The organism is Amycolatopsis thermalba (genome assembly GCF_003385215.1).
Lineage (GTDB): Bacteria > Actinomycetota > Actinomycetes > Mycobacteriales > Pseudonocardiaceae > Amycolatopsis_E > Amycolatopsis_E thermalba.
The window spans coordinates 1-41,141 of record NZ_PQHW01000061.1; the positions used below are offsets into that span (position 1 = coordinate 1).

Genomic DNA, 41,141 nt, shown 5'->3' on the forward strand with positions numbered 1-41,141 from the left:
CTTCCGCCGCTGCACCCAGTTCCGCAACGTCTGTGCCTCATCAACGGACAAGGCCAACTCAGGCAGCTTCGGATTCGGCATGCCGCACCCTACAGCTGAACTCGAATTAACGACTCAGGACACTAGCCCTGCGACCACATCCCGATCTTCTCCAGGTGCGCGATGAGCCGGGCGCCGCTGTCCAGGACGTGCTTGCGGGTCTCGGCCATCGCGGCTTCGACGTCGCCCCGGTGCAGCGCCCGCAGGAGCTTCTTGTGCGAGCGGACGGCTCCGAAGCGCCACTCGGCATCCGTGGAGTAGAAGTGCTGCGGCAGGTACACCGAGACGTTGCGCAGCAGCCAGGACAGCTTGCGCGACTGGGCGACGAGGTTGATCGCGCGGTGGAACTCGTACTCCAGCCGCTCCAGCTCGGCGGCGTCGGCGGCCTCGGCGGCGCGGAGGAGGTCGTCGTTGATCGCCGTGAACCGCTGCACGTCCTCGGCCGTGAGCCGGAGCGTGGCGCGGCCGACCAGCGTGCACGCGAGATCGGACTGGACCGCGAACATGTCCTCGACGTCCTGTCGCGACAGTGGCTGCACGACGTACCCGCGGCGCGGTTCGAGCTCGACCATGTCCTCCCCGCGCAGCGCGGCCAGCGCCTCGCGCACCGGGGTCACGCTCACCCCGAGGTCCGCCGCGATCTGGTCCAGCCGCAGGAACTCCCCCGCGCGGACCTCACCCGACATGATCATGTTGCGCAGGTGCGCGGCCACCTCGTCGGCCAGCTGGGGCCGGCGGGTGAGACCGGATCGCGGCATCGTGCCCTCCTTCTGTCAGATATAGGATATTGGATAACGAGGAGGCTGGCGATGACCGGATACTGGCTGCGCCGGATCGAGCGGTGCGACCCCGAGCGGGACCACCAGGAGATCTACCGCATCTCCATCGGCTTCGAGTTCCCGTGGGACTACCAGCGGGCCCTGGAGTTCGCGCTGTTCCGCACGTACTGCGTCCCGAGCATCTCACACCTGCTCGCGGCGACGGGCGAGTTCGAGAAACGGCCGCAGAAGCGCTATGACGACACGGCCGTGCTGATGGCGGAGCTGGCGGAGCACGGGTACGACTCGCCGCGCGGGCGGGAGGCGCTGAGCACGGTCAACCGGATGCACGGCCGGTACCGCATCAGCAACGACGACATGCTGTACGTGCTGTCGACGTTCGTCTACGACCCGATCGACTGGATCGACTCGTTCGGCTGGCGGCCGCTGCACGAGAACGAGCGCCAGGCGGCGTACTTCTACTTCCGGGAGGTCGGCAGGCGCATGGGGATCAAGGACATCCCCGGCGACTTCGACGCGTTCCGCAAGTTCAAGGACGCCTACGAGGAGGCGAACTTCGTATATTCGCCGGACAATCACCGGATCGGGCGGTACACGCTGGACCTGTTCTGCGCGTGGTTTCCGAAGCCCCTGCGCCCGGCGGTGGCGATGGGCGCCAAGAGCCTGCTCGACGACCGGATGCTCGCGGCGTTCGGGTTCCGCCCGAGCCCGGCGTGGGTGGGCCGCGCGGCGCGGGCGGGACTGCGCGCGCGGGCCGCGGTGGGGCCGCTGCTGCCGCCGCGCCGGAAGTCGAAGCTGCTGAACTCGAAGGTCCGCAGCTACCCCGGCTACCCGAAGGGGTACTCACCGTCGGACCTCGGAGCACCCGAACCACCGGCGGACATCGACCCAGCCCTGCTGCGGCGCCGTGCGCGCTGAGATCCGGTAACCGCGCGCAGGCGGCCTGGCCGGTCACATGTGACCTGTATGCCGGAAGCGGCTCGCGGGAATGAGAGCCGCTTCCGGCATATATCAGGTACGAGTGGGCAGGCGTCCTCGACCTCGGGACGAGGCCGGGCAGTTCCGGGAGGCGCTTCCCGGATTCCTGAGTGACTCAACTCCACCAGCGGCCCTGCGAAACCAGCGGCCACCCCACCGCATCCTCGGCCACCGCGCTCAGTCCCGGTACAGCGCCTCGATCTCGTGGGCGAACCGGTCGTGCAGTACGCGGCGCTTCAGCTTCAGCGTGGGCGTCAGCTCGCCCGACTCCGGGGACCACGCCTCGGGCAGGATGGAGTGCTTCTTGATCTGCTCGGCGCGCGCCAGTTGGCCGTTCACCGCCGCGACGAGCTTCGACATCTCCTCTCGCACCGCCGGGTGGCCGGCCAGGTAGGCGAGGCTCCCGCTGATCCCGCGCGCCTTCGCCCAGGCCGGGGCCGCCTCCTCGTCCAGGGCGATCAGCGCCGTCAGGTACGGCCGCCCCTCCCCGACCGCGACCGCGTGCCCCACCAGCGGGTGCGCCTTCAGCAGCCCCTCGATCTTGGTCGGCGCCACGTTCTTGCCGCTGGAGGTGATGATCAGCTCCTTCTTGCGGTCGGTGATCGTCAGGTAGCCGTCCTCGTCGAGGTTGCCGATGTCCCCCGTCGCGAGCCAGCCGTCCGCGTCGGTCACCTTCTCGACCGTGCCGTCGGCCCGCAGGTACCCGGAGAACACGATCGGGCCGCGCACGAAGATCTCGCCGTCCCCGGCGATCCGCAGCTCGACCCCGGGCAGCGGCCGCCCGACCGTCCCCGGCTTCGCCGCGCCCGGGATGTTCGCCGTGGCACATCCGGTGGTCTCGCTCATCCCCCACACCTCGTGCACGTCGATCCCCGCGCTCGCCAGGAACTCCCGCACCGGCGCGGGCAGCGGCGCCGAACCGCTGCCCGGCCACTGCAGCCCGTCGAGACCGAGCTGCGTCAGGATCGCGCCGCGCTGGTCCTCCGGCGTCGCCGCGAAAGCCGCCTGCAGCGCGGCCGCCAGCTTCTCCCACACCCGCGGCACTCCGAAGAACGACGGCGGCCGCACCCGGGCGAGCGTGGTCACCGCCTGCGCCGGCTCCGGGCAGATGTGCACGTGCGACGCCTTGTACAGCGCGCGATAGATCGCCAGTTCCCGCTCGGCGATGTGCGCGAGCGGCAGGTAGGCGATCGTCGGCGCGTGGTCGGCCATCGGCACCAGCCGGTCCAGCGCGACGGCCTCATATATGACGTTGTAGTGCGTCAGGACGACGCCCTTCGGATCGCCGGTGGTGCCCGAGGTGTACATCATGCCGACCGGCTCGTGCGGCTCGATCGCGTCGGTGAACCCCTCGAAGGCGGCCGGGTCCGCCCGGTGCGCCGCCGTGCCGCGCCGCAGCACGTCCGCCCAGTGCACGAACCGGCTGTCCCCAGGCAGCTCGACGTCCTCCAGCACCACGACGTGCCGCAGCGCCGGTAGATCACCGAGGACGGGGCGCCACCGGTCCAGCTCGGCGGCACCCTCCAGGACGACGACCGTCGCGGCGGAATGCCGTGCCACATATCTGATCTGCTCGGTGCTCAACGTGTGGTAGGCGGTGCACGGCAGCGCTCGCAGGTGGGCGGCGGCGAGGTCGGTGACCCAGTGCTCGGGGCGGCTGGACATCATGATCAGCAGGCGCTCGCCCGGCGCGAGACCCAGCCGCGCCAGGCCGTGCGCGAACCCGGCAACCTGGTTCCGCAGGTTCGACCAGGTGACGGTGTCCTCGCCGGTGGTCAGCGCGGGCTCGCCGGCGAACCGTTCGGCATTCCGCCGCAGCAGCCCGGGGACGGTCAGCTTGGCGGCCTCCGCCGCACACTCCTGCGCAAGGTCCATGCTCGCTCCTCGTTGATCCGCATAACCGGCGTTACGTATCATGCGTTACGTAACAGTGGTTATGGAAGAGGGTGCGGGACGATGGCACGGCGAATTCGCGATCCGCAGTCGCGCGACCAGCTGGTCGACGCGGCGTGGCGGCTGGTCGCCGCCCACGGCCCCAACGACACCACCCTGCGCGCGGTGGCCGCCGAAGCCGGCGTGACGACGGGCTCGGTGACGCACTACTTCGCCGACAAGGCCGAGCTGATGGACGCGGTGCTGCGGCACAACGCGGCGGTCGCCTCGGCGCGGGTGCTCGCCGCGATCGGCTCCAAGCGCGGGCTGGCCGCCGCCGAGGCCGCGACGCTCGCGCTGCTGCCGCTGGACGAGGTCCGGTTCCGCTGCTGGCAGATCTGGCTCGCGTTCTGGTCGCACGATCCCGGGCAGGTGCGGGAAGGCGGGTTCGGCGAGGGCTACCGCGACTGGGCCGAACGGGTGGAAGCGCACCTGGCCGAGGCCGTCGAGGACGGGGAGTTACCGCGCGGACTGGATCTGCGGTACGAGGTGCACGTGCTGGGGACGCTCGTCGCCGGGACCGGGCTGCTGGCGGGGTCCGATGAAATTGGGCGGGCTCGGTTGCGGAAGCGCGCGAAGCGGGTTTTTGGGGAGCATTTCGCGGGGTTGGCTGCTCGGGTTGGAGTGGACGTGTAGGCGCTACGCGGGTGTTTGCGCTGCGCGCGGCTGGAAGCGCCGGCTTCGCTTCGCTACGCCCCGATTGGGTGCCCTCCCGAACCCGATCTCTCAGTGTTCGGTTGCCGAGAAGCGGCGTCAAGGCTGGAAAGAGTACCTTGACCCCGCTGCTCGGCAACCGATGTGGGCTGGGGACCGGGTGCGGGAGGCGGAGTGGTTCGGGGGGTTGTTGCTTTGCGTTGCCGGGTGGCGGTTTGCCGGTGCGGCGGGCGGCTTGACGAGGTGCGGCGTTGTGTTGCCGGGCGGTGATTTGCCGGTGCGGCGGGCAGCTCGGCGAGGCGCGGCGTTGTGTTGCCGGGCAATGATCGCCAGCCAGCGATTCCCCACACGGCCTGGCCGGGCTCGCGGCATCGCAGGCACCGGGACTGTGGCGGAGTGGTGCGGCCGCACCCCATGTGGCCGCACCACCCCGGGCTATTCGGTGGCGGCTTCGAAGAACCAGGCGACCGTCAGCGCGCCGGGATCCGTCACGCCGCGCGCGTGTTCCCCGACGTAGCTGGCCCGGCCGCGCTTCGCCAGCAGTTGCTCCGTCGAGCGGGCTCCCGCGTCCGCCGCGGCGGCCGCTTCCTTCAGCGCGGTTTCCACGTCGGCGTTGCGCTCCGCCGCCGCCGCCAGCGCCTGCGCCGCCGGCACCATCGCGTCCACCATCGTCTTGTGGCCCACCTCGGCTCCGCCCAGGCGGCGCACCGTCGCCTCCGCCTCGCCGGCCGCGGCCGCCAGGCTCCGCGGCGTCACCTCGTCGCCCAGGCCCTTGGCGAACTCCCGGAACCACATGCCGAACAACGGACCGCTGGTGCCACCGGTGTTGAGGAACGCGTCCGACACCGCGGTGAACACCGCACCGGGCGTTCGCGGGTCGTCGGCGGCCAGGTTCGCCCGCACCTTCCCCAGGGCCGACCGGAGGTTGGTGCCGTAGTCGCCGTCACCGGCGCGGCGGTCCAGCTCCGTCAGCTCGGCGCCGCGCTCGTCGATGACGGCGGCGAACCGCTCGATCCACGCACGAGTGTCCACAATGGTCTCCTTCACCAGGTCAGGGCCGCGGTGCGGACGGGCGCGTCCCACAGGGCCAGCAGTTCGTCGTCGGCGCGCAGCAGCGTGATCGAGCAGCCCCGCATGTCCAGCGCGGTCACGTACGACCCGACCAGCGCACGGCCGATCCGCACACCCAAGCCGTCCAGGAACCGGCCCAGCTCGCGGTGCACCACCGACAACTCCAGACCGTGCGTCGCGCCCAGGCCGTTGACGATCGCGATCACCTCGTCACCCCGGTCCAGGCCCAGCGCGGCCACCAGCGGCTTGGTCAGATCGGCCACCAGTTCCCGCACCGGCGCGTACGGGCGCCGCCCCACCCCGTGCTCGCCGTGGATGCCGACCCCGAACTCGATCTCGCCGTCCGGCAGGTCGAACGACGGCCGGTCCTGACCCGGCTGCGTGCACGCCGCCAGCGCCAGCGCCATCGTGCGCGCCGACGACACGATCCGCTCCCCCAGCGCGGCCAGCTCGTCCAGCGACGCGCCGTTCTCCGCCGCCGCGCCGCAGATCTTCTCCACCGCCACGACCGCCGCCGTGCCGCGACGGCCGGGCGCGCCGTCCTCCTGGCCGTCGGTGGCGAGGTCGTCGTCGACGAGGACGGTCCGCGTCTCGATGCCGTCGTCGGCGGCCAGCTCGGCGGCGATGCGGAAGTTCAGCACGTCACCGGTGTAGTTCTTGACGACCAGCAGCACCCCGCGGCCCCGGTCCGCGGCGGCGATGGCCGCGCGGATCTGGAACGCCGTCGGGCTGGCGAACACCGCGCCCGGCACGGCGGCGTCCAGCATGCCGGCGCCGACGAAACCGGTGTGCAGCGGCTCGTGCCCGGAGCCGCCGCCGGAGACCAGCGCGACCTTGTCCGCCTGCCGCGCGCGGACCACGTACGCCGGGTCCTCGTGGTAGCGGACCAGGTCCGGATGCGCCCGCTGGAGCCCCTCCAGCGCCTCCCGCACGAAATCGTCCGGATCGTTCACGAGCTGGCGAACCGCCATGCCACCCCTCCGTCATCGTCGACCATCATTCGACATTGTCGAATCGCGTACGAAGATAGAACGGCGGGCGGCTGTTGTAAAGTGCTGGCGGGCAGGAGGGTGCACCGATGATCCAGTCCGTCGACCGGGCGGTCCGCGTGCTCGCCGTGCTGCAGGCGGAACGGCGGCTGAGCCTGTCCGAGATCGCGGCCCGGCTGGGGCTGGCGCCGTCCACGGTGCACGGCATCATCAAAACGTTGCAGGCCCACGGCCTGGTGCTGCAGGACCGCGGCTCGGCCCGCTACCGGCTCGGGCCCGCCGTGCTCAAGCTGGGCAACGTCTACCTGGACACCCTCGAACTGCGGTCCCGCTCGCTGACCTGGGCGGCCGAGCTGGCGCGCACGACCGGGTTCGCGGTGCGGACCGGGGTGCTGCTGCCGGGCGAGGTGATGATCGTGCACCACGAGCCGCGCCCGGACGGCTCCCGCCAGATGCCGGAGGTCGGGATCGTCATCCCGGCGCACGCGAGCGCGCTCGGCAAGGCGATGCTGGCCTGGTCCCCGGACCTCGCGCCGGAACCGCTGCGCAGCATGACCCGGGACACCGTCACCGACCCGGCGGAGCTGGCCGCGCACCTGGCCCAGGTGCGCGGCGAGGCGCTGGCGACCGAGGTGGAGGAGGCGGTGATCGGCGAATGCTGCGTGGCCGCGCCGATCTTCGACGCCGCCCACGACATCGCCGGGGCGATCGGCGTGGTGGTGCCGATGACCGACTGGCCGGCCGGCCCCGCGGTGCCGAGCGCGGTGCGGGAGGCGGCGCGGGCGATCTCCCGCGAGCTGGGCGCGCCGTCCTGGCCGCCGGCGCAGGCATGATCACGCGCCGGCCGGGTACCCGGCCGGCATGACGACCTCACCGTTCGAACCCGACCCGTACCTGGGCGAAGAGCGCATCGCCGCCGCGGACCCCGGTCCCGGAGCGCCGGAACCGGCACCGGGCTTCGGCCCCCGAGGCGGCAACGCGGAGGACGAGCACCGCGGCGAAACGGCGGACCAGGAGCGCGAAGACTCCTGATCCGCCGCCCCGGAGCATCAGTACGGGCAGGTCGACCGGTACTCCTCGATCGCCAGCCCGCTCGGGTTCGGGCAGAGGAACTGGCCGTAGCGGGTGTCGTTGTCGATGAACCGCTTGAACCACGAGATCATGTACTTGGCCATCGTGGTGTTGGACGTGTTCGGGAAGAAGTGCGACGCGTTGTTCAGCTCCATGTACGCCTTGTCCAGGCTGCTGGGCAGCGACGTGTAGAACGGCTCGGAGTGCGAGGAGACCGGCGCGACCGAGTCCGACTCGCCGCCGATGATGAACGTCGGCACCTGCACGCTGGAGAAGTTCTTCCGCAGGTTCCACGGCGCGAGCGGCACGGCCGCCTGCAGCGCGGGCCGTTCGTCGGCCGCCTCCAGGGTGCCGCCACCGCCCATCGAGTGCCCGGCGACGCCGAGGCGGCTGCTGTCGATGCGGCCGCGCACCGAGCTGCGCTGCGTCAGGTAGTCCAGCGCCGCGAGCAGCTGGTCACCCCGGCTGGACGGCTGGTCGTAGCGGGTGATCGTGTCGATGGTGAACACGACGAACCCCTGCGAGGCCAGGCGCGGCCCGATCCAGGCGATGCTGGACTGGTCGGCGGTGTAGCCGGGCGAGATCGCGACCGCGCCGAAGGTGCCCTGGCTGGTGTCGGCCGGGTAGTAGATGGTGCCGCCGCCGAAGCCAGTGACGGCCAGCGACGAGACCGTGGTCTGGGAGACGGCGAACGGGCCGCGGCTGGCCTCGATGCTCGACTCGGTCGGGTCGGGGCCGCGCTCGTACGGGTTGTCGGCGGCCTGGGCGGTGGCCGTCGCGGCGGCGGTGCCCGCGACCAGGGCCAGCGCCGTGACCAGCCGGGAGAGGTGTCTTGGTGAACGTCGCACTGTTCGAACTCCCTTTCCGTGAGAGGGGAACCAGGCGAGCGTGGCAAAAGCCCGCAACCACGCGCATCGGTGAAATCGCCAGTCACCGGTAGCGGGCGGCCAGCTCGACGCGGGACCGGATGCCCAGCCGCGCGAAGATGTTGCGCAGGTGGTGGTCGACCGTGCGGTGGCTGATGACCAGCTGGGCCGCGATCTCCCGGTTCGTCGCGCCCTCGGCGACCAGCCGCGCGATCTGCATCTGCTGCGGCGTCAGCCCGCCCGGCTTGGCGCACCCGGGCACCGACTCCCCCGCCGCCCGCAGCTCGGCCGTGGTGCGCTCGGCCCAGCGCGGCGCGTCGTAGCGCTGGAAGATCTTCAGCGCGTCCCGCAGCAGCTCGCGCGCGGCGCGGGCCTTGCGGTTGCGGCGCAGCCGGTGCGCGTAGAACAGCTCGGTCTTGGCCAGCTCCAGCGCGGTCTGGCTGGCGCGGTGCAGCTCGATCGCGGTCTCGAAGTGCTCGTCGGCGTCCGGCTCGCCGAGCAGCGCGCGGCAGCGGTGCGACAGCGCCATCCGCACGTCGCAGCCGGTGCTGCGGGCCCAGTCCTCGTACGGGGCCAGGGCCTTGGCGGCCTTGACGTGCTGCCCGCAGCGTGCCGCGGCCTCGACGAAGTTCGGGGTCGCCATCGCCCGGATGCCCGGGTGCACCCGGCCGGTGCCGGCCGCCATCAGCCGGAACCGGTCCAGCGCGTCCTCCGGCCGGTCCTCGGCGAGGTCGACACACGCCGACGCCCACGTGCTCAGCGCGCCGGGCCGGCCGAGGCCGCGGGTGGCGACCTCGTGCGCGGCCGCGTCCAGCCTGGCCTGCGCGGTGTCCCGGTCGCCGCGCAGGGACGCCTCCAGGGCGAGGATCGTCAGGTGGTCGACCGCCGAGTTCGGCTGGCCGATGGTGCGGGCCATGCGCAGCCCCTCCAGCGCGCTGGACAGCGCCGCCGAGTGCCGGTCGAGCAGCAGCTCGGACACCGCCACGTACACCAGGGCCCACGGGACGACGGCCGTCGTGCCGCGGCTGCCGGCCGCGGTCACCGCGCCGACGGCCAGTTCGTGGGCGCGGGCGGCGTCGCCGAGCGTGTAGGCGGCCTGGCTCGCCCAGATCTTCGCCACCGGCTCGTCGAGCACCCCGCCGAGCCCGACGACCCGGCGCAGGGGCGCGGCCGCGCGGTCGTGCCGCCCGCGGAAGGCGTCGCTCATGCCGGCGAAGTGGTCCAGGATCAGCCGGGTGCGCGGGGAGTCGTCGGGGCGGCGCAGCTGCTGAGCCCGGTCGGCGATCGCGTAGTACCGCACGTAATCCCCCGCCACGCAGCTCGCCTCGCCGGCGAGCATCAGCGCGGTGAGCGCGTGGTCGCGCTGGGACCCGGCGAGCTGGTTCGCCGCGACGAGCAGCGTCTGGCTGGCGACCGCCGGCATACCCTCGCGCATTTCCAGGCTGCCCTGCAGCAGGTCGGCGACGCCGCGCAGGGACGTGTCCCGCGCCAGCGGGCGGGCCTGCCGCAGCAGCGCCCGCGCCCGCCGGGGCCGCCCGGCCAGCCAGAACTCCGACGCCGACTCCAGCAGCTCACCGGCCAGCTTCGGATCCGCGCTCCCGGCGAGCGCGGCCCGGTGCCAGGTGCAGCGCAGCCGGTGCCGCCGCGGGTCCAGGACGGACAGCAGCAGGGTGTGCGTGGCGCGCCGGTCGGCCAGCGGCGCCTCCTCGCGGACCAGCGCCTGCAGCAGCGGGCTGGTGGCGAGGACGTGGTCGCCGTCCAGCCGCACGAACCCGGCTTCGCGGGCCTCCTCCAGCGCGCGCAGGTCCACTCCGGACCGTTCGGTGGCGCGCACCAGGGTGTCCACTTCGAGCCAGTCGTCGAGCGCGGCCATCAGGGCGATCTCCCGCGCGCCGGGGCCGAGCGCGGCGAGCCGGTCCCGCACCGCGCGGCGCAGTCGGCTCTGCGGCGGGATCCGCGGCGCGGCGGCCAGCTCGGTGAGGGCGAGCGGGTTGCCGGAGGCCAGGTCGAGCAGGTCGGGGGCGGGTTCGGCGACGCCGTGGTCGGCGAGCACCTGGGCGCCGGCCTCCGCACCCAGCGGTTCGAGCCACAGCCCGGGCAGCCCGTCGAGCGGCGACCCGGCCGCGAACAGCACGAGCACCCCGCTGCCGGACAGCCGCCGGGCCGCGAACGCCAGCGCGTCGCGCGATCCGGCGTCGAGCAGGTCGGCGTCGTCGACCAGGCACAACAGCGGCGCCGCGGCGGCCAGTGCCGCGTGGACGGCGCAGCCGAGCGCGAGCGGGTCCGCGGGGAGATCGGCCGGTTCCGGCAGCAGCTGGAGCAGGCCGCTGTGGCGGAGGTGCCGTTCGGCGGCCACGCCCCGGGCCGAGCGGATGGTGAACCTGTCGGCTTCGGCCCGCGCCGCCGCGAGCAGCGCGGTCCGGCCCGACCCCGGCTCACCGAGCACGACGAGACCGCCGCCGCGGCCGTCCCGGGCGTCGGCGAGCGCGCGGCGCAGGACGGTCAGCTCACGATCGCGACCACGCAGGACCACCTGGTCATCGGAGCCCATGCGGTCATCGTGCCCAGCCGCCCCGGGCGCCGGGAAGAGACGATGGTGGGAAACTCACCGGGCCGCCGGTTCTTGCGCCGGTGACACGCACGCGCGTGACAAATTCCTCCGGCTTGCGACCCACCGGGGCGAAGCGCAACAGCCGCGGGCGGCAACACCCGGGTGCGCCCGGCTCATCGATCTTCCTCGGCAGGCCACGGTTGCGAGAGCTGCACGCGACCGCGGCAGGGTCCACTACGGCCCGCGGTGCACCGACCGGTCCCAGTCGACAGCGCCGGCCCGGGCCACATCCCGGCACGTCCGCGCCCCGCTCGCGCGCCTTCCGCACCGCGCGGACCGCTGGACGGGCACGCGGAAGACTCCGCGTCCCCTACGGCTTGCGACCCACCGCGCCGGCGATGCACCGCGCGGCCAGGCTCAACGGCGCCAGCCGCGGGCCGTCCGGCCACCACTCGTCGCAGACGGACAGGCCCGGCTCGGACAGCGCGTTCGGCTTGATCAGTTCCAGGCCGTCCAGCATCGCGAGGATCTCCGCGCGCGTGCGGAACCGGCCGGCGCCCATCGGGCCGTTGACGAGGATGTTCTCGATCCGCTTCGCCACCTCGGTCAGCTCCGGCACCTCGGGGTCGAAGAAGTGCGAGAACACGACGTAGGAGCCCGAGGGCAGCGCGTCGATGTAGGCGCGCATGATGCCGGCCGCGCCGTCGCCCTCGTAGTGGTGCATCGTGCCGACGTGCAGCAGCACGAGCGGCTCGCTGAAGTCGAGGTGCCGCCGGACCACCTCGTCGCCGAGGACCTCGGACGGCTGGAAGATGTCCGCCTCCGTCATGTGCACGAAGTCGTTCTCCACGAGCAGCGCGCGGCCGTGCGCGAGGACCACCGGGTCGTTGTCGACGTAGACGACCGTCGTCTCCGGGTTGGCGCGCTGCACGATCTGGTGCGTGTTCTCCGCCGTCGGCAGACCGGAACCGCAGTCGAGGTACTGGGTCAGCTCGGTCTGGCCGGCCAGGAAACGGCAGGCGCGGTTGAGGAAGCCGCGGTTGCCGCGGGCGATGTCGACCGCCTCGGGGACCGCCTCGTTGATCTTGCGCATCACCGCGCGGTCGACCTCGTAGTGGTCCTTGCCGCCGAGGAAACCGTCGTAGACGCGGGCGATGCTGGGCCGGGTCGGGTCGACGCCAACGGGCACCTGGCTGGGCGAAGAAGCCATCACAACACCTTCTCGCGAGCGGGTGGGTGAGCACACAGTAGTGGTCCGCGTCCGCTGCGTGGAAGCGCCCTCACGCCGGCGACGTGGACGGGGCCAGCGCCTCGGACACGCTCGCGTACACCGGCAGCACCCGGTCCAGACCGGCGAGCTTCAGCGGCTGCAGCACGGTCCCGCTCGCCGAGGCCGCCCGCAGCGGCGTGTGGTTGCGGGTGCAGCGGTCGTCGGAGTTGACCAGCAGCGTCAGCCCGCACCAGCCGAAGAACCCGACCTCCTGCAGGTCGAGCACGACGGGCGCGGGCGGGGACGCGACGGTCACCGCGGTGTTGAGCTCGTCCTGGAGGTGCGCCAGCGAGCTGAAGTCCACCTCACCGGCGACGTGCACGACGACGGCCGCGCCGCGGGTCTCCCGGCGGATGATGAGCAGACCGTCGGCGGAGGTGCTTCCGGACATGCCGTCGCCCTCCCCTCCGCACGAGGCCCGGTGCGGTTGTCCTACCACGCGACCTGGGGACTGTCCACCGATCTTCGGATCGCGCGGGTGCCGCTGCTGCCGGCGGTGCTCGCCCTCTTGCGGGACGCGGCGACCGGACTCAGGCTGAGGTCGGAAGATCACCTGAGGGAACTGGAGCGGATGCCGTGACCGAGGTCCGGGCGTTGCACGAGTGGGTGCGGGCACACCGCGCGGCGATGGTCGGCGACCTGGGCCGGTACGTCGGCCTGGAGACGCCGAGCACCGACCGGCCGCTGCTGGAGGCCGGCCTGTCCTGGCTGGACGGGTGGCTGCGGGCGCGGCTGGTCGAGCCGGCGTCGGTGCGGGTGACCGGGGGCGGCCAGTTCGGCGACGTCCGGGTGTACGACTACGCCGGGTCCGGTGTGGAACCGGTGCTGGTGCTGTGCCACTACGACACGGTGTGGCCGCCGGGGACGCTGGCCGGATGGCCGTTCACTGTGGACGGTGACCGGGCGACCGGGCCGGGGGTGTTCGACATGAAGGCCGGGCTGGTGCAGGTGGTGTGGGCGCTGCGGGCGCTGGAGGCGGCGGGGTTGCCGCGGCCGCCGGTGCGGCTGGTGCTCAACGGCGACGAGGAGATCGGCAGCCCGGTGTCACGGCCGGTGATCGAGGCGGCGGCGGCCGGGGCGCAGGCGGCGCTGGTGTTCGAGGCGGCGGCCGACGGCGCGCTGAAGACGGCACGCAAGGGCGTGGGCATATATCGGATATCCGCCACGGGCGTGGAGGCGCACGCCGGGCTCGACCCGGGCAAGGGCGCGAGCGCGGTGGACGAGATCGCCCGGGTGGTGCTGGCGTTGCACGGTCTGACCGACCTGGCGGCCGGGACGACGGTGAACGTCGGTGTGGTCGGGGGCGGTTCGCGCGGGAACGTGATCGCGGGCGCGGCCTGGGGCGAGGTCGACGTGCGGGTGTCGAGCGCGGCGGAGGCGGCGCGGATCGAGGCCGCGCTGGCGGGGCTGACGGCGGCGGACCCGCGCGCGACGGTGACCGTGGAGGGTGGCTGGAACCGGCCGGTGATGGAGCGGTCGGCCGGGATCGCGGCGTTGTTCGCGCGGGCGCGGGACCTGGCCGCGGAGATGGGGGTGACGCTGCGGGAGTGCGCGGTGGGCGGCGCCAGCGACGGCAATTTCGTGGCCGCCCTGGGCGTCCCGGTGCTCGACGGTTTCGGCGCCATCGGCGACGGGGCCCACGCGCGCCACGAGCACATCAGCGTGACCGGCATGCTGGAGCGAAGCGCCCTCGCCGCGGCGGTGCTCACGTCCCTGGCCTGAACCGCTCCGGCGGTTCGGTCACCGGGGCTCGCCGCCGTCCAGGAATGCCCGGCCTCGCGGGGAGAGGCGGTAGCCCACCTCCAGGCTCTCCGTCAGCCCCAGCTCCTTCAGGCGCCGGACGCGGCGCTTGAACACGTCCCGCGCCAGGCCGGCCCGCGCCGCCAGGTCGACCGCCCGCACGGCCTCGTTCTCGGCGATCAGCCTCAGGAACGCGCCCGTCCACGGTACGTCCGCCACCCGGTCCATCCGCCACAGCGCGGCGCCGATCGCGGCCCGGTCGTCGTCGGTCAGATCGGCCGCCGCGCGGAGGGCCACGCGCGGGTCCGGGCCCGCCACGCGCAACCCGATCCGGTACAGCCGCCCCGAGCCGCGGTCGGGCAGCTCCGCCGCGGACGGGTAGCCGGCGGCCCGGGCGTCCTCGTCGGTCACCGTGGTGACCTCGTCCACCGAGGTCACCTCGACCACCCCGGCCGCGGTGCGCATCCGCGAGCCGGGCCGCACGCGGGGCGCGTCCCACCTGCGGAAGGCCACCGTGACGCGGCCCTCCGCGAGTCCCTCGATCGCCGCGCGGTCGAAGAGCATGCCCCAGTCTCGCACGCAAGACCGCTTGCGCCGATGCCCGAAGATCACCCACATGAGCAACGAAATCCGCGCCCGGTACGACGACGACACGATCGTCGTGTACCAGGCCTACTCGCCGGAGATCGCCGGGCCCGCCCTGCGCGCCGGCACCTTCGTACCGCCGTTCAAGCGTGGCCGCATGACCTGGATCAAACCGTCGTTCCTGTGGATGGCCCACCGCAGCGGCTGGGCGCGCAAGCCGGGCCAGGAACGCGTCCTCGCGGTGACGATCACGCGCGCGGGCTTCGAATGGGCGCTGGCGCATTCGTGCCTGTCCGCGTTCGCCCCGCGGCACCACCCCAGCGAGGCCGCCTGGCGACGGCAGCTGGCGACCAGCCCGGTGCGCATCCAGTGGGATCCGGACAAGGACCTGCACCTGCGGGCGCTCCCGGAGCGCGCCATCCAGATCGGCCTGTCCGGCGACGCCGCGGACCGCTACGTCGACGAGTGGATCACCGGCCTGACCGACGAGACGGACCGCGCCCACGAGATCGAGGCCCTGGTCCGCGACCGCCGCCTGGACGAGGCCCGCGCACTCCTCCCGGCCGAACGCCCCTACCCGGTCAGCGCCGAACTCGCCTCCCGCATCGGCGCCGGCTAGCGGCCGCATCGGCATCGGTCTCTCAGGACCACCGTGCGCCCCCGGCGACGCGATCGCCGCCCGCCGAACCGGCCGGTCAGCGGGCCAGCACCCGCGCCACCACCGACTCCAGTGCCGCGTCCGCCTCCGGCACGGGCACCGGTGTGCGCCAGGCGACGAAACCGTCCGGGCGCACCAGCAGCGCCCCACCACCCGCGATGCCGACGGCCGAAAGCCAGGCCGGGTCCGGCACCACCGCGGCACCCAGCGAAACTCCCAGGCGCGCGGCGGCCTTGTCCGTCGCCTCCGCCCAGTCCGGGGTGCCCGCGAACACCGTGAACCGGGAGCGCACCAGGTCCACACTGGACACCCCGGGCGACACCCACCGGTGCGGCAGGCGTGATCCCGGCGCGCCGTCCAGCGCCGCCGCCACATCCTCTGTGGACGGTGGCTCGGGCACCGCGTCGATCACCGCGGCCGAGTCGTAGCGGTAGCCCATCGTCACCATCGGCGCGTTCCACGCCCCTGCCGCCGCCCGCTCCGCCGCCGCGGCCGGGTCCCAGTGCAGCCGCGGGTTCTCCCACCGCAGCACCGCCTGCCGGGTCACCAGCTCCGCCACCGCGTGCCGCTCGTCGTGGTAGGTGTCCAGCAGCCGGTCGCCGGCCTGTCCGGACAGCACCATCGCCAGTTTCCACGCCAGGTTGTGCGCGTCGGCCACGCCCGTGTTCAGCCCGAACGCCCCCAGCGGCGAGACGGCCCGCGCCGCGTCCCCCACCAGGAACGCCCGCCCGGCGCGGAACGCCTCCGCCATCCGCAGCGTCGGCCGCCACCACTTCGCCGCGATCACCGTCACCGGCACCTCCGCGCCCAGCGCGGTGCGGATCAGCTCCTCCGGCGTCCCGGGCGCGCCCGAGTGCAGCACCCACCGCCGCTCGCCGACGCTGAGCAGCATCCCCCGCACGTCCGGGTGCCGGATCTCCACCATCGTCGGCATCGTGCCGAAGAACCGGGTCAAATCGGCCTCGAACAGGATGTTCAGCACCGGCTCCCCCACCTCGCCGGGCCCCGTCGTGCCAATGCCCAGCGCCGGGCGCACGGCCGTGTTCACCCCGTCCGCGCCCACCAGGTACCGCGTCCGCAGGATCCGCCCGTCCGACAGCGTCACCGACACCCCGTCCGCGTCCTGCTCGACCCCGGTGACGGCCACACCGAACTCCACCGTCGCACCCCGCTCCCGCGCGGCGGGCAGCAGCGCGGCATCGAGCCGGTCCTGCGGGTAGTGCCCGCGGGGCGTCTCCGGCGAGACCTCCGACAGCGCCGGCAACGGGTGCCGCGGCGCGTCCGCCGGGTCGATCTCCGCCACCGTGCGCGCGTCCGCCTTCCACATCGCGGTCGACCGGACCGCGACGGCCTCGAGCGCCGGCCCCAGCCCGGCCTCGCGGAAGAACTCCAGCGTGCGCGGGCTGAGGCCGAGTGCCCGCGGGTGCTCCGACAGCCCCGCCCGCCGCTCCACCACGTGCGCACGCACCCCGTGGTGCCCCAGGAACACCGCGGCAGCCAGCCCGACCGAGCCGCCACCGGCGATCACCACATCCGACACGAGCCTTCTCCTCTCTTCCGGGAACAGCGTTCCCGCTATGGGCACACTGTACCCAAGAAGTACGCTGTGCCCATGCCGCGCGCGAAGAACCCGCCGACGATGGTCTGGATGCGCGACCGGACCGCGAAGACGCGCCCGGTCGTCACCGAGGAGAAGATCGTCCGGACGGCCATCGCGATCGCCGACGCCGAAGGGCTGGACGCGCTGTCCATGCGGCGCCTCGCCGCGGAAATGGACTCCGGCACCACCTCGCTCTACCGGCACGTGGCGAGCAAGGACGAGCTGTTCGAGCTGATGGTCGACACGATCATCGGCGAGCAACCGCTCCCGGAACCCACCGACGACTGGCGCGCGGAGCTGGCCCAGCTCGCCCGCCGCCAGCGCGCCCTGCTGCTGCTGCACCCCTGGCTCGCCCAGCAGATCACCCGCCACCCGGCGCTCGGGCCGCACGTGATCGCGCACGCCGACCACCAGCTCGGCATCGTCTCCCGCGTGACCGGCGACCCGACGCTCGCGACGATGGTGGTGGACACGATCAACACCCACGTGCTGGGCGCGGTGTCCGCCGAGCTGGCCGAACTGGAGGCCCAGCGCCGCACCGGCATGACCGAGAACGAGTGGCGCGACTGGGTGGGCGCCTACGTCCGGCAGGTCATCGAGTCCGGCCGGTACCCGCACTTCACCCGGCGGGTGCTGGAGGCCGACGACACCGACCCCGCCACCCGCTTCGAGTTCGGCCTGGAATGCGTGCTCACCGGCATCGAGGCCGCCCTGCGCCGGTGAAGCCTGCGCCGGTGAACGCGGGCAGCCGAGTCAGCCCGCGGCCAGCGCCTCCTCGACGCTGTCGTACACGTCGAGCACCTTGTCCAGCGCGGTGAGCGCGAAGATCCGGCCCAGCGAGCCCGGTGCGACGATCCGCAGCTCGACACCCGCGGTGAGCGCGGAGGCGATGGCCGCCAGCCCGGACGAGCCGAGGAAGGCGACCCCGCTCAGGTCGACGACGACCACTCGCGGCCGGCGCGCGACGAGCCGCCGGAACGCCGCCCCCAGCCGGTCCGCGGTGGCCAGGTCGAGTTCGCCCTCGACCGCCAGCACGGCGACGTCGCCGCCCGGCCACCGGGCCGAAACCCGCAGCGGTGTGGGCGTGGTGAGTCCGGCCGGTTCCTCCGGAACGCGCGGAACCCGAGACATGACGCGCTCGCCTACCCTTCGGCGACAGCCCTGCCCTTCGGCAACGCATGGTGCGGCTGCGCTCTGAACCGCGTCCAACCCAGCGTAGTCGACCCGCCGACGCCCGCACCACCGAACCCGGAGGCGACGACTTCTGTCCCGGGCGGCGCGGCGGAGTACTCTCCGGACCGATGAGACGGTCCGGAATCGTGGTGGACGCGCGCGGCCTCGGCTGCCACGACCACCTGTGCTGGGGCTACGAGGACCCGGCCGAGTTCCGGTCCCGGGTGCGCGAGTTCCTGGCCGAGGGCCTGGCCCTGGGGTACCGGATCGGCTACGCCGGGACCGGGCCGGTGTCGCGCCTGGCCGAGGACCTCGACGGCATCGTCGACGGCGACGAGGCGCGGCGCCGCGGTGATCTGCGGGTGGTGTCGCTCGACGACCTCGGCGAGCTCGGCGACCCGCACGTGCGGCTGCGGCTCTACGCCCAGGCCACCGAGGCGGCGCTGGCCGACGGCTACCGCGGCCTGCGGGTGGCGGCCGATGTCACCGGGCTCCTGCGGTCACCCACCCGGCTGAATTCGCTGGCGCGGTTCGAGCACCTCACCGACGGATACTCCGCGCTGCACCCGTTCTCCGCGTTGTGCGGCTACGACCGCAGGCAGCTGGACCGCCACACCCTGGCGCTGCTGTCCGCCCTGCACCCCAGCGCCAACGAGAACCGCGCGGGGTTCCGGCTGCACGCCTCGGCGCGCGGCGGCTGCTGCGCGAGCCTGGGCGGCGAACTCGACCTCGCGTCGGCCGAGGTGTTCCCCCGCGCGCTGCGGCACGCCGACCCCCGTCCCGTCCGCGGGCGGCTCGTGCTCGACGCCACGACCCTGGACTTCATCGACCACCGCAACCTGCTGACGCTGGCCGAGCACGGCAGGCGGCACGCGGCCGAGGTCGTCCTGCGTGCCCCCCGCCCCGGGCCGGCGACCGTCGTGGCGGTCCTCGATCTCGCGGACCTCCGCGTGGAGGCGCCACGATGACCACCGGTTTCGTGCACGAGGCCCTCTTCTACGACTCCCCGGACGAGTACGTGGCCGGGCTGGTGCCGTTCCTGACCGAGGGCTTGGCGGCCGGACATCCGGTGGCGGCCGCCGTGCCGGAACCGAACCTGTCGCTGCTGCGCGACGCGCTCGGCGAGGACGCGAGCCGCGTGCACCTGCTCGACATGGGTGTGGCGGGCCGCAACCCGGGCCGGATCATCCCGCACGTGCTGCGGGACTTCGCCGACCGCCACCCCGACGCCGCCCGCGTGCGCATCATCGGCGAGCCCATCTGGGCGTGGCGCTCCGCGGTCGAGTACCCGGCGTGCGCCCAGCACGAGGCGTTGATCAACCCGGCGTTCGAGGGCCGGGACGTCACGATCGTGTGCCCGTACGACACGAACGCGCTCGACCCGGTCGCGATCGCGGACGCGCGCGTGACCCATCCGCTGGTGACCGAACGTGGCGTGCAGCGCGACAGCGACACCTACGCGTGGGAAGACCTCGTCGCCCGGTACAACGATGAGCTGAAACCCGCCGCGGACGCGGTGACGTTCCGCGTCGAGGTGCCGGACGAGCTGTCCACCGCGCGGCGGAGTTTCGCGGCGCACGCGCTGGAGCACGGACTGGACGAGGACCGCACCGAGGACCTCAAGCTGATCCTCACCGAACTGGCGACCAACAGTCTCCTGCACGCGGGCACTCCGTGCGAGCTGAGCCTGTGGCGCGAGGGCGGCGAACTGGTCTGCTCGGCCACCGACGGCGGGCGGCTGGCCGACCTGCTCGCCGGGCGGCGTCCGCCCCGGCGCGGCCAGCTGTCCGGGCGGGGCCTGCTGCTCGTCAACGACCTGGCCGATCTGGTCCGCACCCACCGCGCGCCGGACGGCACCACGATCCAGGTGCGGCTGCGGCTGGGCGAAAAGCCCTTGTGACAGAAGCAGGCCGGATGTCCACTTCGGAGCCGGTCCGGCTGCCGTGACGATCATCGAGCCGGTATGTTCGGCCGGGTCATGACGAAACCCGATCAACCGTTCCTCCTCGACACGCTGCGCGCCGAGATCCACGGGATCGGGGTCCTCGCCGCGCCGGCCGATCCGGACCTGCCCGTGCCCGCGTGTCCCGGGTGGACGGCCGGCACGCTGATCCGCCACCTGGGCGGCGTCGCGCACCGCGTCACCGACTGGGTGGACAGCCAGATCCTGCCGCTGGAGTGGGAACTCGAACCGCCGGCCGGGCAGGACGCGCTCGGCTGGTTCCGCGCCGCGGCCGACGGGCTGTTCCGCAGCCTCGCCAGCCGGCCGCCGAGCTTCCCGTGCCAGACCTGGTTCCCCGCCGACCGCACCTACGGGTTCTGGCGCCGCCGGATGGCGCACGAGTTCACCGTGCACCGGGTCGACCTGGAGCAGGCGCTCGGCCTGCCGCCGGTGGTCGATCCGGAGCTGGCCGCCGACGGGGTGGACGAGGTGCTGACCGTGTGGCTGGCGGAGGGCAACCGGCCCGCCCCCGAGGAGACGGTGTCCGTGGCCGCCGCGGGCGAGGTGTTCGAGGTGCGGTGCGCCGGTCGCGTGTGGACGGTGCGAATGCCGTCCGGGACCGGTGTTCCGGACGTGCGGCCGGACGCCGCGGACACCGCCGACGGGCGGGTGACCGGGGCGCCGGAGGACGTGTACCTGTGGCTGTGGGGGCGCGGGCCCGCCGATCCGCTCTCGGTGACCGGGGAGGTGGCCGGGTTGCGCGCGGCGCTGGCGGCCGTCACCCGGTACGCCGGCGAGTAGCGTGGTGAGATTGGGCACGACTCCCGCACCACCGCCCGCCGAGGGCCCAGAATGGGCAGGTTGCGCACCAACCTAGGGAGGGGCCGATGCAGGAGCCGTTGTTCGGCTCGGTCGACGAGGTCGTCGAGCGCCTGGCCGGGGCGGGCTACCTGGCCTCCACCGCCGTGGCCACCACCGTCTTCCTCGCCGACCGCCTCGGCAAGCCGCTGCTGGTCGAGGGCCCGGCCGGGGTGGGCAAGACCGAGCTGGCCCGCGCACTGGCGCAGGCCACGGGCAGCGAGCTGGTGCGGCTGCAGTGCTACGAGGGCATCGACGAGGCCCGCGCGCTGTACGAGTGGAACCACGCCAAGCAGCTGCTGCGCATCACCGCCGGCCGCGACGAGGGCTGGGAACAGGCCCGCGACGAGGTGTTCAGCGAGGAGTTCCTGCTCCCCCGCCCGCTGCTCAAGGCGATCCGCAACCCGGACCCGACGGTGCTGCTGATCGACGAGACGGACAAGGCCGACGTGGAGATGGAGGGCCTGCTGCTGGAGGTCCTCGGCGACTTCCAGGTGACCGTGCCGGAGCTGGGCACGATCACCGCGCGGCGCCGCCCGTTCGTGCTGCTCACCTCGAACGCGACGCGTGAGCTGTCGGAGGCGCTCAAGCGGCGCTGCCTGTTCCTGCACCTGGACTTCCCGTCGCCGGAGCTGGAACGCGACATCGTCACCCTCAAGGTCCCGGGCCTGGACGCGCGCCTGGCCGACTCGGTGGTGCGCGTGGTCGCCGCGCTGCGCACGATGGAGCTGCGCAAGGCGCCCTCGATCGCCGAGACCGTGGACTGGGCCCGTACGCTGCTCGCGCTGGGCGCCGACACGCTCGACGAGCAGGTGGTCGAGACCAGCCTCGGCGTCATCCTCAAGTACCAGAGCGACCACCGGAAGGCCGCGGCCGAGCTGCGGCTCGACTCGCTGCTGTCATGACCTCCCCGGCGCTGCCGCGGCGGCTGGTCGAGTTCGTCGGCTCGCTGCGCGAGCACGGCATCCCGGTCGGCCCCGGCGAGACGGTCGACGCGGCCGCGGCCGTGGACGTGCTCGGGCTGACCGACCGCGAGCAGCTGCGGGCCGCGCTGGCCGCGACCGTGCTGCGCCGCTCCGGCCAGCGGGCCACCTTCGACGCGCTGTTCGACCTGTACTTCCCGGTCGCGGTCGGCGCCGCCGAGACGGCCGGGGACGCGCCGCCGGATGCCGCCGGCCTGCGGGAGGCCCTGGTCGCCGCGCTCGCCGAGGGCGACGAGGACCGCCTGCGGGCGCTGGCCGCGGCCGCGGTCGAGGCGTTCGGCCGCTACGGCTCGTTCGGCGAGGGTGGTTCCGGGGGCGGCGGGGCGACCGGGATGCGCGGGTGGTCGGCCTACCAGGCGCTGGACCGGGTCCGGCCGGACGCGCTGCTCAACCGGGTGCTCGCCGCGATCCGCACCGACGGCAGCGCCTTCGGCGACGCCGTGGCCCGCAGCGAGGCGCAGTCCCGCATCGCCACCTACCGGGAAGCCGTGCAGGCCGAAGCCCGCCGCCGCACCGCCGAGCTGCGCGGACGCGACCGGATCGCCCAGTACGCGGTGCCGCCGCAGACCGACCTGGTCAGCTTCACCAACGCCACCCGCGCCCAGCTGGCCGAGCTGCGCCGCACGATCCAGCCGCTGTCCCGCAAGCTCGCCACCCGGCTGGCGACCCGCCGTCGGCGCGCCCGGCGCGGGCAGATCGACCTGCGGCGCACGCTGCGCCGGTCGCTGGCCACCGGCGGGGTGCCGATGCGCCCGGCGATGCGCGACCGCCGTCCCGGACGGCCCGAACTGGTGCTGCTGTGCGACATGTCCGGCTCGGTGGCCGGGTTCGCGCAGTTCACGCTGCTGCTGGTGCAGGCGCTGTCCGACCAGTTCAGCAAGATCCGCACGTTCGCGTTCGTCGAGCTGACCGACGAGATCACCGGCCTGGTCACCGCGGGCGCGGCCGATCCGGAGGGGCTCGCGCGGCGCATCCTGACGCAGGCGAAGCTCACCCGCTGGGGCATGAGCAGCGACTACGGCGGGTCGCTGGCGAGCTTCGCCGACGGGTGGCCGGACGCGGTCGGCCCGCGCACGTCGGTGCTCATCCTCGGCGACGGCCGCACCAACGGCGGCGACCCCAACCTGGACGCGGTGCGCCGGATCGCCGACCGCGCCAAGCACGTCCACTGGCTCAACCCGGAAGCGCGATCCGCCTGGGGCACGGGCGATTCCGCCGCGCTGCAGTACGCCCGCGTGGTGCCGATGCACGAGTGCCGCAACCTGCGTCAGCTCACCCAGCTGGTGACCGAACTGCTGCCCGGGTGAGGGTAACGAAGACGTCGCGCGGGGAGTGATTTTCCCGCTGCGGCGTGTAAGTGGTCGAGACCAGGGCACCCCCTGGTCATGGCGGGCAGCAAGGTCGGCAGGCGGGCGTTCCTCACCGCGGCTCTGGCGGGCGCGGCGAGCGCTGCCTGCAGCAGTGGTGGAAATTTCTTTTCCGTGCCAACGCTTTCCGGGCCGCACAACCGGCTGGACGCCCCGGCCGCCGGGTTGCGCGGGTTCCCGGCGCAGGTCGCCACGCACAGCGTGGTCGACGACCACCTGCTGGTCGGCTACTGCGGCGCGCCGGGCAGCCCGGCGCTGGGCCGGATGACCGGTGACCTGCAGGCGGCTTCGGCGCAGCTGCGCGAGCTGATCGCCACGTACCCGAAGGACCGGCCGGTGGTCCCGGTGGTCGAGCTGATCGCCACCACGGTGAACCCGACACCCGGGCCGGACGGCATGTTCCGCAGCCGGGCGAACGACAGCACGATCCGGCGGTACCTGGACGCGGCGCGGGCGCTGGGCGGTCAGCTGCTGCTCGACATCCAGCCCGGCCGCGCGGACTTCCTGCCCGAGGTGAAGGCGTTCGAGCACTGGCTGGTCGAGCCGGACGTCGGTGTCGCGCTGGACCCGGAGTGGGCCGTGGAACCCGGTGTCGTGCCCGGTGAGGAGTTCGGCGTCACCACGGGCGAAGAGCTGGACGGGGTGGCCGCCTACCTCGCCTCGCTCGTGGCGGAGCGCCGGCTGCCGGAGAAGATCATGGTGTACCACCAGGTGGCGGTGTCGGTCGTGCGCGACATCGCCGGGCTGAAGCGGCACCACGGCGTCGCCGTGATCAACGTGGTGGACGGCATCGGCAGCCCCGAGGCGAAGAAGGCGACCTGGGACCTGGTGATGAAGCGCCGCCCGCCGCACGTCAACGCCGGGTTCAAGCTCTTCTACCAGGAGGACACCCGCAACGGGCAGGCGCTGATGACACCCGAGCAGGTGCTCGCGCTCAACCCGAAGCCGGTGTACGTGGTGTACGAATAGGGCCCCCGAGCGCGGGGCAGTTGGGAGTCCGCACTCGGGGGCCACTCGCCTGCCACAACGCTCCGAGGGGGAGTTCGAGCGCCGGGCAAGACGGCGGTGCCGGAGGTGTCGCGCCCACCCTCCGCGCGGGCCTTACCAGTGAATCGAGGCGAAAGCAGGGCGTGTTACTGGCGGGTCTTCAGCAATTTCCGGGGATCCACGAGATGTCGTCGAGTTCGGCGTGGCAGAGGGCCTGCCGGGTTTCCTGTGAGCTGGCTCGCATGCCCCACGACGCTAGCGATTGTTGAACGATCCGTCAACCCGGTTGCTCGATTGTTCAACGATCCCCTATTCTGTGGCGCACCACACCGTTCTCGGAAAGGTGCCAGCGATGACCGCGTCCACCCTCAGCCACCGCGACGTCGAGTTCCTGAAAGCGGTTGCCGACGGCCGCGTGGAACTGACCGCGAGCAGCGAGCCGCACGTGTACGTCGACGGTCTGTCCTGCTGCGACCAGTTCGGCGCGCGGCTGCTGATCCACGCCGGCCTGGTCCGCCGGGTGCCCGGCACGGGCGCCCGCATCCCCGCCAAGCTCACCGACGCCGGCCGCGACGCGATCCGCTAGCGGTTCGTCCTGAGTGGACGGCTGCGGTAGAGGACCGCGACGAACGCGGGCACGCCGAGGATCGACGTGACCACGCCGACCGGCACCTCCCGCGGATCGAGCACCGTGCGGGCCAGCGTGTCCACCCACACCAGGAACACCGCCCCGGCCACGGCGGTCACCGGCAGCAGGCGGCCGTGGCCCGGGCCGACCAGCGCGCGTGCGGCGTGCGGCAGGACCAGCCCGACGAACCCGACCGCCCCGCAGGCGCTCACCAGCGCGGCGGTCAGCAACGCGGTGACGCACAGCAGCACGATCCGGGTCCGGGCCAGCGAAACGCCCAGCGCCGCGGCGAGGTCCTGGCCGTAGGCGAGCACGTCGAGCGTGCGGGCGTGACCGAAACACACGACCAGCGCGACGGCCAGCACACCGGCGCACACGCCGGCCTCGGACCAGGACGCGCTGCTGAACGACCCGAGCAGCCAGAACAGCACGCCCCGCGTGGTCTCCGCGTCCCCGGCCGTCAGCACGACGAACGAGGTCAGCGCGGAGAACAGCTGCATCGCGGCGACGCCGGACAGCACGACGCGTTCGGTCGTGCCACCCAGCGTCTGGCTGAGCAGCAGCACGAGCCCGAACGACAGCACCGCGCCGGCGAACGCGCCCGCGGACAGCGACACCACGCCCCCGCCGACGCCGAGCACCACCACCAGCACCGCGCCGGTCGACGCGCCCGAGGACACCCCGAGCACGAACGGGTCGGCCAGCGGGTTGCGCAGCAGCGACTGCATGACCGCGCCGCACACCGCCAGGCCCGCGCCGCACACGGCGGCGAGCAGGGCGCGCGGGATCCGCAGGTGCCAGACGATGCCGTCGCGGACCGGGGTCAGCACCGGGTCGCCGAGACCGAGGTGGGCCAGCACGGTGGCGTAGACGTCGCCGACGCCGATCCCGGCCGGGCCGATCGTCACCGCGACGGCCAGCGACACCACGAGCAGCGCGAGTCCACCGGCGCACAGCGGCGCGGCGCGGGCGGTGCGCCTCACCCGGCCAGCCCGAACCCGCGCAGCGCCGCGGCGACCTGCTCGGTGCCGTCGACGGTGCGCAGCGTCGGGTTCATCGCCTGCCCGGACAGCAGGACGTAGCGTTTGTTCCGCACCGCGGCCAGGTCGCGGGTCACCGGGTGCGATTCCAGGAACGCGATCTTGGCCGCGGCGGACTCGGCGGTCTGCGAGCGGCGGGTCAGGTCGCCGAGCACGATCACGTCGGGGTTCCGTTCGGCCACGGTCTCCCAGTTGATCTGGGGCCACTCGTCGCGGGTGTCGTCGAAGACGTTGTGCGCGCGCACGGTGGTCGCGATGATGCCGGGCGCGCCGCAGCAGCCGGCGAGGTAGGGGGCTTCGGAGTTGGCGAACCAGAACATCAGCCGCGCCTTCGACGCGTCGGTGCCCGCCGCGGCGCGCATCCGGTCCCGCAGGCTGCCGATCAGCTGTTCGCCGCGGTCCTCGACGCCGAAGATCCGCGCGAGGTCCCGGATCTCGGTGTAGACCGCGTCCATGGTCAGCGTCTCGGTGCGGGCGCCGTCGCCGCCGCCGCTGGTGTCCTTGGCGCACTCGGTGGGCGACAGGTAGGCGGGCACGCCGAGCTGCTCGAACTGCTCGCGGGTGGCGACCCCGCCCTTGGCGAGGGTGGCGCCGAACGAGGCGGCGACGAAGTCCGGTTCGGCGGCCAGCACGCTTTCGAACGACGGGTAGTTCTCGGCCAGCCGGGGCACTTTCGCGTTGGCGGCGGCCAGGTGCGGCAGGACGGGGTCGGTCCAGGTCGCGGTGCCGGCCATGCGGTCGGCGAGGCCGAGGGACAGCATGATCTCCGCCGCGCCCTGGTTGAGCGCGACGGCCCGCTGCGGTGGTTGTGACACGCGGACCTGGTGCCCGCAGTTGTCGATCACCACGGCGGCGGTGGCCCCGGAGGTGGCGCTCGCGCACCCGGTCAGCACGAGCACGGCGGCGAGCAGCGGAACGGTGATCGATCGGCGCACAGCGGCCCCTTGCGTCGAGGGCTCATGCGCGGAGCCCGGTCCGGCGGTCTCCCCTGGCGGGGTGCCAGCAGGTCTTCGGACTCGGGGTCGTCCGGGCGGAACGCCTTCCCGGACCGCGTGGTCCAGTGGCCGTTGTCCCGCCCGTCGCCGCTCACCGCTGCGCGTCAGTTCCGGATTCGCACCGGATTCCCTGGCCCTTGGCGGGCACGACTGGCGCGCCCACGCTACCAGGCCTGCCAGGCCAGGGTCACGGCCAGGCCGATGCCCGCGAGGGCGATCGCGACGCGCAGCGGGGCCGGCGGCAGCCGCCGCACCACCGCCGGGCCCACGAAGGAACCGGCGATCAGGCCGACGCACAGGGCCGCCGCCGCGGGCCAGAGCACCGGGCCGGTGAACGCGAACACCAGGGCGGCCACCAGGTTCGCCGCGCCGGTCACGATGTTCTTCGCCGCGTTCGTGCGCGCCAGCGGTTGGGTCCACGCTGCGGACAGCAGGGCCAGCATGATCACGCCGGCCGCGGCGCCGAAGTACCCGCCGTAGATCGCGACCAGGAACGCGCCCCCCGCGGTGCCCGCGGTGAGCCCGCCGTCGCCGCGGCCGGCGCGCTCGGCCAGCCGCGGGGAGAACAGCAGCAGCACCGACGCGCCGCCGATGAGGAACGGGACGATGTAGGCGAACGTGCCCTCGGGCGTGAGCAGCAGCAGGGCGCTGCCCGCCGCGCCGCCGACCGCGGTGATCGCGCACAGCCGCAGCAACCGCGTCCGCTGGCCCCGCAGCTCGGGCCGGGAACCGGCCGCGGACCCGACCGTGTTGCCCATCAGCGCCACGGTGTTGGTCACGTTCGCGGCGACCGGCGGCATCCCGATCGCCAGCAGCGCCGGGTACGACACCAGCGACGCGAGCCCGGCGATCGACCCGGTCAGGCCCGCGCCGACCCCGGCCACCACGAGGAAAACCAGCTGCCACGGGCCGAGGGTGAGGATCGGGTCAGCGGGCACGTCGGGTCAATTTACCGCAGCGGCAACCGGTTTCCCGCCGCGCGAGACGAATCCCACTCCTCCACTGTGGATCCGGCGGACTACGGCTTGCGGGCGGTGACGAGCCAGGTGGCCGCGCCCAGCATCACCCCGTCGGGGGTCTGGTGCGGCTGGAGTGCTTCGGTGAGCGCGGCGACCGCCCGCTCGACGGTCTCCGCCGGATAGCGCTCGAAGATCGCCTTCACCATCGCGCCGCGGCTCAGGAAGCCGGCCGCCTCACGCGCGTCGGCGCCGATCCGGACGGGTTCCCGGACGGCGTCCACCGCGATGCCCGTCAGCCCCGCGCCGCTCAGCAGTTCGCGCAGGTAATCCGGCTGGGCGAAGGAGAACGGGCCGGGGCCGGGCGGGGCGGCGTCGCTGGTGTCGACGTACGGGGCGATGGCGTCCAGCGTCAGCGCCCGGTGCTCGTTCTCCCGCAGGTCCTGCCAGCACAGGAACGCCAGCCGGCCGCCGGGCCGCAGCATGCGGGTGACGTTGGCGAAGGCGGCGAGCGGGTTGTCGAAGAACATCACGCCGAACCGGCTGAGCGCGAGGTCGAAGGTGCCCGCGCCGAAGTCGTGGACCTGCACGTCGGCCTGCTCGAACCGCACCCCGTCGAGACCGGCGGCGCGCTCCCGGGCCACGGCGAGCATCGGGCCGGACAGGTCCGCGCCCAGCACCGTCGCGCCCTGCTTGGCGGCCAGCAGCGTGGTGGTGCCGCAGCCGCAGCCGATGTCGAGGACCCGCTCCCCCGGCTCGATGCGGGCCGCGCCGAGCAGGTGCGGCGTGAGCCGGGCCAGCATGGCGTCGTAGTGCTAGGCGTGGTCGGCCCAGTAGCGGCCGATGTCGCCGTTCCAGTCGCGTGCCTCGTCTTCGTTGGCCATGCGGTCACGTTAGCCGCGTCGCCGCGCCGGTGGCGTAACCTGCGGCCATGTCCTACTCGCGCCCCGCCGCGCCGGAGGAGCTGCGGCCGCTCGAGGTGTTCGGCAACTCGGCGCGGTTCCTCTACGACGAGGACCACTTCCGCGCGCCCGAGCCGGCCGCGAGCTGGCTGGCCGAGCACGAACTGGGCTCGTTCCCCCTGGACACGCGCGGGCTGGAGCGGCTGGTGCGCTTCCGCGAGACGCTGCGCGACCACCTGGACGGGGTGGACGTGTCGGCCGCGCTGAACGAGTTCGCGGCGTCGGCGGTGGCCGGTCCGCGCTGGCCGGGCCCCGCGCTGGCCGCGGCGCTGGAGGGTGTGGACGGCCTGATCGCGCGGCTGCTGGAGGTGCTGTTCCGCGCCGAGGTGACGGGCCAGGCGCGGCGGCTGAAGCCGTGCCGGGCGCCGGAGTGCCGCTGGCTGTTCTACGACCGCTCCCCGGCCGGGAAGAGCGTGTGGTGCAGCATGGACCTCTGCGGGGCGCGGCACAAGATGCGGGCGTACCGCTCGCGCCGCTGAGCAGTGCCCCAGCCGGGTGGCCTCAGCCCAGCCGCAGGCGCTCCCCCAGCCTCGTGATGTAGCCGACCACCTCGTCGGCGTCCCGGTCCGGCAGGCCGAACAGCACCTCGGTCACCCCGAGCGACCTCCAGTGCGCCAGCAGCTCCTCGTCCGGGCGTCCGGCGAGCGCGATCACCCTCGGCTGCCCCTCCCGGCCGGCGTCCTGCCAGATCTTGCGCAGCAGGCGCACCTTGTCGTCCAGGTGGTGGTCCCGCGGCGTGGTCAGCCAGCCGTCGGCGGAGCGCGCGATCCAGGCGAACGTCCGCTCCGTGCCGCCCGCCCCGATCACCACCGGCACGTCCCCCACCGGCTTCGGCCACGCCCACGACGGGCCGAACCGCACGTGCGCACCCTCGTACGACGCCTCCTCGGCGGTCCACAGCGCCCGCACCGCCTCCAGGTACTCGCGCAGCACCGTCCGCCGCTGCCCGGCCGGGAGGCCGTGGTCGGTCAGCTCGTCGGCGTTCCACCCGAACCCCGCCCCGAGCACGACCCGGCCGCCGGACAGGTGGTCGAGCGAGGCGATCGTCTTGGCCAGGGTGATCGGGTCGTGCTCGGCGGGCAGCGCGACCGCCGTCGACAGGGTGATCCGCCGCGTCACCGAGGCCGCCGTGGCCAGGGCGACCCACGGGTCGAGCGTGCGCAGGTACCGGTCGTCGGGCAGCTCGGCGGTGCCGGTGCCCGGATGCGCCGCCTCCCGGCGGACCGGGATGTGGGTGTGCTCCGGCACCGCGAACGAGTCGAACCCGGCGTCCTCCGCCACCCGCGCCGCGTCGGCGGGCGCGATCCCGCGGTCACTGGTGAACAGCACGACCCCACACCGCACGGCGGCCTCCCGTCTCCGAAGACTAGAACACGTTCTAGTAAATCACGCCGGCGGAAGCCGGTGCACGGCCCGAGGCGTGACCGTCACGCGGTGCGCAGCGAGCGGGCCCACTCGGCGAGGTCGGTGACCGTCCACTCCGGACTCGGGTGGGCCGGGAGCGGGCGGCGGCCGTCGCGGGTGACGAAGGCCGTGCGCAGCCCGGCGGCCTGGGCGCCGGCGATGTCCCAGTCGTGCGCGGCGACCATGACCGGCGGCTCGCCGTCGTGCTCGACCAGCGCGTAGGCGGCCGGTGACGGCTTGAGCGCGCCGGCCGCTTCGGCCGAGTAGAGCGCATCGAAGCCCAGGTCCGCCAGCTGCGCCTCGATCACCGCCTGCGGCGAGTTGCCGAGCGCCACCAGCCGGTGCCCCTGGTCGCGCAGCTCGTCCAGGGCCGGGACGACGTCCGGGTGCGGCGGCAGCGACCGCAGGGTCTCGGCGAGCTTCGGCACGTCCACCTCGGGCGTGATCGTGCGCGCACAGGCTCCGGCCAGCTGCGCGAAATCCTGGTACCGGTCGCTCGCGGTGACCACCAGCGCGGTGTGGATGAGCAGGTCGAACCACCGCGTGCGGGCCTCGGTGCCACCGAGGACGTCGTCCAGCGGCGCGAGGTCGAGCAGCGTTTCGTTGATGTCGAAGACCAGCAGCATCCCGGCAAGGTACTATCACCTTCGTACCTAGGACAAGGGGACGCGATGGACCTCGATCTCGGCACCGTGCTGTCGGCCCTGGCCGATCGGCACCGGCGCGGGGTGGTCGTCGACCTGCTGGACCGGCCGGACGGCGAGCACGCGTGCGCCTCGTTCGAGCTGCCGGTCGCCAAATCGACCCGTACCCACCACTGGCGCGTGCTGCGGCAGGCCGGGCTGATCCACCAGCGCGACGCCGGCAACGGCAGCTTCGTGCGGCTGCGCCGGGACGAGATCAGCGCGCGCTTCCCGGGCCTGCTGGACTCGATCCGGCACGCCCACCACGACGAAAGGCGATCCGAGTGACCTTCTCCACTGCCGACCTGGTCGACGAGCACGGCGACGAGCTCCGGGTGTGCGACACGCAGTTCCGCCAGTTCGGCGGGCGGCGGGTGTTCTCCGGGCGGGTCCGGACCGTGTCGTGCCACCAGGACAACGGCCTGGTCAAGCAGCTGCTCGCCACGCCGGGCGAGGACGCGGTGCTGGTGGTCGACGGCCGCGGTTCGCTGCACACCGCGCTGACCGGTGATCTGATCGCGGGGTCGGCGGTGGAGAACGGCTGGGCCGGGCTGGTGATCAACGGAGCGGTGCGGGACAGCGCGGTGCTGGCCGGGCTGCCGATCGGGATCAAGGCGCTGGGGACGAACCCGCGCAAGAGCAGCAAGGCGGGCCACGGCGCGGTGGACGTCCCGGTCGGCTTCGGCGGGGTGACGTTCCACCCGGGAGACCTGCTGTACTCCGATGATGACGGCATCGTCCTGCTGACGAGCTAGCCGCGGCCCGCGGGCGGGTGGGCTGCGAAGCGGATGACCGCAGCGCGGACCGACCGCGACGCGGCGCCCCGCGAAGCGGGGGTTGGCCGCGCAGCGGCAACCCGCGAAGCGGCGGTTGGCCGCCCAGCAGCAAACCGCGAAGCGGCGGTTGGCCGCCCAGCAGCAAACCGCGAAGCGGCGGTTGGCCGCCCAGCAGCAAACCGCGAAGCGGCGGTTGGCCGCCCAGCAGCAAACCGCGAAGCGGCGGTTGGCCGCCCAGCGGCAACCCGCGAAGCGGCGGTTGGCCGCCCAGCGGCAACCCGCGAAGCGGCGGTTGGCCGCCCAGCAGCAAACCGCGAAGCGGCGGTTGGCCGCCCAGCGGCAACCCGCGAAGCGGCGGTTGGCCGCCCAGCGGCAACCCGCGAAGCGGCGGTTGGCCGCCCAGCGGCAACCCGCGAAGCGGCGGTTGGCCGCCCAGCGGCAACCCGCGAAGCGGCGGTTGGCCGCCCAGCGGCAACCCGCGAAGCGGGCGAACCGCCACCGGGCGGCCCGCCCCCGGGGCGGGCCGGCAGCACCGGCCCGCCCGGGCTCAGCGTCCCGCGGCGACCAGCGCCCGCTCGGTCAGCACGCGCGCCAGGTGCTGCCGGTACTCGGCCGTCGCGTGGGGCTCGTCGGCTGGGGAGGTGCCCTCCGCGGCCAGCGCGGCCGCCTCGGCGGCCGACGCGCCACCCGCCAAGGCCGCCTCGGTCGCCGTGGCGCGCAACGGCGTGCCGCCCATGTTGATCAGCGACACCGCGCCCCCGGCGACCACCACCCCGACGATCGCCCAGTCGATCGAGCGCCGCGTGAACTTCTCGAACGCCCAGCCCGCGCCGTCCTGCACCGGGATCCGCACCTCGGTCAGCAGCTCCTCCGGCGCGAGCGGCGTCTCGAACGGCCCCTGGAAGAACTCGGCCGCGGGAATCCGCCGCTCACCGTCCGGGCCGCGCGCCACCAGCACCCCGCCCACGGCCAGGATCGCCGCGGGCAGGTCGGCCGCCGGGTCGGCGTGCACCAGCGAACCGCCGATCGTGCCGCGGTGGCGGACCTGCTGGTCCCCCACCTCGCCCGCGCCGTGCGCGAGCAGCGGCGCGTGCTCGGCCAGCACCGGGTCGTGGTGCAGGTCGTGGTAGCGCGTCATGGCCCCGACCGCGATCTCGCCGCCCTCGGCGCGCACGTACCGCAGCTCGTCCAGCGGGCCGATGTCGATGACGACCTCCGGCGCGGCGAAGCGCAGTTTCATCAGCGGCAGCAGGGACTGCCCGCCGGCCAGCAGCTTGGCGTCGTCCCCGTGCTCGGCGACCGCGGCCAGCGCATCGTCCACAGAGGACACCCGCCGGTAGGTGAACTGCACCGGGATCACCGCTGGACCTCCTGCCCGGACGCGTTCATCACGGCGTTGACGATGTTGTGGTAACCCGTGCAGCGGCACAGGTTCCCCTCCAGGCCCTCGCGCACCTCCTGGCGCGTGGGCTTCGGGTTGTGCTCCAGCAGCGACACCGACGCCATGATCATCCCCGGGGTGCAGAACCCGCACTGCAGGCCGTGCTCCTCGCGGAACGCGCGCTGCACCGGGTGCAGGTCGCCGCCCTCGCCGCCCAGACCCTCCAGCGTGGTGACCGAGTGCCCGTCGGCCTGCGCGGCCAGCACCGTGCACGACTTCACGGACTCGCCGTCGAGCAGGACCGTGCAGGCGCCGCAGGACGTGGTGTCGCACCCGATGTTCGTCGCCGTCAGCCCGGCCTGCTCCCGCACGAAGTGGACCAGCAGGGTGCGGTCCTCGACCTCCTCGGAGACCGTCGTGCCGTTGATCTCGATCGAGACCTTCACTTCAGTTCGCCTTCCTCGCGTCGGTGAGAGCCTGCCAGACCCGCAGCGGGGTGGTGGGCATGTCGAGATGACGCACGCCCAGGTGGGACAGCGCGTCGACGACCGCGTTGTGCACCGCGGGCGTCGCGCCGATCGTCGCCGCCTCGCCGATTCCCTTGACCCCCAGCAGGTTCCGCGTCGTCGGGGTCTCGGAGTCGACCAGCTCGAAGTCGGGCAGCTCGGTCGCGGTGATGAACGAGTAGTCGGCCAGGGTGGCGGTGGTCGGGTTGCCGTCGGCGTCGTAGTTCATGACCTCCAGCAGCGCCTGCGCGGCGCCCTGGCCGAGCCCGCCGTGCCGCTGGCCCTGGAAGGCGAGCGGGTTGACGATCGGGCCGGCGTCGTCGCACGCGATGATCCGCCTCAGCTCGACCTTCCCGGTGAGGGTGTCCACCTCGACGACCGCGAGGTGCGCGCCGAACGGGAACGTCGGCTGGCCGTCGCCGAACCACACGTCGGCGGTCAGGTCGGCCTGCTCGGCGACCTGCGCCCAGGTGACCGAACCGCTCGCGGGCGCGCCGCGCACCTGGAAGGCGCCGTCGGCGAGTTCGATGTCGTCGGGGCTGGCCTCCAGCCGGTCGGCGGCGAGCGCGCGGGCCTGCTCGATGACCTGGTCGGCGGCCTGACGCAGCGCGGAACCGCCCAGCTGCAGCGATCGCGACCCGAAGGTGCCGATCGCCCTGGGCACCTCGTCGGTGTCGCCGTGCCGGATGCTGATCTTCTCGATCGGCACGCCGAGCTGGTCGGACAGCAGCATCGCCAGCGTGGTGTCCAGGCCCTGGCCGTGCGGGGAGGCGCCGGTCCACGCGGTGACCGTGCCGTCCGGGTTGATGTGCACCTTGCCCGCCTCGCCGGCCCGGTCGTTGCCGGTCACCTCGACGTAGGCGGACAGGCCGAGGCCGAGCACCACCGGGTCGCCGGCCTCGCGGCGGCGGGCCTGCTCGGCGCGCAGCTGCTCGTACCCGCCGGCCTCCAGCACCTGGTCCAGGACCTTCGCGTACTCGCCGGTGTCGTAGTTCGCGCCGGTCGGCGACTGGTACGGGAACTCGTCCGGGCGGATGAAGTTCACCCGGCGCACCTGCGCCGGGTCCATGCCGATCTCCGCGGCGAACAGGTCCATCGCGCGCTCGATGGCGGCCGCCGCCTCGGGCCGCCCGGCGCCCCGGTACGCGGCGATCGGCGTGGTGTTGGTGACGACGGCTTTGCTGCTCGTCTCCACCTTCGGGAAGTGGTAGACGCCGGTGGCCATCAGCTCGGTCAGCGTCGGCAGGAACATCGTGCGCGGGTAGGCGCCGGCGTCCTGCACCACCTCCAGCCGGAACGCGAGCACGGTGCCATCGCGGCGGCCGCCGATGGTCACGGTGTTCTGCTGCGCGCGGCCGTGCGTCATCGCGACCAGGTTCTCGCTGCGGGTCTCCACCCAGCGGATCGGCCTGCCGGACCGCTTGGACGCCCAGCCCAGCACCACCGACTCCGGATCGGTGCCGATCTTCGCGCCGAAGCCGCCGCCGACGTCCGGGGTGATGACGCGGACGTCGGCGGACTCGACCCCGAGCCCCTTCGCCACCACGGACCGGGAGATCTGCGCGTTCTGCGTGGACAGCCACAGCGTCAGCCGGCCGTCCTCGCCCCACGCGCAGGCCGCGCCGCGCACCTCCAGCGGCGCCGGGGCGACGCGCTGGTTGAGGATCGTCTGCGTGACGACGACCTCGCAGTCGTCGAACGCCTTGTCGTCGAACTCGCCGCCGGTGGTCTGCAGCAGGTTCGTGCCCTGGTCCGGAAACAGCACGGTCTCGTCGCTCAGCGCGCTGTCGATGCTCGCCACCACGTCGAGCGGGTCGTAGTCGACGTCCACCAGTTCGGCGGCGTCGGCGAGCTGGTAGCGCTCCTCGGTCAGCACGAGCGCGACGGGCTCCCCGACGTAGCGGACCACGCCGTCGGCGAGCCACGGTTCCACGACCGGCCCGGCCTTGTGCGGGGCGAGATCGAGGTCCGCGGCCGTGTAGACCGCGACGACCCCGGGCGCCTCCAGCGCGGCCGAGGTGTCGATCGAGGTGATGCGCGCGTGCGCGATCGGGCTGCGCACGAACACCGCGTGCACCGCGCCCGTCAGCGCCTCCACCCGCAGATCCTCGACGTAGGTCCCGCCCTGCGTGATCAGCTGCTGGTCCTCGATCCGGACCACCCTGGTGCCGACGATGCTCAAAACTGGCCTCCCACTACGGATACGTCGCGATCATGCCCGCTGGCGCGGCGGAAGTCACCCTCGGGTTCGCCCGGCGGAAGAAGTCGCTGGCAGGATCTTGGCGAACCTCTGCGGTTCTGCCACTCGTGCCGGCGGGCCTACCGGAGCACGCTCCAGGCATGCGGATGCTGAGCCGAATCCTCACCGGGCTCCGTGAGTTCGCCGCCACGCAGGCCGAGCTCGCCGAGCGCCGCAACCTGCTCGACCGGCCGTGGGAAGAGGAGTTCCTGCACTGGACCGCCGGCGGCGAGCTGCACGGAAAAGTCGTGCCACCGCGCGGACGCCACAGCACGACGCGGTCCGGCTGGTGCCCCGGGCACCAGCGCGCTAACGCAGATCCGCCAGGGATTCCGCGCGGAACTCCGCGGGGGTGCGGCCCGTCGCGCGCTTGAAGACCTGGCCGAAGTGGGACGCGCCGCGGAACCCCCAGCGCGCGGCGATCGCGGCGACCGGCACCGTGGCCAGCCGCGGGTCGGCCAGGTCGCGCCGGCAGCCCTCGACGCGCCGGGCGCGGATCCACGACGAGACCGTGGAACCGGTTCCCGCGAACAGGTTGTGCAGGTGCCGGGGCGAGATGTAGTGCGCGGCGGCGACCGCGGCCGGGCCCAGGTCCGGATCCCCCAGGTGCTCCTCGATCCACTCGCGCACGTGCGCCAGCAACACTTCGCGACGGCCGGGCAGCGTGCGCGTGCCGTGCAGCATCACCGTCACCAGGTCCATCACCGTGCGCACCGCGCGGGGGCCGTGCGGGCCCAGTGATGCCACGTTCCGGTTGAGGCTGAGCAGCATGCCCCACACGGTGGACGGCAGCCCGGGTTCACACTCGAAGGCGGTCGCGGTGATCCCGGGCGGCGGCGCGGGCAGGTACCGCTTGGGGAACCGGACGCACGTGGAGCGGTAGTCGTCGCTGGAGACGATCGTCGCCGGTCGCGCCGAGTCGTAGAGGGCGAAGTGGCCCGGTTCGAGGACCGCGACGCGCCCGTCCTGCGCCAGCCACAGCTTTCCGGACAGCTGCAGGGTCATCACGTAGAAGTCCGGCTCGTCCGGGGAGATCGTGGCCGCGTCGCGGTACGCGGCGTGCCGTCCGCTCTCCATGTCGACGAAGTTGACGTCGGCGAGCGGGCGGTTGCTGACGATCCCGGCGAACGCGCGCGGCCGCTCGCAGTCGAAGCGGAACCGCAGCACGCTGCGCTGCACGGCGTGCGTCCACGAGCCGAACTCGACCTTCGGCCCGGAGGCCGCGGGCGCCACGGCCACCACGTCCGCGAGTGACGTCATCGTCATCCCCACCGGTTGTGCGCGCATTCGACAGCGGTGTGCGCTCATCGCTCACGACGGGCGCCGTCCGCCGAATCTACCGTGCGGAGACCACCGCGGAAAACCTCAGTGTGGAGGCGTTTTCATGGCGTTCGTCGAAGGTTCCCACCACGTCACGCTGTCCGTCGCGGGCGCGCAGGAGGACGTGGACTTCCACGTCAAGGTGCTGGGCATGCGCCTGATCAAGCGCACGGTCCTGTTCGACGGCTCGCTGCCGATCTACCACCTGTACTACGCCAACGCGGCCGGTGATCCCTCCAGCGTCGTCACCACGTTCCCCTGGGCGCAGGCCGGTTTCCGCGGCAAACGCGGCACGAACCAGGCGCGCGAGGTGCTGCTGTCGGTGCCGCACGACTCGCTGGACTACTGGCACCGGCGCCTGACCGAGCACGACGTCGAGGTGAGCGACGTCGAGGTGTTCGGGCAGCGGCGGCTGGCGTTCCGGCACCCGTCGGGCATCGAGTACTTCTTCGTGGGCAACACCGGCGACGACCGGGTCGGGCACGCGGGGTACGGCGTGCCGCCGGAGTGCGCGATCCACGGCATCCACGGCGTGGGCGTCCACGTCGCGACGCCGGACCGCATGGTGGAGTTCGCCCAGGAGTCGTTCTTCGCCCAGGGCCGTCTCGCCGAGGAGGGCGACCGGGCCGCGCTGCGGATCGGCGACGCCAAGCACGGCAACCACCTCGAGCTGGTCGTGAACCGCACCGACGAGCAGGGCACCTGGGGCTACGGCGCGGGCACCTACCACCACTTCGCCTGGAACGTGGGCAACCTGCGCAACCAGGACGAGGTCAAGTTCGACATCGAGGGCCGCGGCTACACCGACATCTCCGAGCTGAAGGACCGCAAGTACTTCAAGAGCGTCTACGTCCGCACCCCGGGCGGCGCGTTGTTCGAGCTGGCGGTGACGCATCCGGAAGGCGGCTGGACGTGCGACGAGTCGCCGCGGGAACTGGGCACGCGCTTCCAGCTGCCGGAGCAGTTCGAGCACCGCCGCGAGGATCTTGGCCCGGCTCGAACCGATCGAGATCTGACATGGCGGCACCACACGTGACGGGTGGCCACGAGGTCACCGTGCGACGGGGGCAGTTCTGGGTTCCGGGCGAACGGGTGAACACGAGCGGCGGGACCGTGCAGCGGGCGCCGATGTTCGTGCAGTGGGAGGCGCCGCCGGAGGTGTCCCGGCCGTTCCCGCTGGTGCTGGTGCACGGCGGCGGCGGTCAGGGCACCGACTGGACCGGCACCCCGGACGGGCGGCCGGGCTGGGCGACGCGGTTCGTCGAGGCCGGGTTCGCGGTGTACGTGGTGGACCGGTGCGGGCACGGGCGTTCGCCGTACCACCCGGACGTCGTGGCGCCGATGGGCGCACGTTCCCGTACGAGGCGGCGCGGGCGTTGTTCCTGCCCGCGGACCGGCGGGACGAGCAGGTCCAGTGGACCTACGGCGAGGCGGAGGCCGACCAGCTGCTGTGCCCGATGGGCCCGCTGCCGGCGGATCTCGCGGAGTCGCAGCGGATGGACGCCGACCGGCTGGGCCGGTTGCTGGACGTCACCGGCCCCGCGGTGCTGGTGACCCACTCCGCGGGCGGCCCGGTGGGGTGGCTGGCGGCGGACGCGCGGCCGGATCTGGTGGTGGCGATCGTGGCGGTCGAACCGGCCGGGCCGGCGTTCGCCTCGATTCCCGGGATGGGGTCGCTGGACTGGGGGCTGACCGCGGCGCCGATCACCTACGCGCCGCCGGTCGCCGCGGCGGCCGAGGTGCGCGCCGGGATGCGGATCCCGGCGCTGGACGGTAAACCGGTCGTGGTCGTGACCGGCGGCGCGTCGGCGTTCGCGGATTTCGCGCCACAGGTGGTGGATTTCCTGCGCGGCGCGGGCGCCGATGCGGTGCGGCTGCACCTGCCCGACCACGGCGTCAAGGGCAACGGGCACGGGCTGATCTTCGAAGCCAACTCGGACGAGACGGTGCGGCCGGTCATCGACTGGATCCGCGGACTGGAGGGGATGGACGCATGAGCCTGCACGTCAGCGACGAGTTCGACGGGTTGATGGCGCGCCTGGACGAGGCCGCGCCGGTGCTCGCCGCGAACGCCGAGAAGGGCGAGGAACTGGGGCGGCTCACCGACGAGGTCGCGCAGGTGCTGCACGAGACGGGCGCGCTGAAGATCGGGATCCCGCGGGACCTGGGCGGGTACGAGTTCTCGCCGCGGCAGGTCATCGAGACGATCGCGAAGATCGCCTACTCGGACGCGTCGGCCGGGTGGTCGTTCATGGCGTTGCAGATGGTCACCGGCACCACGGCCGCCTACCTCGGCGAGGAGGCCGCGGCGGAGTTGTTCCCGGACGTGCGCGGCAACCGGTACGCGCTGATGGCGGGGCAGGGCACGCGGCTGGGCAAGGCGGTGCGGGCCGACGGCGGGTACGTGATCAACGGGCGGTGGAGCTTCGCGTCCGGGATCTCGATGGCCACGCACATCCACACGGCGGCGCTGTGCGAGGAGACCGGGCAGGCGCTGATCTTCACGTTCCCCAAGGAGCAGGCCACGCTCGCCGGCAACTGGGACGTGATGGGGCTGAAGGCGACCAGCAGCATCGACTACGTGTGCGAGGACGTGTTCGTGCCCTCGACGCACGTGTACGAGATCACCACGATGGCACCCCGCCACGGCGGCGCGATCTACCGGATGGGGCTGGCGAACATGGCCGGCGTGTGCCACACGGGGTGGGCGCTCGGGGTGGGGCGCCGGATGCTCGACGAGATGCGGGCGCTCGCCGTGCGGAAGTCCGGGACGCCGGGCGCGTCGGTGGACACCGGGCAGTTCCACGCGGAGTACGCGCAGGCGGAGGCGGCGGTGCGCGCGGCGCGGGCGTGGGCGATGGAGGTGTGGGAGGCCAACGAGGCGACCCTGGACGGTGGCTCGCTGCTGACCACGGAGCAGGAGACGCTGACCCGGCTGATGCTGAACCACACGACGTGGTCGGTGCACGCGGCGGGCCAGACGGTCTACAAGTGGGCGGCCACGGCGGCACTCCGGCGGGGCGACCTGCAGCGGTTCTTCCGGGACCTCCACGCGGGGACGCAGCACATCACGTCGGGGCCGGTGGTGCTGCAGAACTGCGGCCGCCTGCTGGCCGGCCTGGCGCCGGAGGCGCACTGGGAGTTCCTGGAGCTGACGGACTGACGGCGGCGAGCACGCCGCGCCGGTCGGCGCGACGTGACGAACGGCAAGACGGCGCCCCGGCCGCCGAGCGCGCTGCGCGCGCCCGCGCGCCGCAGGGCGGGCACGCGACGGACGGTGGGGTGGCCGCTCCCCGCGGCGTGTCGGTCACGCCCGCCACCGCCAGCCCCTCCGGCAGCGGCGCTGGCCGGCGGCGCGTCAGCCACGCGGCGGATTTTCGCCGGGTCGGGGCAGCGCATCCGCCGCTCTGGCGGCGCATTCGCTGCCCCCGGCAGCGCGTCAGCCACTCCGCGGAGTACCACGCCCCAGCGGCGCGTTCGCCACCCCAGCGGCGCGTTCGCCACCCCAGCGGCGCGTTCGCCACCCCAGCGGCGCGTTCGCCACCCTGGTGGCGCGTTCGCCACCCCAGCAGCGCATTCGCCACCCCAGCAGCGCATTCGCCACCCCAGCAGCGCGTTCGCCACCCCAGCGGCGCGTTCGCCACCCCGGCGGCGCGTTCGCCGCCCCGGCGGCGCGTTCGCCGCCCCGGCGGCGCGTTCGCCGCCCTGGTGGCGAATGTTCCGCCCCAGCCGCGCGTCAGCCACTCCGCCGCAGTGCCCGCCACGCCGGGCGGCGCGCTCGCCCCTTCCAGCGGCGTCTCCGCCACCCCCGCGATCGTGCCGGCCACCGCGCGGCGTGTCAGCCCCCAGCCGCTACGGGCAGAGCCGGAAGTGCGTCGTCAGGCGATGCTGGTCGTCGGTCACGTGGAAGGCCAGCGCGGGCGGCCGGTCATGGTCGAGCGGTCCGCCCTCGGCCCAGCCCGCCTCCCCGCCCGTCTCCCACGGCAGCGTCAGCGAAGACACCACCCCGGGCGCCACCACCACCGGCCGCCCGGCGAAGGTCGTCACCGCGGGCGTGTGCGCGTGCCCGCAGAACCGCCCCACCACGTCCGGGTGCCGCGCGACCCCCGCCGCCAGCCGCGCCCGCTCGTGCTACCCGATACCTGTCTCCTATAGACA

General features: G+C 73.4%; 42 protein-coding genes and 1 riboswitch. Of the genes, 20 read left to right on the forward strand and 22 right to left on the reverse strand.

Features of this window, described 5'->3' with window-relative positions; all coding sequences use genetic code 11:
- Positions 1-122: 122 nt before the first annotated feature.
- Complete coding sequence (locus D0D15_RS22475; protein ID WP_115944708.1) at positions 123-797, reverse strand: GntR family transcriptional regulator; 675 nt, start codon at positions 795-797, stop codon at positions 123-125.
- 51 nt (positions 798-848) lie between these two features.
- Here D0D15_RS22475 and D0D15_RS22480 point away from each other — a divergent pair, with 51 nt between their 5' ends.
- The gene (locus tag D0D15_RS22480) at positions 849-1,736 is read left to right on the forward strand and encodes an oxygenase MpaB family protein (RefSeq protein WP_115944709.1); all 888 of its coding nucleotides are present in this window, start codon (positions 849-851) and stop codon (positions 1,734-1,736) included.
- A 237-nt stretch (positions 1,737-1,973) separates the two neighbouring features.
- On the opposite strand, the gene D0D15_RS22485 is transcribed toward D0D15_RS22480, so the two are convergent.
- Positions 1,974-3,671 carry an AMP-dependent synthetase/ligase gene (locus D0D15_RS22485; RefSeq protein ID WP_094008495.1) on the reverse strand — a complete coding sequence of 566 codons (1,698 nt, stop codon included), beginning with the start codon at positions 3,669-3,671 and terminating at the stop codon, positions 1,974-1,976.
- 81 nt (positions 3,672-3,752) lie between these two features.
- On the opposite strand from D0D15_RS22485, the gene D0D15_RS22490 reads away from it, so the two are divergent.
- On the forward strand, positions 3,753-4,364 hold the full coding sequence (locus D0D15_RS22490) for a TetR/AcrR family transcriptional regulator (protein WP_094008494.1): 612 nt from the start codon (positions 3,753-3,755) through the stop codon (positions 4,362-4,364).
- Positions 4,365-4,817: 453 nt separating this feature from the next.
- On the opposite strand, the gene dhaL is transcribed toward D0D15_RS22490, so the two are convergent.
- Positions 4,818-5,414, reverse strand: a complete 597-nt coding sequence (gene dhaL, locus D0D15_RS22495) for a dihydroxyacetone kinase subunit DhaL (protein WP_094008501.1) — start codon at positions 5,412-5,414, stop codon at positions 4,818-4,820.
- 11 nt (positions 5,415-5,425) lie between these two features.
- Positions 5,426-6,424, reverse strand: a complete 999-nt coding sequence (locus tag D0D15_RS22500; protein ID WP_094008493.1) for a dihydroxyacetone kinase subunit DhaK — start codon at positions 6,422-6,424, stop codon at positions 5,426-5,428.
- Positions 6,425-6,531: 107 nt separating this feature from the next.
- Here D0D15_RS22500 and D0D15_RS22505 point away from each other — a divergent pair, with 107 nt between their 5' ends.
- Together D0D15_RS22505 and D0D15_RS36370 are read left to right on the forward strand one after the other, a co-directional pair.
- Positions 6,532-7,275, forward strand: coding sequence for an IclR family transcriptional regulator (locus D0D15_RS22505; protein WP_094008492.1), 744 nt, complete (start codon positions 6,532-6,534; stop codon positions 7,273-7,275).
- A 28-nt stretch (positions 7,276-7,303) separates the two neighbouring features.
- Complete coding sequence (locus D0D15_RS36370) at positions 7,304-7,474, forward strand: hypothetical protein (protein WP_167481535.1); 171 nt, start codon at positions 7,304-7,306, stop codon at positions 7,472-7,474.
- 17 nt (positions 7,475-7,491) lie between these two features.
- Here the strand turns inward: D0D15_RS36370 and bdeA are convergent, their stop codons facing one another.
- The 4 genes from bdeA to D0D15_RS22525 all read right to left on the reverse strand — a co-directional run bounded on the left by bdeA (position 7,492) and on the right by D0D15_RS22525 (position 12,591).
- On the reverse strand, positions 7,492-8,361 hold the full coding sequence (gene bdeA / locus D0D15_RS22510) for a bis(hydroxyethyl) terephthalate hydrolase (RefSeq protein ID WP_094008491.1): 870 nt from the start codon (positions 8,359-8,361) through the stop codon (positions 7,492-7,494).
- Between the two features lie 82 nt (positions 8,362-8,443).
- Entirely contained in the window at positions 8,444-10,930 is a 2,487-nt protein-coding gene (locus D0D15_RS22515) for a helix-turn-helix transcriptional regulator (protein ID WP_094008490.1), read from the reverse strand.
- Between the two features lie 370 nt (positions 10,931-11,300).
- Positions 11,301-12,140 carry an SAM-dependent methyltransferase gene (locus D0D15_RS22520; RefSeq protein WP_094008489.1) on the reverse strand — a complete coding sequence of 280 codons (840 nt, stop codon included), beginning with the start codon at positions 12,138-12,140 and terminating at the stop codon, positions 11,301-11,303.
- Positions 12,141-12,210: 70 nt separating this feature from the next.
- Positions 12,211-12,591, reverse strand: coding sequence for an STAS domain-containing protein (locus tag D0D15_RS22525; protein ID WP_115944710.1), 381 nt, complete (start codon positions 12,589-12,591; stop codon positions 12,211-12,213).
- Positions 12,592-12,776: 185 nt separating this feature from the next.
- Between D0D15_RS22525 and D0D15_RS22530 the strand changes: the two genes are divergently transcribed.
- The gene (locus D0D15_RS22530) at positions 12,777-13,922 is read left to right on the forward strand and encodes a M20/M25/M40 family metallo-hydrolase (protein ID WP_244214977.1); all 1,146 of its coding nucleotides are present in this window, start codon (positions 12,777-12,779) and stop codon (positions 13,920-13,922) included.
- An 18-nt stretch (positions 13,923-13,940) separates the two neighbouring features.
- Here D0D15_RS22530 and D0D15_RS22535 read toward each other — a convergent pair whose 3' ends face one another.
- The gene (locus D0D15_RS22535) at positions 13,941-14,519 is read right to left on the reverse strand and encodes a hypothetical protein (protein WP_369806843.1); all 579 of its coding nucleotides are present in this window, start codon (positions 14,517-14,519) and stop codon (positions 13,941-13,943) included.
- Between the two features lie 37 nt (positions 14,520-14,556).
- Between D0D15_RS22535 and D0D15_RS22540 the strand changes: the two genes are divergently transcribed.
- A complete protein-coding gene (locus tag D0D15_RS22540) occupies positions 14,557-15,144 on the forward strand; it encodes a DUF4291 domain-containing protein (protein WP_094008486.1) in 588 nt (195 codons plus the stop codon).
- A gap of 76 nt (positions 15,145-15,220) precedes the next feature.
- Here the strand turns inward: D0D15_RS22540 and D0D15_RS22545 are convergent, their stop codons facing one another.
- Complete coding sequence (locus D0D15_RS22545) at positions 15,221-16,723, reverse strand: FAD-dependent monooxygenase (protein WP_094008485.1); 1,503 nt, start codon at positions 16,721-16,723, stop codon at positions 15,221-15,223.
- Positions 16,724-16,795: 72 nt separating this feature from the next.
- Between D0D15_RS22545 and D0D15_RS22550 the strand changes: the two genes are divergently transcribed.
- Positions 16,796-17,506 carry a TetR/AcrR family transcriptional regulator gene (locus tag D0D15_RS22550; RefSeq protein WP_094008484.1) on the forward strand — a complete coding sequence of 237 codons (711 nt, stop codon included), beginning with the start codon at positions 16,796-16,798 and terminating at the stop codon, positions 17,504-17,506.
- A gap of 30 nt (positions 17,507-17,536) precedes the next feature.
- On the opposite strand, the gene D0D15_RS22555 is transcribed toward D0D15_RS22550, so the two are convergent.
- The gene (locus D0D15_RS22555; RefSeq protein ID WP_094008483.1) at positions 17,537-17,914 is read right to left on the reverse strand and encodes an STAS domain-containing protein; all 378 of its coding nucleotides are present in this window, start codon (positions 17,912-17,914) and stop codon (positions 17,537-17,539) included.
- Positions 17,915-18,084: 170 nt separating this feature from the next.
- On the opposite strand from D0D15_RS22555, the gene D0D15_RS22560 reads away from it, so the two are divergent.
- The 7 genes from D0D15_RS22560 (at position 18,085) to D0D15_RS22590 (ending at position 24,679) form a co-directional block, all read left to right on the forward strand.
- On the forward strand, positions 18,085-18,924 hold the full coding sequence (locus D0D15_RS22560; RefSeq protein ID WP_233157505.1) for an MEDS domain-containing protein: 840 nt from the start codon (positions 18,085-18,087) through the stop codon (positions 18,922-18,924).
- Positions 18,921-19,856 (forward strand): sensor histidine kinase, encoded by a 936-nt coding sequence (locus tag D0D15_RS22565; RefSeq protein ID WP_094008482.1) that lies wholly within the window; start codon positions 18,921-18,923, stop codon positions 19,854-19,856. Before D0D15_RS22560 ends, D0D15_RS22565 begins: the two co-directional genes overlap by 4 nt.
- 78 nt (positions 19,857-19,934) lie before the next feature.
- On the forward strand, positions 19,935-20,699 hold the full coding sequence (locus D0D15_RS22570; RefSeq protein WP_094008498.1) for a maleylpyruvate isomerase family mycothiol-dependent enzyme: 765 nt from the start codon (positions 19,935-19,937) through the stop codon (positions 20,697-20,699).
- An 86-nt stretch (positions 20,700-20,785) separates the two neighbouring features.
- Complete coding sequence (locus D0D15_RS22575) at positions 20,786-21,661, forward strand: AAA family ATPase (RefSeq protein WP_094008481.1); 876 nt, start codon at positions 20,786-20,788, stop codon at positions 21,659-21,661.
- A complete protein-coding gene (locus D0D15_RS22580; protein ID WP_094008480.1) occupies positions 21,658-23,046 on the forward strand; it encodes a vWA domain-containing protein in 1,389 nt (462 codons plus the stop codon). The genes D0D15_RS22575 and D0D15_RS22580 overlap by 4 nt, the downstream gene beginning before the upstream one ends.
- Positions 23,047-23,220: 174 nt before the next feature.
- Complete coding sequence (locus D0D15_RS22585; protein ID WP_233157504.1) at positions 23,221-24,075, forward strand: hypothetical protein; 855 nt, start codon at positions 23,221-23,223, stop codon at positions 24,073-24,075.
- A gap of 370 nt (positions 24,076-24,445) precedes the next feature.
- Complete coding sequence (locus tag D0D15_RS22590) at positions 24,446-24,679, forward strand: hypothetical protein (protein WP_027935461.1); 234 nt, start codon at positions 24,446-24,448, stop codon at positions 24,677-24,679.
- Here D0D15_RS22590 and D0D15_RS22595 read toward each other — a convergent pair.
- The 4 genes from D0D15_RS22595 to D0D15_RS22610 form a co-directional block, all read right to left on the reverse strand.
- The gene (locus tag D0D15_RS22595) at positions 24,676-25,704 is read right to left on the reverse strand and encodes a FecCD family ABC transporter permease (RefSeq protein WP_094008478.1); all 1,029 of its coding nucleotides are present in this window, start codon (positions 25,702-25,704) and stop codon (positions 24,676-24,678) included. The genes D0D15_RS22590 and D0D15_RS22595 overlap by 4 nt on opposite strands.
- Entirely contained in the window at positions 25,701-26,696 is a 996-nt protein-coding gene (locus D0D15_RS22600) for an ABC transporter substrate-binding protein (RefSeq protein ID WP_094008477.1), read from the reverse strand. Before D0D15_RS22600 ends, D0D15_RS22595 begins: the two co-directional genes overlap by 4 nt.
- A gap of 49 nt (positions 26,697-26,745) precedes the next feature.
- A riboswitch (cobalamin riboswitch) is annotated at positions 26,746-26,926 on the reverse strand.
- Positions 26,921-27,694, reverse strand: a complete 774-nt coding sequence (locus tag D0D15_RS22605) for a sulfite exporter TauE/SafE family protein (protein WP_115944711.1) — start codon at positions 27,692-27,694, stop codon at positions 26,921-26,923. (Overlaps the previous riboswitch by 6 nt.)
- Positions 27,695-27,774: 80 nt before the next feature.
- Positions 27,775-28,515 carry a class I SAM-dependent methyltransferase gene (locus D0D15_RS22610; protein WP_233157503.1) on the reverse strand — a complete coding sequence of 247 codons (741 nt, stop codon included), beginning with the start codon at positions 28,513-28,515 and terminating at the stop codon, positions 27,775-27,777.
- A gap of 128 nt (positions 28,516-28,643) precedes the next feature.
- Here D0D15_RS22610 and D0D15_RS22615 point away from each other — a divergent pair, with 128 nt between their 5' ends.
- On the forward strand, positions 28,644-29,153 hold the full coding sequence (locus tag D0D15_RS22615; RefSeq protein WP_115944712.1) for a CGNR zinc finger domain-containing protein: 510 nt from the start codon (positions 28,644-28,646) through the stop codon (positions 29,151-29,153).
- A gap of 22 nt (positions 29,154-29,175) precedes the next feature.
- On the opposite strand, the gene D0D15_RS22620 is transcribed toward D0D15_RS22615, so the two are convergent.
- Positions 29,176-30,018 (reverse strand): LLM class F420-dependent oxidoreductase, encoded by an 843-nt coding sequence (locus D0D15_RS22620; protein ID WP_115944713.1) that lies wholly within the window; start codon positions 30,016-30,018, stop codon positions 29,176-29,178.
- A gap of 83 nt (positions 30,019-30,101) precedes the next feature.
- On the reverse strand, positions 30,102-30,704 hold the full coding sequence (locus tag D0D15_RS22625) for an HAD family hydrolase (protein ID WP_094008473.1): 603 nt from the start codon (positions 30,702-30,704) through the stop codon (positions 30,102-30,104).
- A gap of 45 nt (positions 30,705-30,749) precedes the next feature.
- Here D0D15_RS22625 and D0D15_RS22630 point away from each other — a divergent pair, with 45 nt between their 5' ends.
- Together D0D15_RS22630 and rraA are read left to right on the forward strand one after the other, a co-directional pair.
- Positions 30,750-31,049: an ArsR/SmtB family transcription factor gene (locus D0D15_RS22630; RefSeq protein ID WP_094008472.1), complete on the forward strand. Its 300-nt coding sequence runs from the start codon at positions 30,750-30,752 to the stop codon at positions 31,047-31,049.
- The gene (gene rraA, locus D0D15_RS22635; protein ID WP_094008471.1) at positions 31,046-31,516 is read left to right on the forward strand and encodes a ribonuclease E activity regulator RraA; all 471 of its coding nucleotides are present in this window, start codon (positions 31,046-31,048) and stop codon (positions 31,514-31,516) included. The genes D0D15_RS22630 and rraA overlap by 4 nt, the downstream gene beginning before the upstream one ends.
- Positions 31,517-32,084: 568 nt before the next feature.
- Here rraA and D0D15_RS22640 read toward each other — a convergent pair.
- From D0D15_RS22640 to D0D15_RS22660, 4 genes are all read right to left on the reverse strand, one after another.
- Positions 32,085-32,897 (reverse strand): FAD binding domain-containing protein, encoded by an 813-nt coding sequence (locus D0D15_RS22640; RefSeq protein ID WP_115944714.1) that lies wholly within the window; start codon positions 32,895-32,897, stop codon positions 32,085-32,087.
- Positions 32,894-33,364 (reverse strand): (2Fe-2S)-binding protein, encoded by a 471-nt coding sequence (locus D0D15_RS22645; protein ID WP_094008465.1) that lies wholly within the window; start codon positions 33,362-33,364, stop codon positions 32,894-32,896. The genes D0D15_RS22640 and D0D15_RS22645 overlap by 4 nt, the downstream gene beginning before the upstream one ends.
- A 1-nt stretch (position 33,365) precedes the next feature.
- Positions 33,366-35,606 carry a xanthine dehydrogenase family protein molybdopterin-binding subunit gene (locus D0D15_RS22650; protein ID WP_094008464.1) on the reverse strand — a complete coding sequence of 747 codons (2,241 nt, stop codon included), beginning with the start codon at positions 35,604-35,606 and terminating at the stop codon, positions 33,366-33,368.
- 366 nt (positions 35,607-35,972) lie between these two features.
- A complete protein-coding gene (locus D0D15_RS22660) occupies positions 35,973-36,929 on the reverse strand; it encodes an AraC-like ligand-binding domain-containing protein (RefSeq protein WP_094008462.1) in 957 nt (318 codons plus the stop codon).
- Between the two features lie 118 nt (positions 36,930-37,047).
- On the opposite strand from D0D15_RS22660, the gene D0D15_RS22665 reads away from it, so the two are divergent.
- From D0D15_RS22665 to D0D15_RS22675, 3 genes are all read left to right on the forward strand, one after another.
- Complete coding sequence (locus D0D15_RS22665; protein WP_115944715.1) at positions 37,048-38,019, forward strand: VOC family protein; 972 nt, start codon at positions 37,048-37,050, stop codon at positions 38,017-38,019.
- Between the two features lie 259 nt (positions 38,020-38,278).
- Positions 38,279-38,980, forward strand: a complete 702-nt coding sequence (locus tag D0D15_RS22670) for an alpha/beta hydrolase family protein (RefSeq protein ID WP_233157500.1) — start codon at positions 38,279-38,281, stop codon at positions 38,978-38,980.
- Entirely contained in the window at positions 38,977-40,146 is a 1,170-nt protein-coding gene (locus tag D0D15_RS22675) for an acyl-CoA dehydrogenase family protein (RefSeq protein WP_094008461.1), read from the forward strand. Before D0D15_RS22670 ends, D0D15_RS22675 begins: the two co-directional genes overlap by 4 nt.
- Positions 40,147-40,835: 689 nt before the next feature.
- Here the strand turns inward: D0D15_RS22675 and D0D15_RS22680 are convergent.
- Entirely contained in the window at positions 40,836-41,030 is a 195-nt protein-coding gene (locus D0D15_RS22680) for a hypothetical protein (protein WP_208646186.1), read from the reverse strand.
- Positions 41,031-41,141 lie beyond the last annotated feature (111 nt).

Coding starts and splice junctions, on each gene's coding strand:
- D0D15_RS22555 (WP_094008483.1), bottom strand. CDS start 17,914: ATGTCTCGGGTTCCGCGCGTTCCGGAGGAACCGGCCGGACTCACCACG.
- D0D15_RS22520 (WP_094008489.1), bottom strand. CDS start 12,140: ATGGCTTCTTCGCCCAGCCAGGTGCCCGTTGGCGTCGACCCGACCCGG.
- D0D15_RS22475 (WP_115944708.1), bottom strand. CDS start 797: ATGCCGCGATCCGGTCTCACCCGCCGGCCCCAGCTGGCCGACGAGGTG.
- D0D15_RS22515 (WP_094008490.1), bottom strand. CDS start 10,930: ATGGGCTCCGATGACCAGGTGGTCCTGCGTGGTCGCGATCGTGAGCTG.
- D0D15_RS22480 (WP_115944709.1), top strand. CDS start 849: ATGACCGGATACTGGCTGCGCCGGATCGAGCGGTGCGACCCCGAGCGG.
- D0D15_RS22500 (WP_094008493.1), bottom strand. CDS start 6,424: ATGGCGGTTCGCCAGCTCGTGAACGATCCGGACGATTTCGTGCGGGAG.
- D0D15_RS22560 (WP_233157505.1), top strand. CDS start 18,085: ATGAGACGGTCCGGAATCGTGGTGGACGCGCGCGGCCTCGGCTGCCAC.
- D0D15_RS22610 (WP_233157503.1), bottom strand. CDS start 28,515: ATGCTGGCCCGGCTCACGCCGCACCTGCTCGGCGCGGCCCGCATCGAG.
- D0D15_RS22565 (WP_094008482.1), top strand. CDS start 18,921: ATGACCACCGGTTTCGTGCACGAGGCCCTCTTCTACGACTCCCCGGAC.
- D0D15_RS22490 (WP_094008494.1), top strand. CDS start 3,753: ATGGCACGGCGAATTCGCGATCCGCAGTCGCGCGACCAGCTGGTCGAC.
- D0D15_RS22540 (WP_094008486.1), top strand. CDS start 14,557: ATGAGCAACGAAATCCGCGCCCGGTACGACGACGACACGATCGTCGTG.
- D0D15_RS22625 (WP_094008473.1), bottom strand. CDS start 30,704: ATGCTGCTGGTCTTCGACATCAACGAAACGCTGCTCGACCTCGCGCCG.
- D0D15_RS22525 (WP_115944710.1), bottom strand. CDS start 12,591: ATGTCCGGAAGCACCTCCGCCGACGGTCTGCTCATCATCCGCCGGGAG.
- D0D15_RS22590 (WP_027935461.1), top strand. CDS start 24,446: ATGACCGCGTCCACCCTCAGCCACCGCGACGTCGAGTTCCTGAAAGCG.
- D0D15_RS22570 (WP_094008498.1), top strand. CDS start 19,935: ATGACGAAACCCGATCAACCGTTCCTCCTCGACACGCTGCGCGCCGAG.
- D0D15_RS36370 (WP_167481535.1), top strand. CDS start 7,304: ATGACGACCTCACCGTTCGAACCCGACCCGTACCTGGGCGAAGAGCGC.
- D0D15_RS22505 (WP_094008492.1), top strand. CDS start 6,532: ATGATCCAGTCCGTCGACCGGGCGGTCCGCGTGCTCGCCGTGCTGCAG.
- D0D15_RS22550 (WP_094008484.1), top strand. CDS start 16,796: ATGCCGCGCGCGAAGAACCCGCCGACGATGGTCTGGATGCGCGACCGG.
- D0D15_RS22660 (WP_094008462.1), bottom strand. CDS start 36,929: ATGACGATGACGTCACTCGCGGACGTGGTGGCCGTGGCGCCCGCGGCC.
- D0D15_RS22665 (WP_115944715.1), top strand. CDS start 37,048: ATGGCGTTCGTCGAAGGTTCCCACCACGTCACGCTGTCCGTCGCGGGC.
- D0D15_RS22615 (WP_115944712.1), top strand. CDS start 28,644: ATGTCCTACTCGCGCCCCGCCGCGCCGGAGGAGCTGCGGCCGCTCGAG.
- D0D15_RS22580 (WP_094008480.1), top strand. CDS start 21,658: ATGACCTCCCCGGCGCTGCCGCGGCGGCTGGTCGAGTTCGTCGGCTCG.
- D0D15_RS22675 (WP_094008461.1), top strand. CDS start 38,977: ATGAGCCTGCACGTCAGCGACGAGTTCGACGGGTTGATGGCGCGCCTG.
- D0D15_RS22485 (WP_094008495.1), bottom strand. CDS start 3,671: ATGGACCTTGCGCAGGAGTGTGCGGCGGAGGCCGCCAAGCTGACCGTC.
- D0D15_RS22575 (WP_094008481.1), top strand. CDS start 20,786: ATGCAGGAGCCGTTGTTCGGCTCGGTCGACGAGGTCGTCGAGCGCCTG.
- D0D15_RS22630 (WP_094008472.1), top strand. CDS start 30,750: ATGGACCTCGATCTCGGCACCGTGCTGTCGGCCCTGGCCGATCGGCAC.